Source organism: Streptomyces sp. MUSC 14 (assembly GCF_001866675.1).
Classification (GTDB): Bacteria; Actinomycetota; Actinomycetes; order Streptomycetales; family Streptomycetaceae; genus Streptomyces.
The window spans coordinates 56,303-105,484 of the sequence record NZ_MLYN01000090.1 but is presented as its reverse complement, the minus strand read 5'-3'; the positions used below and the strand labels follow the sequence as shown (position 1 = coordinate 105,484).

Annotated in this window: 40 protein-coding genes, 1 tRNA gene and 3 pseudogenes (1 of these 44 running past the window's edge); 20 read left to right on the top strand and 24 right to left on the bottom strand. The window is 69.8% G+C overall.

Annotation, left to right across the window (positions count from 1 at the left end; genetic code table 11):
- Window positions 1-6: 6 nt before the first annotated feature.
- Complete coding sequence (locus tag BIV25_RS48685; RefSeq protein ID WP_256257169.1) at window positions 7-201, bottom strand: transposase; 195 nt, start codon at window positions 199-201, stop codon at window positions 7-9.
- A gap of 366 nt (window positions 202-567) precedes the next feature.
- Between BIV25_RS48685 and BIV25_RS43365 the strand changes: the two genes are divergently transcribed.
- Window positions 568-1,125 carry a hypothetical protein gene (locus tag BIV25_RS43365; protein WP_371273143.1) on the top strand — a complete coding sequence of 186 codons (558 nt, stop codon included), beginning with the start codon at window positions 568-570 and terminating at the stop codon, window positions 1,123-1,125.
- On the opposite strand, the gene BIV25_RS43360 is transcribed toward BIV25_RS43365, so the two are convergent.
- Both BIV25_RS43360 and BIV25_RS43355 read right to left on the bottom strand, forming a co-directional pair.
- Window positions 1,055-2,092, bottom strand: a complete 1,038-nt coding sequence (locus BIV25_RS43360) for an FAD-dependent monooxygenase (RefSeq protein WP_256257160.1) — start codon at window positions 2,090-2,092, stop codon at window positions 1,055-1,057. The genes BIV25_RS43365 and BIV25_RS43360 overlap by 71 nt on opposite strands.
- Window positions 2,093-2,302: 210 nt before the next feature.
- Window positions 2,303-2,611, bottom strand: a complete 309-nt coding sequence (locus BIV25_RS43355; RefSeq protein ID WP_256257159.1) for a fic family toxin-antitoxin system, toxin component — start codon at window positions 2,609-2,611, stop codon at window positions 2,303-2,305.
- A 292-nt stretch (window positions 2,612-2,903) separates the two neighbouring features.
- Here BIV25_RS43355 and BIV25_RS43350 point away from each other — a divergent pair, with 292 nt between their 5' ends.
- Entirely contained in the window at window positions 2,904-4,349 is a 1,446-nt protein-coding gene (locus BIV25_RS43350; RefSeq protein WP_071378088.1) for an oxygenase MpaB family protein, read from the top strand.
- 553 nt (window positions 4,350-4,902) lie between these two features.
- Here the strand turns inward: BIV25_RS43350 and BIV25_RS43345 are convergent.
- Both BIV25_RS43345 and BIV25_RS43340 read right to left on the bottom strand, forming a co-directional pair.
- Window positions 4,903-5,148 (bottom strand): hypothetical protein, encoded by a 246-nt coding sequence (locus BIV25_RS43345; RefSeq protein ID WP_143076810.1) that lies wholly within the window; start codon window positions 5,146-5,148, stop codon window positions 4,903-4,905.
- A 460-nt stretch (window positions 5,149-5,608) separates the two neighbouring features.
- Window positions 5,609-5,890 (bottom strand): hypothetical protein, encoded by a 282-nt coding sequence (locus tag BIV25_RS43340; protein WP_071378086.1) that lies wholly within the window; start codon window positions 5,888-5,890, stop codon window positions 5,609-5,611.
- Between the two features lie 428 nt (window positions 5,891-6,318).
- Here BIV25_RS43340 and BIV25_RS43335 point away from each other — a divergent pair, with 428 nt between their 5' ends.
- The 3 genes from BIV25_RS43335 (at window position 6,319) to BIV25_RS53850 (ending at window position 8,073) form a co-directional block, all read left to right on the top strand.
- Window positions 6,319-6,885 (top strand): dihydrofolate reductase family protein, encoded by a 567-nt coding sequence (locus tag BIV25_RS43335; protein ID WP_071378085.1) that lies wholly within the window; start codon window positions 6,319-6,321, stop codon window positions 6,883-6,885.
- A gap of 391 nt (window positions 6,886-7,276) precedes the next feature.
- Window positions 7,277-7,816: a PhzF family phenazine biosynthesis isomerase gene (locus BIV25_RS53855; RefSeq protein ID WP_256257158.1), complete on the top strand. Its 540-nt coding sequence runs from the start codon at window positions 7,277-7,279 to the stop codon at window positions 7,814-7,816.
- Entirely contained in the window at window positions 7,750-8,073 is a 324-nt protein-coding gene (locus tag BIV25_RS53850; RefSeq protein ID WP_256257157.1) for a PhzF family phenazine biosynthesis protein, read from the top strand. Before BIV25_RS53855 ends, BIV25_RS53850 begins: the two co-directional genes overlap by 67 nt.
- A gap of 4 nt (window positions 8,074-8,077) precedes the next feature.
- On the opposite strand, the gene BIV25_RS43325 is transcribed toward BIV25_RS53850, so the two are convergent.
- Entirely contained in the window at window positions 8,078-8,656 is a 579-nt protein-coding gene (locus BIV25_RS43325; protein ID WP_371273142.1) for a TetR/AcrR family transcriptional regulator, read from the bottom strand.
- A 50-nt stretch (window positions 8,657-8,706) separates the two neighbouring features.
- Here BIV25_RS43325 and BIV25_RS48675 point away from each other — a divergent pair, with 50 nt between their 5' ends.
- A complete protein-coding gene (locus BIV25_RS48675) occupies window positions 8,707-9,006 on the top strand; it encodes an SDR family oxidoreductase (protein ID WP_079177260.1) in 300 nt (99 codons plus the stop codon).
- A 237-nt stretch (window positions 9,007-9,243) separates the two neighbouring features.
- Here BIV25_RS48675 and BIV25_RS43320 read toward each other — a convergent pair whose 3' ends face one another.
- Both BIV25_RS43320 and BIV25_RS43315 read right to left on the bottom strand, forming a co-directional pair.
- Window positions 9,244-9,696, bottom strand: coding sequence for a nuclear transport factor 2 family protein (locus BIV25_RS43320; protein ID WP_071378083.1), 453 nt, complete (start codon window positions 9,694-9,696; stop codon window positions 9,244-9,246).
- Window positions 9,693-10,541, bottom strand: a complete 849-nt coding sequence (locus BIV25_RS43315; protein WP_071378082.1) for an NmrA family NAD(P)-binding protein — start codon at window positions 10,539-10,541, stop codon at window positions 9,693-9,695. Before BIV25_RS43315 ends, BIV25_RS43320 begins: the two co-directional genes overlap by 4 nt.
- A gap of 111 nt (window positions 10,542-10,652) precedes the next feature.
- Between BIV25_RS43315 and BIV25_RS43310 the strand changes: the two genes are divergently transcribed.
- Entirely contained in the window at window positions 10,653-11,591 is a 939-nt protein-coding gene (locus tag BIV25_RS43310; protein WP_071378081.1) for an AraC family transcriptional regulator, read from the top strand.
- A gap of 209 nt (window positions 11,592-11,800) precedes the next feature.
- Here BIV25_RS43310 and BIV25_RS43305 read toward each other — a convergent pair.
- The 4 genes and pseudogenes from BIV25_RS43305 to BIV25_RS51825 all read right to left on the bottom strand — a co-directional run.
- A pseudogene (locus BIV25_RS43305) lies at window positions 11,801-12,115 on the bottom strand (LysR family transcriptional regulator); the annotation flags it as partial.
- Window positions 12,116-12,511: 396 nt separating this feature from the next.
- Window positions 12,512-13,477, bottom strand: a complete 966-nt coding sequence (locus tag BIV25_RS43300; RefSeq protein WP_218158528.1) for an ABC transporter permease — start codon at window positions 13,475-13,477, stop codon at window positions 12,512-12,514.
- Between the two features lie 548 nt (window positions 13,478-14,025).
- Window positions 14,026-15,123, bottom strand: a complete 1,098-nt coding sequence (locus BIV25_RS43295) for a PP2C family protein-serine/threonine phosphatase (RefSeq protein ID WP_071378078.1) — start codon at window positions 15,121-15,123, stop codon at window positions 14,026-14,028.
- A gap of 669 nt (window positions 15,124-15,792) precedes the next feature.
- Window positions 15,793-15,887, bottom strand: a tRNA-OTHER gene (locus BIV25_RS51825).
- Window positions 15,888-17,702: 1,815 nt separating this feature from the next.
- Here BIV25_RS51825 and BIV25_RS43285 point away from each other — a divergent pair.
- Window positions 17,703-19,553: a SpoIIE family protein phosphatase gene (locus BIV25_RS43285; RefSeq protein ID WP_256257156.1), complete on the top strand. Its 1,851-nt coding sequence runs from the start codon at window positions 17,703-17,705 to the stop codon at window positions 19,551-19,553.
- Between the two features lie 204 nt (window positions 19,554-19,757).
- Here the strand turns inward: BIV25_RS43285 and BIV25_RS50640 are convergent, their stop codons facing one another.
- Together BIV25_RS50640 and BIV25_RS43275 are read right to left on the bottom strand one after the other, a co-directional pair.
- Window positions 19,758-20,270 (bottom strand): APC family permease, encoded by a 513-nt coding sequence (locus tag BIV25_RS50640; RefSeq protein WP_143076809.1) that lies wholly within the window; start codon window positions 20,268-20,270, stop codon window positions 19,758-19,760.
- Between the two features lie 283 nt (window positions 20,271-20,553).
- Window positions 20,554-20,895, bottom strand: a complete 342-nt coding sequence (locus tag BIV25_RS43275; protein WP_256257155.1) for an isochorismatase family protein — start codon at window positions 20,893-20,895, stop codon at window positions 20,554-20,556.
- A 55-nt stretch (window positions 20,896-20,950) separates the two neighbouring features.
- Between BIV25_RS43275 and BIV25_RS43270 the strand changes: the two genes are divergently transcribed.
- Entirely contained in the window at window positions 20,951-21,463 is a 513-nt protein-coding gene (locus BIV25_RS43270) for a PadR family transcriptional regulator (RefSeq protein ID WP_071378075.1), read from the top strand.
- A 627-nt stretch (window positions 21,464-22,090) separates the two neighbouring features.
- Here BIV25_RS43270 and BIV25_RS43265 read toward each other — a convergent pair.
- The gene (locus tag BIV25_RS43265) at window positions 22,091-23,149 is read right to left on the bottom strand and encodes a glycoside hydrolase family 19 protein (RefSeq protein WP_071378074.1); all 1,059 of its coding nucleotides are present in this window, start codon (window positions 23,147-23,149) and stop codon (window positions 22,091-22,093) included.
- Window positions 23,150-23,679: 530 nt separating this feature from the next.
- Here BIV25_RS43265 and BIV25_RS43260 point away from each other — a divergent pair.
- From BIV25_RS43260 to BIV25_RS43250, 4 genes are all read left to right on the top strand, one after another.
- Window positions 23,680-24,801, top strand: a complete 1,122-nt coding sequence (locus BIV25_RS43260; RefSeq protein WP_371273141.1) for a radical SAM protein — start codon at window positions 23,680-23,682, stop codon at window positions 24,799-24,801.
- Window position 24,802: 1 nt separating this feature from the next.
- Entirely contained in the window at window positions 24,803-27,577 is a 2,775-nt protein-coding gene (gene lanL / locus BIV25_RS43255) for a class IV lanthionine synthetase LanL (protein ID WP_079177258.1), read from the top strand.
- A 23-nt stretch (window positions 27,578-27,600) separates the two neighbouring features.
- A complete protein-coding gene (locus tag BIV25_RS54850; protein WP_218158527.1) occupies window positions 27,601-27,708 on the top strand; it encodes an ALQxL family class IV lanthipeptide in 108 nt (35 codons plus the stop codon).
- Between the two features lie 101 nt (window positions 27,709-27,809).
- Window positions 27,810-30,119, top strand: coding sequence for a M14 family zinc carboxypeptidase (locus tag BIV25_RS43250; RefSeq protein ID WP_079177257.1), 2,310 nt, complete (start codon window positions 27,810-27,812; stop codon window positions 30,117-30,119).
- On the opposite strand, the gene BIV25_RS43245 is transcribed toward BIV25_RS43250, so the two are convergent.
- Entirely contained in the window at window positions 30,086-30,781 is a 696-nt protein-coding gene (locus tag BIV25_RS43245; RefSeq protein ID WP_256257154.1) for a response regulator transcription factor, read from the bottom strand. The two genes, BIV25_RS43250 and BIV25_RS43245, sit on opposite strands and share 34 nt — an antisense overlap.
- Window positions 30,774-32,822 (bottom strand): GAF domain-containing sensor histidine kinase, encoded by a 2,049-nt coding sequence (locus BIV25_RS43240; RefSeq protein WP_107486698.1) that lies wholly within the window; start codon window positions 32,820-32,822, stop codon window positions 30,774-30,776. Before BIV25_RS43240 ends, BIV25_RS43245 begins: the two co-directional genes overlap by 8 nt.
- A 202-nt stretch (window positions 32,823-33,024) precedes the next feature.
- Between BIV25_RS43240 and BIV25_RS54125 the strand changes: the two genes are divergently transcribed.
- The 4 genes from BIV25_RS54125 (at window position 33,025) to BIV25_RS43220 (ending at window position 38,425) form a co-directional block, all read left to right on the top strand.
- A complete protein-coding gene (locus BIV25_RS54125; protein WP_143076808.1) occupies window positions 33,025-35,061 on the top strand; it encodes a BTAD domain-containing putative transcriptional regulator in 2,037 nt (678 codons plus the stop codon).
- 203 nt (window positions 35,062-35,264) lie between these two features.
- Window positions 35,265-35,708 carry a hypothetical protein gene (locus BIV25_RS43230; RefSeq protein ID WP_143076807.1) on the top strand — a complete coding sequence of 148 codons (444 nt, stop codon included), beginning with the start codon at window positions 35,265-35,267 and terminating at the stop codon, window positions 35,706-35,708.
- A gap of 953 nt (window positions 35,709-36,661) precedes the next feature.
- Window positions 36,662-37,918 carry an SLC13 family permease gene (locus BIV25_RS43225; protein ID WP_071378098.1) on the top strand — a complete coding sequence of 419 codons (1,257 nt, stop codon included), beginning with the start codon at window positions 36,662-36,664 and terminating at the stop codon, window positions 37,916-37,918.
- Window positions 37,919-37,924: 6 nt separating this feature from the next.
- On the top strand, window positions 37,925-38,425 hold the full coding sequence (locus BIV25_RS43220) for a universal stress protein (protein WP_071378067.1): 501 nt from the start codon (window positions 37,925-37,927) through the stop codon (window positions 38,423-38,425).
- Window positions 38,426-38,949: 524 nt separating this feature from the next.
- Here the strand turns inward: BIV25_RS43220 and BIV25_RS50635 are convergent.
- Together BIV25_RS50635 and BIV25_RS43215 are read right to left on the bottom strand one after the other, a co-directional pair.
- Window positions 38,950-39,636 carry a hypothetical protein gene (locus BIV25_RS50635; protein WP_143076806.1) on the bottom strand — a complete coding sequence of 229 codons (687 nt, stop codon included), beginning with the start codon at window positions 39,634-39,636 and terminating at the stop codon, window positions 38,950-38,952.
- A gap of 1,140 nt (window positions 39,637-40,776) precedes the next feature.
- Window positions 40,777-42,282: an FAD-dependent monooxygenase gene (locus BIV25_RS43215; RefSeq protein WP_256257153.1), complete on the bottom strand. Its 1,506-nt coding sequence runs from the start codon at window positions 42,280-42,282 to the stop codon at window positions 40,777-40,779.
- Window positions 42,283-42,573: 291 nt separating this feature from the next.
- Between BIV25_RS43215 and BIV25_RS43210 the strand changes: the two genes are divergently transcribed.
- Both BIV25_RS43210 and BIV25_RS48670 read left to right on the top strand, forming a co-directional pair.
- Window positions 42,574-43,005 carry an Rrf2 family transcriptional regulator gene (locus BIV25_RS43210; RefSeq protein WP_071378096.1) on the top strand — a complete coding sequence of 144 codons (432 nt, stop codon included), beginning with the start codon at window positions 42,574-42,576 and terminating at the stop codon, window positions 43,003-43,005.
- Between the two features lie 290 nt (window positions 43,006-43,295).
- A pseudogene (locus BIV25_RS48670) lies at window positions 43,296-43,514 on the top strand (transposase family protein); the annotation flags it as partial.
- A gap of 23 nt (window positions 43,515-43,537) precedes the next feature.
- On the opposite strand, the gene BIV25_RS43205 reads toward BIV25_RS48670, so the two are convergent.
- From BIV25_RS43205 to BIV25_RS43190, 5 genes and pseudogenes are all read right to left on the bottom strand, one after another.
- Entirely contained in the window at window positions 43,538-44,410 is an 873-nt protein-coding gene (locus BIV25_RS43205) for a hypothetical protein (protein ID WP_071378066.1), read from the bottom strand.
- A 1,127-nt stretch (window positions 44,411-45,537) separates the two neighbouring features.
- Window positions 45,538-45,717: pseudogene (locus BIV25_RS54845) on the bottom strand (transcriptional regulator); the annotation flags it as partial.
- A 66-nt stretch (window positions 45,718-45,783) separates the two neighbouring features.
- A complete protein-coding gene (locus tag BIV25_RS43200) occupies window positions 45,784-46,725 on the bottom strand; it encodes an alpha/beta hydrolase (RefSeq protein ID WP_071378065.1) in 942 nt (313 codons plus the stop codon).
- 390 nt (window positions 46,726-47,115) lie between these two features.
- Complete coding sequence (locus tag BIV25_RS43195) at window positions 47,116-47,712, bottom strand: NADPH-dependent F420 reductase (RefSeq protein ID WP_071378064.1); 597 nt, start codon at window positions 47,710-47,712, stop codon at window positions 47,116-47,118.
- 40 nt (window positions 47,713-47,752) lie between these two features.
- Entirely contained in the window at window positions 47,753-48,571 is an 819-nt protein-coding gene (locus BIV25_RS43190; RefSeq protein ID WP_071378063.1) for a 3'(2'),5'-bisphosphate nucleotidase CysQ, read from the bottom strand.
- Window positions 48,572-48,708: 137 nt separating this feature from the next.
- On the opposite strand from BIV25_RS43190, the gene BIV25_RS43185 reads away from it, so the two are divergent.
- Window positions 48,709-49,182, top strand: partial view of a LysR family transcriptional regulator gene (locus BIV25_RS43185; protein WP_071378062.1) — the 5' portion only. The gene runs 435 nt beyond the window's last position; only the first 474 of its 909 coding nucleotides appear in the window; its start codon is at window positions 48,709-48,711; its stop codon lies beyond the right edge, outside the window.

The following is a 49,182-nucleotide window of genomic DNA, read 5'->3' as shown; positions in this document are numbered from 1 at the left end:
CCGTGACTACACCACCCCGCGGGACATGACCGTGTAGTGCATCCGCTTCAACTCCGCTACCTCCTTGCGGAGTTGCTTGAGCTCGTCCTGCGCGGCGGTGGTCAGCCGGTCGTCGCGCTCGCCGTGGCTGGCTTCGCCCTGGCGGACCCAGCCGCGCAGGGCCTCCCTGTGCATACTCAGGTCCTTCACGACGTGGGCGATCGGCCGGCCGGTGGTGCGGACCTCGCGGATCGCCAGCTCGCGAAGCTCGTCGGCGTTACGGAGTGCTGCGATGGTGCCGGCGGTTCTCCTTCGTCAGGACCGTAACCCCTGACAACAGGGACTCCACGCATCTCGGTACAGCTCACACCTGTAGTCGCAGTCCCCGCACTGGGGCCCCCACCGTGCTCGGGCGGCGGATCGGTGCTGGCGCTGACGCAACGAACTCCGCCAAAGCTCGTTGATCACAACATGAAGAAAATCATCGTACGGCGGCAGTCGTGCGTATTGGTCATGGTTTCGGTCCTGGTGCTGGGGGTTGCGGGCGCAGGAAGCGCCCAGGCGGGCCCGGCGAGGCATGGTTGCCCAGTGGGGGAGGTTTTCGCCACGAACAACACCGCGATCATCACGGAGCCGGCAGACCCCCGGCTCAGGACCCGGCTGACGCGCTTCGATCACGAGGTGCGCGGGATCATCCATGCCCAGGGCGCGAGGCCCGGCGCCTCGACACTGCTCGACGGAGTCTTCTGGTCCGGCGACCTCAAGCAGGCCACCTATGAGCGCTCGCGCGAGTTCGACGTCAACAGGGTCGGCCGGGACGGGCTGCACCACATCGCAGGCGTCATCGCCAAGCAGTACCACCAGGAGTCTGTACTGACCTTCCGCTGCCTGCCACGCACCGCGCCGGAAACCGACGCGGTCGAGATCCAGGCGCCCGGCGTCAGCGCCGCTCGTCTGCGCAATTCACTGCTCGCGAACCCCGAGGCCCGCGACGAGCTCGGAGGCGGCTCGGTCACCCTCGACGGGCGGCTCGTCCTCATCGCCCCACTCGCGGACCTGCCCCTGGCCAGGAAGTTCACGGAGTCCCTCGGTGTCGACTGGAACACGGCCGAGGTGCGCTACGGCGACGAAGAGTTCGTGAGTTGAGCCTGCGGGAGGCTCCGCCCACGTCACTGCTGAGGTAGTCGGAGATGAGTCCCGCTGATCCGGTCTCCCGCGGCGGCCACCGCGATCGGCGCGGTGCTGGCAGTGGACGGTCTGATCCACCTGTACTGGGCGACCGGGCGGACCTGGCCGGTGCACAGCACCGGCCGGCTCTCGCAGCGCGCTCACCGGGCTTGACCACCCGGACGGACAGCACCGTGCTGTTGTCCGGGTCGGCCTGCTCGATCAGCGCGCGCAGCTCCGGGTGCCAACTTCTCATACTGGACCGGACGGCGTCCTGCGCCGTCAGGTCCTCCAGCGAGCCGTTCGGCGGCAGGATCATGGCCCAGCGAGCGTAGCCGCCGATGTCGGGCAGTGTGACTTCGGGCGCCGGTTGCTCGGCGGCCTGCTGCGGCGGGGTACGGAAGCGCATCGCGCCGCGCAGCAGGCTGACGCCGTCGCCCGCGATCTTCGAGCCGTATGCCTTGGACAGGCTGGCGAACTCGTCGGTCAGCGGGGTGCGGCCGATGACGAACCGGACGCCGGTGTCGATCGGGGCGGTCTGCGGCGACAACACCCTGCGGACCGCGGAGGTGACGCCGTCCGCCCCGACGAGCAGGTCGGCGGTGGCCGGGCCGCGACGGGCGAACTGGGCCTGGACATTGCCGTCGGCCAGCACGTCGTAGCCGGTCAGCGTGGCGTCGGTGTGCACTGCGAGGCCAGCTGGCAACAGGTGTCGCAGCACCTGCCGGTCGACCACGATGCCGGTCCGGCCCGCGCCGAGGTTGCCGATCTCGTTCAGCCGCGGGTCCAGGATCAGCTGCTCGGCGGAGGCGCCCATGACGATGTCGTCCAGCAGCGGGTGCCAGCGCGTCGGTAGGCAGTCGCGCACCGCCCGGAAACCGATCAGGTTCAGCACGAGCCGGTAGCCCTGGAACCGTGTGACGACCCCCGGGTCGCGCTCGGACACGTCGGCCGACCCCGGCACCACGCAGACCCTGCGCGAGAGCCAGACCTCCCAGACAGGCTCCGACAACGGGGACTCGCAGCGCACACCTCCGGGACATCGATACGAACGTAGTTCGGTCAGGAGGTTCCCGAAGAAGGACGGGTCGGCCAGGGTCCGGTAGGCGACGTCCGGTGCCCGCGATCAGGTCGCCCATGGCGAGGGGGCTACCCGTCAGCCCTGCGACACCCAGCCCTCGATCTCCTCGGCGACCAGCCGTACGTCCAGTCCGTCTCGGGCGATCCGCTCGGCGAGGTCTCCGGCGTCCTTGTAGTCGACGGTCACCACGGCTCCGGACACGGTCAGGTAGGACGCGGCGCAGACGGCGCCGAACAGCCCGTTGGCGTGCTCCAGCGCCGGGACACGGATGAGCTGGTGCATGAGTGCGGCCGCCCGGTGATGAGGCTTTGGGTACACGTACCGGTCCATCACCTTGTCGGTGTGGCGGGCCACCGCGGCCTGGAGACTGCCGAAGTCGATCACGTCCGGGTCGCCGGGCAGGTTGCGGTGGGAGATGTCCAGCAGCCATGCCCGGTCGATGGCGAGGATCAGGCAGCCCGCCCGTTTGCCTCAGCTGTACGCGCTCCGGGCCCGGCTGCCGGCCGACTGCGTTCCGCGCGTCCAGAACGTCCTCGAGACGCTTCTCGGACGGGTGAATTCGGGGACCCGGCCGCTCCCGGACTCCGGTAGGACCGTTGAGCCGGGCGGATAGCCGGATGATCACTCTTCGGTGATTCCCCGCACCTTGCTGTCGCATGCTTGAGGAGACGCCCCCTTGACCACCGCTGATCTTCCTGGTCCTGATTCGCTGCTGCGCCGCACTCTGGGAGAGTGGCGGATCGGGCTAGTGGCGTGGCGGCTGCTGGTACTGCAGGCCGCGGATCCGGCGGTCGCCGCCGGCATGGCCGACTACTCCACCTACCGCGCGCACCCATGGCGGCGTATCGAGCACACCATGGACAGCGGGAAACGGCTGTTCTTCTCCGACCGTGACGGGCTACGCCGTGAGGTCGCCCGTCTAGAGCGCACGCACCGCCGTCTGGCCGGGACTGACGGGCAGGGCAGACCGTTCACGGCGTCGGACCCGGCGGTGCGGGTGTGGGTGCTGGTCACCTTGTACGAGTGCATGACGGCGATGCGGGAACTCTCCGGGTGTCCGCTGGTGCCGTCTGAACTGGATCAGATGTACGGAGAATTCCGTGCGGTGTGCGCCGAGTTCGAGCTCCCCGACGACCTGTTTCCGGCCACGGCCGCGGACGTGCCCGCCTATATGGACCGCGCGATCCGTGAGCGCCTCGAGTACAGCGAACCCGTGCGCTACCTGCTCTTCGACATGCTCCGCGAAGCACCCGCGCCTCGCCGCCTCGGCCGCCTGAGGCCGGCCTGGCCGCTCGTGCGCACGGTCAGCGCCCACCTGATCAGTGCGTTGACCCTTGCGGACCTGCCGGAAGCCTTCCGCGAGCGCTTCGAGTTGCGCCGCACCCGTCGCGCGGCCCTGTTGTCCTTCATCCTGCACCGTGGGATGCGCGTGCTGATGAACACCCTGCCCGAGCACCGCCGGTACCGCACCCCGCCGGCAGGCAAGTCCTTGAGTCCGCAGCCTGCCCGCGCCGCCACTGACCGTCCTTCCCGTGCAGAGACAAGCCCTGTCCGGCTGCCCTCACCACGCCGCCGCAAGGGCGCCGATTCTCGCCCGGTGCGTCTGCGGACCTTCTTCCGTCAGGTCCTCGACCAGACCGGTGACGGCTGCATCACCGCGGCCGATCTGCAGGCCATGGCGCACAACGTGTGCTGGCCCCTCGAACTCGCCCCTGAAAGCGAAGCCCGCGTCTACGCCGCCTTCGAGACCTGGTGGCAGCACCTGCGAGCCGGCATGGATGCCGACGACGACGGACAGGTGACCTGCGAGGAGTTCGTCACCGCGATGCTCACCGGGATCGATGCCGGGCCGGCCTACCTCGACGAGGGGCTGCACGTCGCCGTACGGGCGGTCTTCCAGGCTGCGGACACCGACGGCAGCGGACATCTGTGCGCTGATGAGTACCGCACGATCTTCGGCGGCTCCCGGGTCCACCCCGCCGAACTCAACCACGGCTTCCTCCAGCTCGACCACGATGGGGACGGCCGCATCACCGAGGACGAATTCGTCCAGGCCTTCGCCGACTACTTCACTGCCCGCACCGACAACACCGCCGGCAGCCAACTCCTCGGACGGCCATAGCCACCGGTGCGGGCCAAAGCTAAGCGCTATCGCGACACCGACCGAGACTGGACCGACCCGGCCACCTCCGAAAGGAGCCGGACTCGCAGCCCGCGGACGGCTGGATCTGGCACCAGCCCACCGACTCGTGAAAGGCCGCGCCTGGGGCGGCAACCTGGAGCTCCTGTCGTGGCTGTTGATGGCCGACCGCGAGATCGAACGAGACCCCGCCGCAGACGAGGGTCGCGTGCTGTTCCTGGCGACGTCAGAGGAGATGCCGAGCGGGGAGGACGTTCTTGTCGTAGGTGACGGCGGAGGAGCGAGGCGTCCCGTTGGGGTCGGCCCAGAGGAGCGCGTAGTTCGTCATGGTGGTCGTCATGGGCCCATCATCGCTGGTGGGTCTGACAGCTGCTGCAGAGTGCCATCTGCCGGGACAGAGCCGGGTCTGCTGCCAGGCCCTTGCGCGCCAGTGGTTCCCCGTCGTGGAGGTGGGGCCGCTTGAGTGAGAGTCCCCCCGGGGACAACGGGCGTCCCGCCGGGAGGCAGCGGGGTGCTCGCACGCTGCCCAGCCGGGTCAGGAGTTGAACGTGACGCAGTACAGCACGCAGTCGCTGGTGGGCCGGCCGGCGCGCTCAAAGGGGCTGAGGGGCACGGAGCCCGACCACCAGCCGGTCTTGGTGTCGTGCCAGCTCAAGGTGAGGTGGTATGTGCCAGCGTCGACGCCGTCGTACCAGTCGTTGACGAGGAGGTAACTGCCGGTGCGCGTCCCGCCTTGCACGCCGTTCCAGGAGAAGCACTGGAGTTGCGGGCCGCGACTCATGCCCATGGCCCCATTAGCGCAGGACCCAGGCGCGTAGACCTGGGCAGATGCTGACGTTGCTGTGGCAAGGCTGATGCCGGCTATGCCGGTTACGAGCGCTGCCAAGGGCGTCTTTCGCCTCATGCGCATGAAGTCCGCCCTGTCCTCTGTGTTTTGAGAGCATGACGGGAGATCCCTCCGCCCCAGTCGGCCGCGAGCCCAGGACTGGCAACGCATCGTGCGGAGCGTGCAGTTGCGCAGTGAAGCGGGGGTTCCGGTGCCGGCTGCACAGTGAGGCAATCGCTCACGCACTTTTGGAGCGGTCGGATGCCGCGCACCGGACCAGCTACGCGGCGCACCGCCTTCCGCCCCGCCCTCCACGGTTGAGGCGGGGCGGTCGTGCGTTCAGCATCTCGAGCTTGCGGCACCCGGACGTGAAGCCCGGCGCGCCCCTCGGTCCGCGTGAGAGGCGCGCCTGTCTTTAAAGGGCGCTGTTGTTGCAGCCCATGGTCGAGCCGATGCTGCTCTGCTGTGCGCCCGGGTTGCCCTCGCCGTTGAGGCCGTTGCCCAACAATCCGTTGAGGATTCCGACCTCGCCGAGGACGTCGAGGTTCAGGTCGTGCGACCTGCATGTGGAGCTCTGCTGGATGTTGAGGTGGTCGCCGTGGCCGCCCTCGCCGCCGGCGTGGGCGGTGCCAGCGGTCATGACTCCGACGCTCCCGAGGGTAGCGACCAGGACGGCAGCCTTGCGAAGCTTGTGCATGTGGTCTCCGTGAAAGTGAATGGGTGCGATCTCTGGTAGATCGACTTCTCTCGCGTACGAGACATTAATGTGAAATGTCGCAAATCGGACAATGGCGCGCCGGTTGTGGGCTGTGGTGGCTGCACGCGTGCAGGGCGCCAGTGCCGCTCATGGGCTGAGTGCAGGGTCTCGCCGCTCGTGACATGTAGAACGTGCGTGAGCTGGGCGTTCTTGGCTGTCTCACGGCCTTGTCGCCCGTGATCAGTCTCAAATCCGTGGTATTTCCTCGCGAGGGTGAGGTCGAGATCAGGCGGCTTGTCCGAGTCGGCCGAGTACTCCAGGCTGAGCCCCGAGCACGAGGGCTACCGGCGAGCTCGGATCGCGCACCGATGAGTTTCCCGAGCCGCGCTGGTCCATACACCGGACACCCACGGACGGAAGGCTGTGCCATGCGGAAACTGATCTACGGCATGAACCTGACTCTGGACGGCTACATCGCCGCGGCCGGCGACGACATCGGCTGGAGCGGACCGCCGAGCGACGAGCTGTTCCGGTGGTGGCTCGAGCACGAGCAGGCGAGTGGCCTGTCGCTGTATGGGCGCAAGCTGTGGGAGACGATGAGCTCCTACTGGCCGACCGGCGACCAGCAGCCGGGCGCCACCCCGGCGGAGATCGAGTTCGCGCGGAACTGGCGGGAGACGCCGAAGGTGGTGTTCTCCTCGACGATCGACAAGGTCGACTGGAACAGCCGCCTGGTCGCCGGCGACGCGATCGCCGAGATCACCCGGCTCAAGGCCGAGGGCGGCGGCCCAATGAACATCGGCGGCGCAACGCTCGCCGGGGCGGCCATGCGCGCCGGGCTGATCGACGAGTACGTGATCGCCGCACATCCGGTCCTGGTGGGCGGCGGCACGTCGTTCTTCACCACGCTGGACAGCTGGGTGAACCTGAACCTGGTGGAGACGCGGACGTTTCCCGGCGGCGTGGTCCTGACCAGGTACGAGACGAGGCGCTGAGCAGCTGGTCTCAGGGGTGCTGCAGAAGTGCTGCTGACATGCAGTCAGTCCTGAGACTGTGAAGCGAAATCTGAGGCCTACAAGAATTGCGGGATCTGAGCGTTAGCAGTATTTGCCGAGGGCTGTGACCTGGTGTCCTTTGGGCTGTCTCATCGTGGCCGGTTACGCGACTGTCTCTCGTAGGTGGCCCAATCCTCTCTGCCGGCGATCCTGGGGGCTGGTGACCGGAGCCCTCGTCGCCAGGGTCCGGGCTGGCGTACATGGCGAGCGTGGATGACGGGAATCTCGGTGTTTATGAGGACTCTGTACCAGGTCGATGAGTTCACCACCGTTCCGTTCACGGGCAACGCGGGGGGAGTCGTGCTCGACGCGGACGGCATCCGATACGGAGATGCTGGCTGTCGTGCGTGAGCTCAACAACTCCGAGACGGTTTTCGTGCTGCCGCAGGACGGTCCTGACCACGATGTGCGGGTTCGCTTCTTCACTCCGGTGGCGGAGGTGCCGACGTGCGGGCATGCCACGGTCGGGGCCCCTGGCGCCCGTGCTGTCGAGTACGGTCTGCCGTCGGGTTCGCTGGTGCAGAAGACAGGCACCGGACTGCTGCAGCGCGTGGACATCGAGCGTGGGGAGCGGGTGCGGATAGGCCTGCGACAGGGGCGGGCCGAGTTCGGCGCGGACCTCGAACGTGCCCAAGTCGTCCTGCTGCTCATGGCGTTGGGTGCGACACGGGTCGCTCTGGTGGAGGACGGGCCTGTGCTGGTCGTCTCGACCGGTCATCCCAAGGTCCTCGTTGAGTTGAGCGGAAGCGATGTGGTGGACGGGCTGAACCCTGATCCGGCGGCTCTCACGCACTCAGTCATGAGGTGGGCAGCAACGGCTTCTTCGTCTTCACCCGCGCCACGGGTGAGGGCCAACTCCTCACCTGGGTAAGGATGTTCGCCCCGGCCATCGGCATTGCCGAGGATGCCGTCACGGGTAACGGGCATGGCCCGCCGGGCGCGTGCCTGGTGCGGTACGGCCTGGCCGGCGCCGTGCAGGGGCGTCTGACGTTCACAGGGCGGCAAGGGGAGGCGATGGGGCGGCCCGGGAATGTCAGGGTCGCTGTCGGGGCAGCAGCGGACCGCTCCCTCCACGTCTCGATCCTGGGTGATGCGGTCACCGCGTTCCGGGCGCAGTTGGGTTCCTGAGAGGTCAGGCCGGATCGGAGGCGTATCCGGTGAGCAGGGCCGTCAGGATGCCGGTCACGCTGGGCTCGACCTCGACGACGGAGTGGGCGAGCTCGGGGTCGGTCTCGTAGAGGGCGCGTAGGTGAGTGCCAGGGGCGGCCATCTGCCACAGGGCCCCGGCCATCGAGGTGGCGGTCGCCACGACGCTGCGGGCCTGATCGGCGTCGAGCGGGGTGACTGCGTCGAGGGTGTCGCCGATCGCGGCGACCTCGGCGATGGCGCAGAGCTTGAAGTCCCGGACCGTGTCCAGGGAGACGTTGCGTTCCAGGTTCATCAGGGTGTGCGCGAGCAGGTCGCAGAAGAGCGGGCGGGTCACCAGGGACTGTGCCAGGATGCCGGCGATCGTGCGGGCCGTCGTCCCCCACTCCGGTTGTGCAGTGGTGGGGCAGGTTGTCAGGGCGCCGATGCGGTCGCGGACCTCGGCCGCCCAGTCCTGCCACGCGCTCGCGGCCAGGCGTAGGAAGATGTCCTCCCGCGTCTCGAAATAGCGCAGCATCGCGGACTTGTGCATGCCGACCTCGGTGGCGATGTCCGTGAGGGTCACCGTGCGCACGCTGTGCTCGGTCGCCAGGCGGGCGGCCGCGTCGAGGATCGCTGTCTCGCGGAGTCGAGTACTCCTCCGCCGAACACGCCGTCCGCGGCCTGACCCGCACCGCCGCCAAGGAGTACGCGGCCCAGGGCGTACGCATCAACGAACTCCAGCCGGGTGTCATCGACACCGAGATGCCCCGGGCCAACCCGGACGGCATCCAGGAGGTCACCGACATCGGCATCCCCATGCGCCGCATCGGACGCGGCGAGGGGATCGCCACCGCCGTCGCCCTCCTGCTCTCCGACGACGCCTCCTACGTCACTGGCGCCCACCTCGCCGTCGACGGCGGCTTCCTCGCCTGACCAATACGACGGTCCGTTTCGAAGCCACCGTCCTGAGACGTCACCGACCCGCCGATGAACGAAACCGCGTGGCCGGCGCTCGGCCTGATGTGCACACCCGCCAGGTGCCGATGCCGCCTGCCACGGTCCTCGCGTGAGGCTGAGATCACGTGGGCGCGGGGCGAGCTCACGCGTTGAGCGCCTTCGCAGGGAGGCCGAGCGCCTGGGTGACGGCCACTTCGGTGGGCTCACTGGCCCTTACGGGTGACCGCCCTGTGGCCATCCCTGGGCGTTGAAGACGGCGATGGGGTCCAGGTAGTCGCGCCAGTGGGTCACCTTGCGGTCCTTGATGGTCACGACGGAGACGAAGTGGTTGTCGTAGGGTCGCCCTGTCGGGACCGACGTGCCGTGGACTTCGTACTCCAGGACGACCACCGAGGTCTCGGGGTCCCGGTGCACGCGGAGGTTGTCCGCACCGTGCAGCCTGACATAGTCGCCATAGTCCCTGTACAGGTCGATGATCCCCTGGCGTCCCTCGACCCGCCGGGGGTAGCCCGGCACGGTGATCACGTACTCGAAGACCACGTCCTCGGCCAGCAGGTCGTAGTAGTCCTCCCCGTCGACCAGGCCGTCCAGCCCCTCCTTGATGATGCGGAAGAACGGGCTGTTCGCCCCGACCAGGGGAGTGTCGTCGCTGACGGTCTTGCTCACTTCGCCTCCGAGGTCCAGGCGTGGGCGTCGCGCTCGGCGAAATCGCGGAAGGTGGTGGCCGGCCTGCCGGTGACCTTCTCGATATCACCGGTGGGCGTGGAGCCGCTACCGGTGATGATGGCGCCGGTGAGCCAGCGCATCATCACCGCGTAGTCGGCGGGGACGCCCGCGGCGAGCGCGCCGTCGATCCACGTCTCCTGATCGATGTCGCGGTAGGCGACGCGGCGGCCGCTCACGGCGGCGATGGTGTCGGCGACGGCACCGAAGGTGAGGGCCTGCGGACCGGTGAGCGAGTACGTGGCACCGGCGTGGGATTCGGGTTCCAGCAACGTCTCGGCCGCGACCGCCGCGATATCGGCTGCGTCGACGAAGGCTTCCGTGTTCCCGGCACTCGGGACGGTGATCATTCCATCGATGACCGGGAGATGGTCGTCGGCGAAGTTCTGCATCACCCACGAGGGGCGCAGGACCGAGTGCGTGACGCGGTGCCGGGAAGCCAGATCGGCCTCGACGGCCGCGATGCCGGTCTCCGGCGGGGCCTGGTCGGCGTTGTAGACGCTCAGGTAGGTGACGTGGCGCACGCCGGCCGCCTCGGCGAGGTCCAGAAACGCGCCGACCTGGTCGGTGTAGCGGACGCGCATCGTGGGCGTGACCAGATAGAGACGGTCGGCGCCCGCCAATGCGACCGCGTGGGTGGCCGGGTCGTCCCAGTCGAACCGGACGTCCGCTCCGCTACGCGCCGCGGTACGGGTGATGATTCCTCGCCGGGCGAGCAGGTCGGCCAGCAGCGAACCGGTCCGGCCGGTGCCGCCAAGGATGAGTGCGGTGGGGGCTTTGTTGTTCACAACTCCATGTTTGAGGTCCAGAGCGAGATATTCAATGCGTGATTCACTCGTCTTTTTACGCGAAACTCTCGCACCTTGACCCTGGGTGCTCGTGCTGGTCAAGCTGATGCCATGGACCTGCTGACCGACTACCTGGTGCGGGCGCGCGCCGCCGGTGCGGTGTTCGCGCGGACGGTCGCCGAACCGCCGTGGGGACTGCGGCTGGGTGGTTCGATACAGTTGTCGGTGCACACGGTTGTCCGCGGCCGGGGCTACCTCTGGCTGGAGACCCCTGGCAGCACGGTGGAGCTCATACCGGGAACTGTCACGCTGGTCCGTGGCGGTCCGGACCACTACATCGGGCACGAGCCGGGCGCCGAATGCCTGGAGCCGGAGGAGTTCCGGGCACGGCACGCCCTGATGGGCCCCGGGGACAACCCGCAGGCCACCGTGTTCCTGTGCGGCGCCTACCGGTTCTCCGGCGATGTCGGCAGCGGACTGCTCGACGCACTGCCCCAGGTCATGACCCTCGCGGCGGCCGACGACGACCCCCTGCGCGACGTGATCACTTTGCTCTCCCGCGAACTGGTCCGCAACGAACTCGCCCAGCAGATCGTCCTGGACCGCCTCCTGGACCTGCTCCTCGTCCTGGCCATCCGCAGCCACTTCCGCCGCAGCACGACCGCACCGCCCTGGTACCGCGCATCCTCGGACCCCCGCCTCGGCGCCGCGCTGCAAGCCATGCACGAGAACGCGGCCCACCCGTGGACGGTCCCCGAACTCGCCGCGATCAGCGGCCTGTCCCGAGCCGCCTTCGCCCGGACGTTCCGGGAGGTACTTGGTCAGGCCCCCATGCAGTATCTGACCGAATGGCGCATGACCCTCGCCCGCGACCACCTGCGTGCCGACGATCTCAGCCTGGCCCAGATCGCCGACACCGTCGGCTACGGCTCGCCCTTCGCATTCGCTGCAGCCTTCCGCCGACACCACGGAGAACCGCCCGGGACCTGGCGGCAGAGGGAACGAACGACCGCGAACGCACGACTGCTGACCACACACCCTGGCTCGTGAGCGGTGTCCGGCCCAGCTCGCCGGGCAGCAGGCGCCCGGCGTCCGGCCGCAGCCGCATGGGGGGCGCGGACTTTCGACAGCGGCACCGCGCTACGGCGACCGCTCCGCAGACCTCCGCCAGACGTCGTGGATCCGCCCGCCGAAGCCGGCTGTGCCCGGCGTCGCCGCAGTCCCTCGCCGACGATGCCGCTGGGCATGGGGTCTCGCCGTCAGGAGGGCGGCGGGAGCGCAGTGGTGGTGGCGAGTGTCTCGGCGGGCAGGACGGCTGCCACGCGGCTGACGGACGGCTCCGGCGGGTGGGGAAGGCGGGCCAGCAGCAGGCGCCGCTGTTCCTGGGGGCTGCCACGGACGGGCAGGATGCGCACCCCGGGCGGCGCGACGGGTGCGAGAGTGGCCGGCACGGTGGTCAGTCCGCAGCCGGCGGCGACGAGGTGGAGCTCGGCCGGCCAGTCGCGGGCGGTGAGGACGATCTCGGGCCGCTCGTCCAGGCCCGGCCATACGCCCATCAGCCGGTCCTCCCCAGCCTGGATGGAGAGGAGTCACGAGTCACGCAGGTCCGGCGTCGGCACGCCCCGTTCCCGAGGTCATCTCGGACCCTCATGAACAGTGAACCGGCCGCCATGAACAGTGAACCGGCCGCCATGAACAGTGAACCGGCCGCCGGGCCCCACCGGCTGGCGTGGCGTCAGAGCGTGAGCCGCACCCGCTGGCTCACGACAAACGGATTCTTGAGCGGGCTCCGCCCCGGCCCGCACCGTACGGCGTGCCCCCGGTCACCGTCGGCGTGCCGTCACGAACTCCGGCAGCCGAACGCCCCGGTCCGACCACAGCTCCGCCACCGGCGTGTACATGGGGACGCTCGGGTGTACGAGCGCGGTGAGGTCCGTGTGACTGTCGGCGGCTGCGATGCGGTGGCCCCCTCATTCGGCGCCGGGCGGGGAAGCCTGTGCGGTCACCCGGCTGGCGGGGTGGCGTGCACGCCATACAAGGAATACGGATGTGGCTGCCAGACACCACACGGCGAGCACCACGTAGGGTTCGACGTGCTGGTTGTGCGGGAAGTAGACGGCGTTGCGCTGGGCATTCACCGACGCGCCCGGAGGCAGGAACCGTCCCAGAAAGCCCAGGACCGGCGGAAGCAGCGGCCAGGCGACTGCGCCCCCGGACGAGGGGTTGCCGAGGATGACCAGCAGCAGCCACGTCGGCAGCAGTGCCCAGCGGCCGAGAAAGGTGTGGAACGCGGTGAAGATCATGCCCGCCGTGACCATGGTGAGTGTGCAGATCCCCCATGACTGGGCGAACGGCAGCCGTACCACGCCGAGCACCCAGTCGGCCATGACGCAGATCCACAGGCCGCCCAGCACGGAATAGCCGATGGTGGCGGCGATCCGCTCGACTGGGCGCAGGGCCTGGGCATGTACCCCCAGCTGGATGGCGCCGACGAAACCGAGGATGGTCGACCCCAGGGCGACGTAGAAGAGGGCGAGTCCCTGAGGGTCGGTGGCCGGAAGCGGTTTGACGTCCCTGACCCGGACGGGGATGCGAAGCGTCCGGCCCACCGCGGGGGCGCCCTGGCCGAGCACCCGGGCGACCGACGCGCCCGCCGCGCTCGCCACATCGACCTCCACCCCGGCCGGTCGGCGCTGCAGGATCGCGAACTCCCGCTGGGCGCCGACTGCGGCGAGCGCCCTGTCGTAGTCCGGGTATGGATGGAGGACGAGCGACGTACGGAGCGTGTCCTCAAGTGATGTGGTGAATCGCTCGCCCGGGACCGACTTTCCCGTCACTGCGACGGGGATGCGATGCGGTACGGGATTGGCCATGGCCCAGCAGTAGGCGCCGACGAAGAGCCCGGCCAGGGCCGCGATGACCAGCGAGATCACCACCGCCGGCACGAAACGCGACGACGTCAGTCGCGACCATCCGTCCTGACGGGACCGCGGAGGGGACGCCGCCGCAGACCGTCGCTCGTCCATGGCCGTGATGGTATGGAGGGCGGGCGGCGACAGTCGGCTGCCGCACCGGACGTGTCACCGGCATGCCGGAATACCAGGACGCAGACGAGCGCCGGGCCGACCCTGGTGCGGGGCGCGGAGGTGCACCGCGATGGCTGGCAAGCCCTGCCCCACGGTACCGACGAGGCACCGGTGTCGCCGGGTGCAAAGTGACCGTGCCCATCGACCTCCTCCCGCACCGATCGCTGTGACCGCCGGCTCTCGGCCTTCCGGCTCCATGCTGAGATCCAAGTCCTGGCATTCCTGGTCGTGTTCGCCACCGCGGCGGGCAAGAACATCATCGTGATCTTCACGCCGCGGGGTGAACCGGACGCCCCTCGAACGCTCCAGGCGCGTGACGTGATTGACAGTGCAGGGACATCCGAGCTGGGTGCCGCGCGGCGCCCACCAGGGCCGTGCGCCGACCGTGATCATCAGATTCATGGACCGACGGGTACTCCGGCGCACCGGGTGATCGCCAGGATCGCCATGTCGTCATCGCGTGGACCGCCGGTCCACTGCTCGACGTCCCGCACCAGGGCTTCAACCAGTTCGTCCGGATGCCGGAACGGGCCTCGCCCGCTGAGTCGCCTCATCGGTTCGTAGAAAGCCCCGGAGCGGTCTCGGGCCTCGGTCACCCCGTCGGTGACCAGCAGAAGCGTGCTGCCGATGGGGAAGGGCCAGTCCGTGGGGTCCGCCGGCGGTACGCCTAGACCGCTCATGCCCAGCGGGAGACTCGGCTCGCCCGGATCCAGCGAGAGCACGGTGTCGGCCTCGAAGAGACAGGGCGGGGGGTGGCCGCAGTTCAGCAACCGCACGCGGTCCGCCTCCGGTGTGATCTCGCCGAGCAGTGCCGTGACGAAACCCTCCATCCGGATGTCCTCGTCGCCCGACGCGGCTTCTCTGACCAATGCGTGTTCCAGACGTTCGGCCACCGCCGCGAGGTCGGGTGCCTGGTCCGCCGCCTCCCGGAAGGCGCCCAGCAGCACGGATACGGTGCCGACCGCGCCAAGGCCTTTGCCTCGCACGTCCGCGATCAGCAGCCTGGTGCCGTACGGCGTGGCCTGAACGGCGTACGCGTCACCGCCGATCAATGCCTCGATCTGCGCGGCGTGGTAGACGGCGGCGATGGCCAACGGGCCGACGCGTGCGGGCGGCGTGGGCAGCACCGCACGCTGGGCGGCTCCCGCGACGGAACGTACCGCTTCCAGGCGGCGCCCATGGCCGGCAACCACGCGGTTCACCCCTAGCCCGGCGAGAACGAGGATCAGCCCGTTGACCAGTTCGAGGGTGCCGTCGATGCGGCCGAGGTAGCGGTCCTTGGCCAGCAGCACCAGCTCGACCAGGAGGACGATCGCTCCGACCGCGATGGTGTGCCGTAGCGAGAGCAGGGCTGCGGCCGCCATGACAGCGGCGCCCAGCATGACATCGCCCCAGTAGTTGACCGGAGTCAGGGTGTTCCATACGGTCCCGATGGCGATCAGTGCGGACGGCAGGAACGGGACGTACCGGGGCCACTTCGTGGAGCGTGAGTCCATCCGCGCCTCGATTCCTCATCGACTGATATCTGCCCGAATGGTGACTTTATGTACTCTCTTTGTGGAGGGAGGGAAGCGCCTCGCCGTACCCGGACTTGATCAGTCCTTGATGGTCCAGTGGCTCGTCCCGGGAGGCGGCGGGCAGATGCTGTGACCGGAACGCCAGCACGGGCTGGGCGTTCAAACTGTCGGCTGCATTGGCTTGCCGCGCCAGCGAATGCGACACCGGGGCATCTGCCCACAGATGCGCCCATGAGCCGTGCCCCGTGAGCCGTGCCCCATGTGCGCCGCGGGCAGGCCCGCCGCCTTGCCGGGGAAGACATCGTTGGCAGGGTGGCCACCGATGTGCGGCATCGCGCCGCCACCAGCCTGCGACGCCTCCAACGCACGGTCGAAGAAGGTACGTTGAGGATTCGCCGCGCTCCGCTCGCCGGAGATGACGACAAGGTTCGCGGGAACATTCAGGCCACGCGGAAGTTCGCACTGTCGAGTCCCTGCGCCATGACCGCCCCGACGAGTACGGACAGAGTGCGCCAGGGAACGCCCACCCAGTCCGCCCGCGAGGCCCAGTAGCGGCCGTCTGGGGTGACGGTCTCGCTGGCATCGGACGCGATGGTCCCGATTTTCCTTCACGCCAGGGGAGGTCGTCGCTGAATGGTGGCACTGTTGCGGAGAGGGCAGGATTCGAACCTGCGTGGACCTGGTGTGGGTCCGACTTCGGGCTGCTGCCCTGGTCCCCGATGAGCCGCTCCGGGCACCTCTCCTCGTTCCCGGCGTCCGTGGTGCTCTGCGGTGCCGTTCACGAGTACTACGGTGCCAGGACGGGCTGACGTGCCTCTGACGTGCTGCTGATGGAGAGTTCGCGGTTGGTATGCCCTGGGTTCAATGGGGTCGGGTCGCTGACGCATTGACTACACGTCGGCCTTCCAGGCCCGTTATGTGCGTCGTATCCATGCCGCCTCCCGCGGCACCGCAGAACTGCTGATGCAACGAGCCTGCCTGCAGGGCCTGCTCGGCAGCCGTCGCACCCGCCGCATACGGCAAACCTCCTCGGCCGTCGACCTGGTGCAACGCGACTTCACCCGGCGCGCCCGCGACCGGCTGTGGGTCACCGACATCAGCGAACACCCCACGATGAAAGGCAAGGCGTACCGCGCGGTGGTCCTCGACACCTTCTCCCTGGGGTGGTCGGCTGGTCCCTCGACTCCTCGCCCACCGCGCCCATGCCCACCGACGCGCTGGGCATGGCCATCGGCAGCCGTCGTCCGCGGCCGGGCGGCACGATCATCCACTCCGGCCACGGGGTCCAGTTCAGCTCCTGGTCCCTCGCCGAGCGCACCCGGGCCACCGGCCTGCTGCCCTCCGTTGAGGATGTCGCGGTTGACCGGCCGCTCCAGCCCGGCACGGATGTTGCAGGGACTCGGGCGCCGGGGTGGCGTCCTCGGCTGTCGGCTCCAGCGCGGTCGCGCGAGCGATCTGAAGGCGCTCCAGGGTGAGCTCGGCGGCGACAGACCGGCAGCCAAGGCGACCAGGGCGAGCGCCGAGATCTTCCGAACGGACATCATTTCTCGGTGGATGCGTTCTTCTCCCGCCGGGCGGGCCCTCTGGCTGTCCAGACGGAACCGTAGTCAGACCCGTGGCAAGGCAGCGGTCGTCAGGCCACGCCTGTGACATGGATGGCGTGCACATACTCGCCATGCGCTGTTCCCGACCGGGAAAGAGGTCTGCCGGACAGGTCCTTGGGACGCGAGGTGCCGGGCGTGCCTGAGCGGCCAGTGCGGGCACCCGCCGGGGGCATCCTGTGGCCTCGGCAAGGAGGGGGCGCTGAGATCTGCGCTGTCACTGGCGCCGGCTGCGACTGACTCCGCCAGTGCTGCTGCATGAGGAGTTCCGCGGTGCGGTTCCAGTCGCACGGTCCGCCACCCGGCCACCCGACCTGCTCGGGGCTGTGGACAGCTCCGTTGGGCGGTCCCGTGCGGAGGCCCTGGGACAGGCTTCCCCGCCCGCACCGGCCGTTGCGTGGCGGCCACGTCACCACTTGCAGGTCATCCGTCGCGCAGTGCTTCGAGTTCCGCCCGGGCGGGGGTGAAGGGCGACGTGCGGATGGCCACATCGCCCTGCGGCTTGCGCTCGACGGCCTATAGCGTCGGCCTACCGTCCTCGCCAAGAGGGTCGAATTCGGGGATATGAGAGTTTGGCAGGGTATTATTTCGATTTGCCTGACTTGCCGAGCTGTCCGTCACTGAAAGCGTAGCTCCGTGAGCTAGGAGTGAACGGGAGGCGAATTGGTACCTGCGACAGCCAGAACCGGGAGTCACCCTCAGTCGTCAGGGCTGAGCTTTCCGGCCGCCTCGTACAAGGTGCTGCGGGGCGCGGAGTCGTTGACGCTGGCTCTCAAGGCCGCCGAGTGCCTGGACGGCCGGGGCGCGTTCCTGCACCGGTGGGATGCTGCCGCTCGCCGACTACGCCTGGTCGCGGCCAGCGGGGCGGTTTCGGAGTGCGCTGAGGCGTGGGCGGATCTGTCCGATGGGCAGGAGGTGGCGCCCGTACGCGCCATGCGGTGCGGTGACTATGTCTGGGTGGCTGGGGACAGTCTGGGCATGGAGGCGGCCGGCACGGCCGCGGTGCCCCTGCTCGGTGCCGATGGGCCGATTGGCGTGCTGTCCGTGATCACGGCGGGGCCCGGCGAGCCGGACGAGGTGCAGCGGTCCTTCCTGTGTTCGGTTGCCGGATGGGCCGCTGCGCGTCTGGAGGACTTGCCCCAGCCGCCACCTGCCTGTCGTTCGGTGGCGGGCTCCGAGCGGACGGTTCGGATGGGCAAGCTGACCGGGGCGCTGGCGGAGGCGGTCACCTCCCGGGAGGTTGTGCAGGCCGTCGCGTCGCACGTTCTGCCCCCGTTCGGTGCCGACGGGCTCATTGTCTGGGTGTTCGAAAGCGGCCGACAGCATGTGGTCGACTCCCGCGGATACACACAGGAATTCCTCGGCCTGCTCGACGGGCTGGCGGTCACCGACTATCCCGTGGCCGCCGACGTGTTCGGGGCGTGTACTCCCCGGTTCATCGAATCGGCCGCAGAGTATTGCCGACGCTATCCCACGCTGGGGCACATACCGGCTGCGGCCCGGAAGAACGCGTGGGCGTTCCTGCCCATGATCGCCTCCGGGCACGCCATCGGCATGTGCCTGGTGTCCTTCACCCGGCAGCGCTCCTTCACCGACGAGGAGTGCACGTTGCTGACCGCCTTGAGCGGTCTGGTCGGCCAGTCGCTGGAGCGGGCCCGGCTGTACGACGTGGAACACGCCCGGGCCCAGGGGCTGCAACGCAGCCTGCTGCCCCGGACACTGCCCCGCTTGCCTGCCGCCTGCGCCGCGGCACGCTATCTGCCTGCGGGCAGGGGCGAGCAGGTCGGTGGCGACTGGTACGACGTGATCCCGCTCTCCGCCGACAGGGTCGCCATGGTGATCGGCGACGTCATGGGACACGGAATCCCCGAAGCGGCCACCATGGGCCAGCTGCGCACCGCGGTGCGCACCCTCGCCGACCTGGACATTCCTCCTGACGAGCTACTCAGCCGTCTCAACGACCTGGTGAGCGACCTGGGCGAGGACTGCTACGCCACCTGCCTGTACGCCGTCTTCGACCCGATCAGCCGGATATGCTCGTTCTCTCTGGCCGGGCATGTCCCGCCGGTCATCGTCCATCCCGACGGCACCGTCCACAGGCCCGATCTGGCAGCCGACCCGCCGCTGGGGGCCGCCGAGCCACCGTTCGAAACGCACCAGATACTCCTGCCTGAAGAGAGCCTGCTGGTTTTGTGCACCGACGGACTCGTCGAATCCTCCACCCAGTTCGTCGACCAAGGACTGGCCCGACTGCACCAGGTGCTCACCCAGCACGCGGCGCCCGCGTTCACGGCACCGGACGAGGACGACACCGTCCGGCGCCTGGACAACCTGTGTGAAACAGTGGTCGCGGCCCTGCTGCCTGATCATGGCAGCACGAACGACGACGCAGCATTGCTGATCGCCCACACACAGGGGGCCGACGCAGGCGATGTAGCCTCCTGGACCCTCCCGGAGGATCCCCGCGCAGCCGGACAGGCCCGCACGCACGTCCGCGACCAACTGGCCGCCTGGGGACTGGACGAGCTGGCGATCACCACCGAGCTGCTGGCCAGCGAGCTGGTCGGCAACGTGATCCGGCACGCCAAGGGCCCCATCCGCCTGCGCCTGCTACGCAGCCGATCGTTGACCTGCGAGGTCTACGACGGCAGCCCCAGCACCCCCCGTATCCGCCACGCCGCGCACACCGACGAGGGCGGCCGCGGCCTGCAACTCGTCGCCGCCCTTTCCAAACGCTGGGGCGCCCGCTACCTGCACGACGGCAAATGCATCTGGACCGAACAGGACATCCCTCGCCGCGCCGCGTGACGGTGCCCCTGCCGAAAACCTCGTCCGCCCTGCTCAGGCCGCATGTTTGTACTCGCGTAGGAGGCTGCCGAGCCGGTGCGATCCGGCCCATCGAGAGCGCGGTGATCGCGGCCAGCATCACCGGCGCGGTCCAGCCGACGGGCAGCCCGCCGGGTACCAGCCCGGACAGACAGGTCGGGGCGGCGGTGAACACCGAAGCCGTGGTCACCAGTCCGAGTATGAGGAACGGCACGGGTCGTCAGCCCGCCCCAACACCGGTTCCAGCGCCCGGTGCACGATGGTGCAGGCACCGCCTGCGGACGGGAAGAGCGAAACGGTCTCGGCGTAGCACACCGCCATGGCCGGCACGATCACCGCGGCGATGAGGAAGGCGTAGACCACACCGCTGCCGGCCGAGGCGAGCCCGGTGCCGTAGACGAGGAAGACCGAGGTCGTCGGAGAGATCGCCGAAACCGCGATCACCAGCACGTGCAGCGGCCGCAGCGCCGAGGCCTCCAGCCCGGCGGGGGCATGTTTCCCGGCAGGCGGTCGCCGTCCCGTCCCCGGTCGCGCCGCCTCCCTGGGCTGTGCGCGGGTCGTATCGCGGACGATGTGTCGCTCACGCAGAAGGACCTCACGACCAGTGTGTTCGGTCTTTCTGGCGCTGCCTCGCCTCCGAGCAGTCACGAGCGTGACGGGTTCCTGCCCAGGAAGGCCCTCGGCGGAGCCCAGGTGCATGCGTCCGGCCGTTCGGAGACACCTGAGAGGCGGTGGCCGAGGCGTGCGCGGGCATCGGCTGGATGTACCAGCGGCTCGCCCCGTTCGACGACGTATTGGCCGCGAAGCTGAAGTGGCCGGCCGGCTACCGGCCCCTCAACGCCCGCCGCCCCGATCTGCCGCCCGCCGTCCTCGATGCGTATCGGCGGCCGCTGGTGACAAGCGGTGGCTCTGGCCGGGCAGGAGGTTCGCCGCGTCGGTCAGGAAGGCGGGGCGAAGTCCCGCTGACCTGGAATCCGTTCGCCTACGAGGGCTTCCGTGCTGTGGGGACCGAGGTACCCCAGGCGGCGCCTCGGCGGGGACTGTTCGAGGCGTGCGGCCGGTTCAGTCCGAGATGGGTGTCGTCGAAGATGGCCCACAGTACCGGGACGGAGGCGGCCCGGCATTCTTCGACCAGTTGCCGGAGCCGGGGCGCCATCCGGGTGGCAGCGGGTACCCAGTAGGGGCTCCAGCCAGGCCGGACGAACTCATCCTGCATGTCGATGACCAGCAGCGCCGCTCGTTCCGGCCGTACGGCGAACCACGCCCGGCCGTGCTCGTATGCATGGCGAGCCCGCGCGGTCACCCATTCCTCGGTGTACGCCATCCCTGCCCCCTATATCGGTTCGAGGTACCTCGTTTCGATGTGCGAGAGGAGCAGCATGCTCGAACTCGCGATCCTGGGATTCCTGGCCGAGGAGCCGCTGCACGGCTGTCAACTGCGCCATCGGATGGCTCATTTGACCGGCCGTGCCCGGCCGGTCAGCGACGGCGGCCTCTACCCGGCGATCAGTCGGCTGGTCGGCGCCGGGCTGCTCGTCCGGCGGAGCGAACCGGGTGCCGAGGCCGCTCAGCGGCACACCCTGAGCCTGACCGACGCCGGCCGGTGCGAGCTGCTGCGCCTCCTGTGGGGGGCCAACGGGCTGGACATCAGCGACAGCACCCGGTACTTCATGGTCCTGACCTTCCTCTCCTACCTGCCCGACACCGCTGATCAGCACGAAGTACTGCGTCGGCGGCTGGAATTCCTGGAACGACCCGCGAGCTTCTTCCACGAGGGTGACCGCCCACTGGGTGCCGACGACACCGACGACCTCTGCCGGTGCGGCATGCTCACCATCGCCCGCGCCACCAGCCGCGCGGAACGGTCATGGCTTCGGGAGGTGTTGGCCTGACTCCGCGCCGGCAGGTATCTCGCCCGTTCCGAACCCGGACGTCTCTTCTTCCCGAGAGACCGTGTGCGGGCTTTTCCGCCTCGTCGGGTGCCGGTCAGGGAGCGGGACATGTTGGCGTAGGCCCCCTGCGGGCGGGCGCCCTCCCGCGCGACGATCTGCCGTTCCCGCTTGATCCGGCGGGCGGCGGGTCGTCGGGGAGCGTAGACCGAGGCCATCGAGCCGTCGACGCCGAGATCAAGCTCCTCGGCACCGCCCACAACCTCAGCAAACTCGTCACCAGCTGCACACGAGTCCGCTCGTGACTCCGGGCCGGGCGAAGTCCCGGGAGACCCTCCGAAGGTCGCTGCGAGCTGCACGGAACTCCCGACCGCAACGTGGGCGGGCCCGTACTCTTCGGGGCACGCTGACCGCAGGGCGGGTGACGCCGGCGGGCTCACAAGTGCGCGAAGCTCGTGGCAGAGAAGGTTGTTCGTGTCTGACAACCCGTCTGCCAGGAGCTTCGCCGTTCTGATATGCCAACCCGCCGGCTTCATCAGCAGGTTGGAAATCCTCATTGCTTCGGTGCTGGGGAGGCGGCTGTTCGGTTGGTGAGAAGCGTCGATGGTCGGACGACCCAATGGGCGGCGGTCAGCAGGTGAGGTTGGAGCCTGCGGGGACGCCGAGGACGGAGGTGAAGGAGAGGTAGTCGTTGACGCGGTCCTGCATCTCGGCGGTGTTGCCGCCGTTGCACTCGATGCTGCCGTTGATGCTGCGGATGGTCTCGCCGAAGCCCGCGCCGTTGACCATGGCGTTGTGTCCGGTCATCGTGCCGGGGCCGGTCTGGGTGTTCCAGTACCACAGGCCGGTCTTCCAGGAGATCGCTGAGTCGGAGGCGACCAGGCCGGGGTTGTCCAGCAGGTCGACGCCGAGGGCGTCGCCGGCGGCCTTGTAGTTGAAGTTCCAGCTGAGCTGCATCGGGCCGCGTCCGTAGTAGGCGTAGGTGCCGGCGGGGCAGCCGTAGGGCTCGCTCGCGCAGTAGTTCCCGGACTGGTCGACCTCGTTGATGTAGACGAGGCCGCTGGTCTCGTGGTCGACGTTGGCCAGGAATGCCGCCGCCTCCTGCTTCTGCACGGTGGTGCTGCCGGTGGTGGCGAAGCCGGGGTAGGCGCTGAGCGCGGTCACCAGGCCGCTGTAGGTGTAGAAGGGGTTCCGGTTCGGGAACATCTGGTTGAACTGGGTTTCGCTGACCACGAATCCGCCGGTGCCCCCGCCCGTGCCTCCTGCACCGGAGCCTCCGGTGCAGGTGTAGGGGGACCAGTACCAGGTGCTGATGGTGGGGTCGTATCCGGGGTTGTCGTGGGTGGCGATGTAGTACTGGCCATTGGGGGTGTACTGCACGATGGCGCCGGTCGTATAGGACTGTCCGGCCGCCCAGGCGGGGTAGTTGCAGCTGCCGCCCGTGCTTCCTCCGCCGGAGCCGCCGCAGGCTCCTTGGTCGGCCCAGACCGCGGCGGCACCGGGCGTCTCGCCCTGTGTCCACCACTTGGCCTGCCAGTTGTCGCCGTTGTAGGAGGCGGTCATGCCGCCGGTGTAGACCGCGCCGGAGCTCCAGGCCGCGGCGCAGTCCGCCGCCGCCGCGGGGCTCGCGGTGCCGAGGACGGTGAACGCGCCGAGGAGGCCGGCCAGGACGGCCAGCAGTGCTGTCATGCGTCTGCCGTACGTGGGTGTGCGAGGCCCGCTGGGCATGGTTGTGCTCATGCGCCACTCCCGAGGTGGGGGGTGAATGGTGACCCCAGCAGCAAAGCGCGATTGGTCCAGACCAGTCAAGGGTCAGGTAAGGACTTTTGTCAGGGCGTGAGCAATGGTCACTTCCCTTGCCTCGCGGCTGGTCCGCGGACGGCTCGCGGACGGCACGTCCGGCAGACGCGGCCGTCCGGCCAGGTGCCGGCCGTCGGACGGCCTCGGAGGATCCGTCGACGCGGATACGGCCGAGCAGGCGCAGCTGGTCGGCGGCCAGATCGCCGTCCGGGACGGGAGCGGCTCGCCGTCCGGGGGGGCGGGGGGCACCCGGCGGGATCCAGTGTCGTCCGATCCGATGAGGTGGCATCGCGCGGTGTGCGCTGGGCAGTGGCCCGCGTTGCCGGCCGGGCGGGAGCGCTCTGCATCCGCGGCCTCCTGTGGGCGGCAGCCCGTGACCGCAAGGCGGGACTAAGGCCACCGACAGAGCTCCGGCCAGGATGGTTGCCAGGGCAGGAACGGGACGGCCGGAGGCGGCGATGGGGCGAACAGCTCAGAGCGGTGATGGTCCCAGGGATGTCATCTGGGACATCACCTATGCGTGCCCGCTGCGGTGTACGCACTGCTATTCCGAGTCGGGCCGGCGCCCTGCTCGGCAGGCGGACAGGGACCGGATGCTGCGGATCACCGATGCGATCGCGGCGCTGGGCCCGGGTGTGGTGTCGCTGGGCGGGGGTGAACCGCTGGCGGTGCCGTGGCTGGACGAGGTCGCCCGACGGCTCACCGACGGAGGTGCCAAGGTGGTCCTCTACACGGGGGGTTGGTCGGTCACCCGGGCGACGGTGGAGCGGCTCGCGGAGGTGTGCCATCGCTTCGTGGTCAGTCTCGACGGGCCGGATGCGCAGGTGCACGACCGGATCCGGGGCCGGGCGGGATCGTTCGACCGGGCCCTGCGCGCGCTCGGGCTGCTGGACGAGGTCTCCCGTGAGCGCCGTCAACAAGGTCTGAAACCCCTGCAGTTCGGAACCGACTGTGTTGTGGTGCGCAGCAACGCGGACCGGCTCGAGGAGTTCTGCACCCGGATCGCGCCGCGCTTTCCGGAGCTGCGCATCCTGTCCTTCCAGGCGGTGATTCCCGCCGGACTCGCCAGCCGCCCGGGGTTTGTGAAGCGGGAGCTGCCGGATGACGAGCAGGTGCGCCGACTCGGCAGTGAGGAGGAACGGGCGCGGCTTGCCGCTCTTGCGCCGCCGGGTGTCTTGGTGCTCACCTCGGACAACCTGGAGCTGCGGATGGCTCCGGACCAGGTGGCGCGCGGGCTGGGTTTCCAGGTCATCCAGGTGGAGCCGGACGGGCGGGTGCGGGCCATGCCCGTGTACGAGGGGACGGTGGGCAGCCTTCTCGACGAGCCGGTGGACGTGCTGTGGCGGCGGGTGCTGGAGAGGTGGGACGACCCGTTCGTGGCCCGCACGCTGTCCGCGGTGCGCACCATGGCCGACTGGGCCGAGGCGGTACGTCTCATGGACCACCGTTTCGGGACGGACGCCGACCGAGCCCGGTTCGCGCGCCGCCCCGATCTGCCTGATCTGCCCGTCGCGCCGGTCGACATGAACGGAGGCCGTTGACATGGAGTCCGACACGATGCTGTGCGACATCGTCACGGCCGTGCTCTCGCGCGCCGGGGCCGACGGGGCAGGGTCTGTGGGCGGTTGGCGTGTGCGGGCCGGTGACTTCTGGTGTTATGTCTCTCCACCGCGTGAGGCGCAGCAGGCGCAGGGCTGGAAGCTGCACGTTTCGGCGACTCCCTTGTCGGCTCCTTTGGTGCTGTTCCGTGCGGCTGAGGTCCTGGTGCGGCGAGGCTGCCGGTTCAAGTTCGCCGGGACCGTCGACCGAGTGGGCGAGCTGGTGTCACGGCACTACGAACGCGGCGGAGGAGGGAAGTTCCTCACCGTCTACCCGGAAGGGGACGAGGACTGGCTGCGGGATCTGGCCGGTGAGCTGCACCGGGCGACCCTGGGCCTGCCCGGGCCCGGCATTCTGTCCGACCGAGCGTGTTTCCCGCACAGCCTGGTGCACTACCGCTACGGGGTCTTCAGCGGGGTGAGCGCGCTGAACGGCGACGGGATGCGTGCCGCGATGCTCATCGCCCCGGACGGGGCGCTGGTGGATGACAGCCGCCGGGCGTGGTTCGCGCCGCCGCCGTGGGTTTCGCGCGATCCGTTCGCGCCCGGCCGGTCCTGTGAACCGCCCACGCCTGCACCGGTGTTGCTGCACGGACGATTCCTGGTCAGGAGTGTGATCCGGCATACCTTCGCGGGCGGGGTCTACCGGGCGGTCGACCACAGCACCGGTGAGACGGTCATCGTCAAACAGGCGCGTCGTCATACGGCGGCCACGACGGCCGGGGGCGACGCACACAGTCTGCGGCGCCATGAGGCGGCGATGCTGGACGAATTCGCCGGGAGCGGTTTCACCGCGCGCCCGGTCGCTGTGTTCGAGCAGCAGGGTGATCTGTTCCTGGTCCAGGAGGCCATCGTGGGTGCCACGCTGCGCCGTTGGGTGCTGGACCACATGGTGTTCGACGACGGTGGCTCGTGGGGGCCCGACCCGGACGAGACGGTGGCCGTGGCCAGCCGTCTGACGGAGCTCATGCGGGCGGTGCACCACAAGGGATGGGTGCTGCGGGACTTCAATCCGAACAACGTGATGGTGGCCGGTGAGGGCACCTTGCGGCTGATCGACCTGGAGACGCTCGCCCGTCCCGGGGAGCCCGTCCAGCGTGTCCACACGCCCGGCTACGCGGCGGCCGAGCAGGTGAACGCGGAGCGCATCAGTGCCGCGCCCCGAACCGAGTCCGATCTGTACAGTCTCGGCGCGACCCTGTTCTATCTGGCGACCGGTGTCGATCCGCTCCTGGCTTCCGGCGACGGCGGGGCCGGTGCGCAAAGGGAACGGCTGGTCTCCTGGCTGGGGCGGCTGTCGGCCGACAACCCGGCCGCACGCCGGCTCGCGCCGCTCGTACGGGCGTTGCTCGACGACGATCCCGCAGCCCGGCCGGCCCTGGACGAAGTGCTGAACCGGCTGCAAAGGGCTCAGGCCGGACCGGCACGCTCCCGTCCGGCCCCGGCGTCCCGGCGTATCGGGGAGGGTGAACTCAAGCAGCTCGTCACGGACGGTCTTGACCACCTCATCGCCACGATGGCTCCGGAACGCTCCGACCGGCTGTGGCCGTCCGGCCCGGTCGGGGCTGTGGCGGACCCGTTCAACGTCCAGCACGGCGCCGCCGGGGTGCTCGGTGTACTGGTCCGGGTCCACCAGCTCGAACCGCAGCCCGCGGTGCGCGCGGCGGTGCGGGGCGCCGCGCACTGGATCAGCGGGCGGGTGGGCCGTGAGCCCCGGTGCCTGCCGGGGCTGTACTACGGGCGGTCGGGCACCGCCTGGGCGCTGCTGGACGCGGCCGGGCTGCTGGAGGACTCCGCGCTGCTGGACCATGCAAAGGCGCTGGCGGCCGGGGTGCCGGTGGAGGGGCCGGTGCCCGATGTCTGCCATGGTGTGGCCGGGGCCGGGCTGACCCAGCTGCGGTTCTGGGAGGCCACCGGGGAGCAGCGGTTCCTGGACCGGGCGCAGCAGGCGGCCGAGGCGCTGACCGACATGGCGGTGCGCAGGGACGGTCTGCTGCTGTGGCCGATTCCCATGGAGGTGCCGGCGGCCTCCGGCGACCTCGCCCATTACGGGTTCGCGCACGGTGTGGCGGGGGTGGGTGCATTTCTCCTGGCGGCCGCACGGGCCACCGGCACGGCCGCGCACGCCGAACTCGCCGTCGAGGCCGCCAGGACGCTCCTCGCCGTCGCCGAGGTGGAGGAGGAGGGCGCGTACTGGCGGACCGGGGAGCCGGGCAGCCCGCGCAAGACGCACTGGTGCAGCGGCTCCTCGGGGGCGGGCACGTTTCTGCTGCGCGCTTGGCAGGAGACCGGCGAGGAGGAGCTGCTGGGGGCGGCCCGGCAGGCGGCCGTGGCCGTACGCCGTACCCGCTGGCACGAAGGGCCCACCCAGTGCCACGGTCTCGCCGGGGACGGCGAGTTCCTGCTCGATCTCGCCCAGGCCACCGGCCAGGACAGGTACCGGGACTGGGCCGCGGAACTCGCGCTGGGCATCCATGCCCGCCATGTCGTGCGGGACGGGCGCATGGTCGTCCCCGACGACACCGGCACGGCCGTGTGGGCCGACTTCAACACCGGGCTCTCCGGAGCGGTCGCCTTCTTGTCGCGGCTCGCGCACGGCGGCCCGCGGATGTGGCTGCCGCACTCGCTGACGGCGGCGAAACCCGAAGGCCGTGGTGAGGCCTGCGGTGAGGACTCCGGTGCGCGGGTGGCGCATGCCACCCCCGGTACCGGCCGATGATGCGCGATGACGAAAGGAGGTGAATGGCAATGGAGTTCGACGTGAACGCCCTGCAGGTTCTGGAGCAGGAGGAGCCCGAGAGCGGCGCCTGGCCCGAGCCGACGCGGTGCTCGTGCTGCAGCACCTTCTGACGGCTGCGACCGCCCACCAGGTCACCGCCCCCGCCTCGGCGGGGGCGGTGACCGACCGGCACGACCGGTACGGCTGACCGAGCTCAAGGGAAGGGCAGATCATGCGCACACTGCGGGGCCGCGGCAGAACGCTGTGGCCGGTACTTTCCGTCGTCCCGGTGGCGGCCGTCGTCCTGGCCGCTCTGCCGGCACCGGCCGTCGCTCCGGCACCGGCAGGGACGGCGGCACGCTCTGCCCCCGCCGGCCGGGCCGTTCTCTCCACCGGCCGGGCCGTGCCGAGGCCCTGTTACTCGGCCCTGCTCCGCCCGGGTACTGCGGGTGTGTCGGCGCGGGACGTCACCTCGCCGGCCACCGGGGTACTGCGGGTGCGGCTGGCACCGCGGGGCGGCGCGCCCGGGGACTGGGACGTGGCCGTGTTCGACAAGGCCGGCGGAGCCCTGGTCGGTGCCTCGTCCGGGCCGCACAGCCGGGAGCTGGCCGAGGGCACCGTCGTGCGGGGGCAGCGGTTGGTGGTGCAGGGCTGTCGTTATGCCGGCCGGGCCGGGACGGTGTCGCTGCGTGCCGATGTCGTGCCCGGGCAGGGGTCCTTTGCTCCCACCCGCATCCCTGCCGCCGCCGCGGCAGGTTCCGTGCTGCCGTCCGGCCGTAGCGCGTATCGGCAACTGTATGAATACGAGTACGAGTTGAAGGACCTCGCCCGTACTCATCCGTCGCTGGTCACCTCCATCACGCTGCCCTGCCCGACCGCCGAGGGGCGGGAGGTGTCCGGGGTGGAGATCGCCGCCGACCCGGCCCGGAAAGAGGACGGCAAGCCGGTGATGCTGACCCTCGGTCTGCATCATGCCTCGGAGTGGCCCAGCGGGGAGATCGCGATGGAGTGGGCCTACGAGCTGACGCTCGGCTACCGCACCGACCCCCGGATCCGTGCGCTGGTGCGCAGGACCCGCAGCGTCATCGTGCCGGTGGTCAACCCTGACGGTTTCGCCGTGTCCCGCACGGCGGCACCCAGGGGAGACTTCTCCCGTTTCGACTACGAGGACAAGCGCAAGAACTGCGCCACCGGTGGCGCGCCGGCGCGGGACCGGACGGGGCCGTGCGCGGCGAACGCGGCCGGGCGCTTGCGCGGTGTGGACCTCAACCGCAATTACGCGGGCTTCTGGGGCGGTGCCGGGGCCTCACCGCTGTGGGACGACGACCACTACCGCGGGCCGGCGCCCTTCTCCGAGCCCGAGACTCGAAATGTGCGTTATCTGGTCTCCACCCGGCAGGTCACCGATCTGGTGAGCCTGCACACCTATGGCGACCTCGTGGTGCGCCCGCCGGGTGCCAACGACACCCAGCCGCCGCTGGACGAACCGGCCTACCGGGCCCTGGGCGACCGGCTCGCCGCCCACAACGGCTACCACAGCGAACCGGCACGGGAGTTGTACGAGGCGACCGGGATGACGGAGGACTGGTCGTACTGGGCCACCGGGGGATTCGGCCTGACCCTGGAGATCGGCCCGCGCACGGCCCATCCTCCCTACGCGGACGGGGTGGTGGCCGAGTACGCGGGTCTGGCTCCGGCGGCCGGGGCGGGCAAGGGCGGCAACCGGGCGGCGCTGCTGGAGATGCTCGCCGACACCGCCGACCCGGCGGCGCATGCCACGGTCGTGGGGACCGCACCGCGCGGATACCGGCTGCGGCTGCACAAGTCGTTTCGGACGCCGACCTCGCCGGTGCGGCGGGCGGACGGTTCGCAGGGGCCGCCGCTGGAGGTGGCCGACACGCTCGATTCGACGCTGCTCGCCCCGGGCGGCGGGTTCAGCTGGTCGGTCAACCCCTCCACCCGGCCCTACGTGGCGGGGCGCTACGGACGGGATCCCACGGCCCCCGTCCAGCCGCCGCTCGTCCTCAGCCACCCGCCCGTCCTGCCGCCGGTGAACACCGACTACCCCACGGACCCGGTGGCGGACCGTGTCCCGTTCACCGTCGACGGTCCGCCGCGGGCCGACAACGGCCGGATGACGGTGTCGGTCAGCTGGCGGTCGCGGAGCACCGAATGGGATCTGTACGTTCTGGACGCGGCGGGCAGGACGGTGGGCGAGTCGATCGTGGGCGACACCGATTCCCAGCAGGTCGTCCTGTTCGACCCGCCGCCGGGCCGGTACACCGCCCTGGTGGTCGACTTCCAGCAGGCCGACCCGCGTGTTGCGGATCCCTGGAAGGGCCGGGTCGACTTCCGCTCGCCGCTGCCCACTGTCCATGGCCCCACGGAGGCGTACACCCTGACCTGTGAGGATCCGGGCGGGCACCGGGTGGGGGGCGAAGCGGTCACCGTCGGCCGGGGACAGCGGGTGGATGTCGGGGAGGTGTGCGCGGGCGCGCGGGCACAGGGTCAGGGTCCCGGCTCCGGGCCCGAGCGCAGGTAGGTGAGGACCGCGGTGACGCGGCGGTGCAGCTGGGTCTCCTCGGCGAGACCCAGCTTGGCAAAGGTGGAGTTGACATGCTTTTCGATGGTGGATTCCGACAGCGACAGGGATTCGGCGATGGACCGGTTGTTCTTGCCCTGCGCCATGTGCCGCAGCACGTCGAGTTCCCGGCGGGTCAGCTGGGACAGCGGCGCGTCGGTGGTGCGAGTGAGGCTGCCGACCAGAACCTCCACGATGCGCGGGTCGATCACGGAACGTCCGGCGGCGACCTCCCGCAGGGCCCGCAGCAGTTCCTCGAGTTCGCCGATGCGTTCCTTGAGCAGGTAGGCCAGTCCGTCGGTGCCGTGCTGGAACAGGGCGAAGGCGTACTGCTCGTTGGCGTGCTGGGAGAGTACGACCACGCCTATGCCGGGGTGGCCGGCGCGGATGGCGTGTGCGGCGGTGATGCCTTCGGTGTGGTGGTCGGGCGGCATCCGGATGTCGGCGATCACGGCGTCGGGACGCAGCCGCTGGACCGCGTCCAGAAGTTCGTCCGCCGTGCCGACGGCGGCGACGACGACCACCTCGCCGGTGTCCTCCAGCAGACGGCGGGTGCCCTCGCGCACCAGGTAGTGGTCCTCGGCAATGACGACCCGCATCCTGGTGGACGTCGGTTCAGACATCTGCGGTCTCCCGTCGCGTCTCGGTGATGCGCGCCTGCAGTGTGGTGCCGTCGCCGGGCCGGCTGATGATGGACAGTTCGCCGCCGACGGCCTCGATCCGGTCGCGCATGCCGGTCAGTCCCGAGCCGAGCCCGGCGGTCGAGCACAGCCCCACCCCGTCGTCGCTGACGTCCAGCAGCAGTGATCCGCCGGCGCGGCCGATGCGTACGGTCACACCGGCTGCCCGGGCGTGTTTGAGGACGTTGGTGAGTGCTTCCGACACCACGAAGAACGCCGCCTCCTCGATGTCGGGTGTGAAGCGGGCCGCGCGCACGGAGGGTTCGATCTCGACGGTCACCGGAATCGGCAGTCTGCGGGCCCGGGACATCACGGCCGCCGCCAGGCCCTGGTCGGTCAGGACGGGCGGATGGATGCCGTGGGCGAGCTCCCGCAGTCCGTCGATGACCCGGCAGGCGTCGTCCTGGAGTTCGGTGAGGGTGGTGTGCACCGTGTCGCCGTTGCGGCACAGCTGGTTGCGGGCAAGTCGCAACTTGGCCACGAGCGCGACGAGTTCCTGCTGGATGCCGTCATGGAGCTGGCGCTCGATCCTGCGTCTCTCGGTGTCCTGCGCCTGAACGATGCGCGTGCGGGACGCGTTGAGTTCGCTGGCCTGGCGCTGCACTTCCTCGATGCGGATGGAGAGTTCGGCGTTGAGGCGTGCGTTGTGTACCGCCAGTGCCGCCTGCCGGGCCAGGGTTTCGACCAGGTCACGGTCCTCGGGGGTGAACCGGCCCTGGGCCTTGGGCCCGTACTCGATGAAGCCCAGGACGTCGTCGCCGTAACAGAGCCGTACCCTGGTGGGTGAGGAGTCCGTGCCGTCCGGCATCGTGCCCGCGGTGCCCCGGGCGGAGGGGAGCCGGCCCGGACCGGCGGTGCCCAGTTCGACCTTCACCCAGCGCAGGACCAGCCACTCCTGCAGGCTGACAGCGAGCTGCGGCGCCAGCAGCGTCAGGTCGTAGGCGTGCTCAAGGGTCGTGCCGAACTGCACCAGCAGTTCGAAGTTGGAGCGCCGCACCCCGAACACGCGCCGTGCGGCCAACTGGTTGAGCTGCTGGCGAAGCGGCTGGAACAGCATCGTCGCGGCGACGGCCACCAGGACGGCGGCGCTGATGGGGAGGTACTGGCTCGCGGTGAGCCCCAGGGCGGTGACCATGCCCAGGTACCAGCCGCCGATGATGACCCAGAGCAGGCCGTAGACGGTGGAGCGCCGGGCGGTGAAGTCCAGCCCCGGCAGCCGGTGCCTGAACGCCGCGTACACCAGACCCGCCGAGATCAGGACGTAGGGCAGCGCGCCCAGGGTGCAGCCGATGAAGTAGGCCGGCCCGCTGTCTCCCTGCCACATCCGGAAAAGCCGCATGGAGCCGCGAGCGGCGAACAGGGCGAGGGCCGCTGCCGCGACCGCGGACCACCGGCGGGTGTTCCGGGCGTGGGGCCGCTGTGTGTCTGGCAGCGAGTGTGCCAGCAGCAGCCCCGCACCGATTGCGGGCATCCATGCCTCCGGCTGGACCAGCAGTCGTAGCTCCAGCCACTGCGGCATCGGCACCGTCATGAGTACGAGCGGAGCCGCGAGCAGCAGCCACAGCAGCCGCAGCGTGATGCGTTCGCGGGCGTGGTGCTCGCGGCCGTCCGGCAGCAGGGCCAGCAGCCGGGCGGTCATGACGGCCGCGATCACGTCGATGGTGCGGGCCAGCAGCAGCAACGGCCAGCTGGCGGCCGGTCCCGGGACCCAGCCGGCGACGGAGCCCAGCGCAGCCACGGTGAAGCGCACGACCAGCCCGAGGGCCGCCCACGATCCGGTCGCCAGCGCCCGCCGCGCGACCGGATGAGCCGGGGCCTTCCAGCACAGCGCCAGCCCCGCCAGATAGCACGGCAATACCGCGCCCAGCGCCCAGGGCAGCGTCCGCGTGGCCGAGAGCAAGGTCCCGAGCCCGACCGCGTAGAGCAGCCCCAGTCCACCGCAGATCGCCAGGACACGCATGCCCCGTGCGTCCTCAACTGCCATGACGCAAGTGTTCCTTGACCGTTTTGCGCTGTACAGGACGCATGCCTCCTAGTGCGGTGGCGGACAGCCTCCATAGCAGAAGCGAGGGCGCCCGCCTTCAGCGTTCGGGCGGTGCCGGTCACACTCGTCGCGGGGCGATCCGGTGGTGCCGGGTCGCGGTGAGCGCGGCTGGCGCCGCGCAGCGGGCGGCGAGGGGGCGGGGATGACCACCACACAGACGGCACCGTGTCACCGGTTACCTGAGCGCGAGGAGGCGCGATGTACGACGGTCGCACACCTGTTGCGCGGGCAGCGCGGTGAGGACGGCCGGCTGGTCGCGCTCTTCCAGCTGCTGGGCGAACCGGAACGGGCCGTGGCCGCCCACCGGCGCCTGGCCTCGGCCGGGTTGGACACACCCGAGGAGATCACGGCGGCGGCCTGGGCCGCCGCCGCCCACTGCGCGCGAGGCGCGCTGAGGCAGGCTCAGGGCCTCGTCAGGCGCACCGTGGGCGCGCTGGAGCGCTGCAGTGATCCGTACGCCGTGGTGGTGGCCCGCACCACGGCGTCGGCCGTGGCGGCCACGGACGGCCGGTGTGCGGCCGCCGAGCATCACCGGCAGTGCGCGCTGCAGGCCGCCGGTGCGGCGGGCGATCCGCTGCTGCGGCTGATGTCGGTGGTGGGTACGGCGCAGCAGCGGATCGAGCAGGGGGAGCCACGTGAGGTCCTCGCCGAACTGGACAGTGCGCTGGGCGCGGCCCGTCAGGATGCCGCGCTCGCGGTGGCCCTGATGCCGTCGGTGCGGTGCCGGCGGGCCGCCGCGCTGCTGGCGATGGGCGAACTGGACCGGTCCGCGGCGGAGTTCACCGGGGCGCTGACGGACTATCACCGGCTGGGGGACGGTGCGGGACTGGCGCTGGGGGCGCCGGCGCTGCTCGGTGTCGGCGATGTCCACCGGGAGCGTGGTGAGCTGGGCCCGGCCCGGACCGCCTACCAGGAGGCGGTGGTCCTCGCCGAACGCTCGGGCGACCGCCAGACGCTGTCCGCGGCACTGACCGGGCTCGCTCTGTCGCGCGGGGGCGGTGATCCTCACTCGGCAGCGGTTCTGGCGTCCCGGGCGGCCCTGGGGTGCGCCGGTCCGCCGCGGATCCGTGCCCTGCTGGCGGGCGGCTGGATCGCGCTGACGGCGGGGCGTTGCGAGGCGGCGGCGGAGGCGGCCCGGCAGGCGGCCGGCGAGCCGGGTGCGCAGGGGAGCCGGGCGGTGTTCGCCGAGCTGCTGGAGCTGGAGGCGATGTGTGCGGTCGACCCCGCCACACGGCAGGCGCTGTTGGGGGACGCCGAGGAGATGTGGGCCACCGCGCAGCGTCCGATGGCGGTGGCCAGGGTCGCCTTGGCACGGGCACAGCTCGAAGGTGCCGGCGCGACGCGGGTGCGCGAGGCCACCGCCTGGCTGGGCCAGTTCGGGGTGGGGGCCGGGGCCGGCGACGCGGCGGGGCTGCTCAACCGGGCGGCGGCGAGCCAGTGCCCGGCCGTGACGGTACGGGTGCTGGGCGGCTTCCAGGTGCTGCGGGACGGCTGCCCGGTCGGGGCCGAACAGTGGCAGTCGAAGAAGGCACGGGACCTGCTCAAACTCCTGGTGGCCAGGCGCGGCCTGCCCACACCGCGTGAACTGCTGATGGAGGAGCTGTGGCCCGAACAGGACCCCGCCCGGTGCGCAAACCGGCTGTCGGTGGCCTTGTCCGTCCTGCGTCTGGTCCTCGATCCGCAGCGCCGTATGGCACAGGACCACTTCATCGTCGCGGACAACTACGTGGTGGGCCTGGCCCGGCTGCACGTGGACGTGCAGGAGTTCCTGGCCGCGGCGCGCCATGCGCTGGGCGTCGCCGGGCGGTCAACCGAGCACGCTTTCGCGGCGCTGGCGGCGGCCGAGGGACTGTACCGCGGAGATGTCCTGGCGGACGAACCGTACGCGCAATGGGCCACGGCCCTGCGGGAGGAGGCCCAGGCCGCCCATGCGGAATTGCTGGCCAGGCTCGCCGCGGCGGCCGCCGAGAACCGCGACGCCTACGCCGAGATCCACTACAGGCTCCGTCTGCTGGAACGTGATCCGTACGACGAGGACACCCATCTCGCCCTGGTCCGCCTGCTGGCGGCGGCGAGCCGTCATGGCGAGGCCAGGCGCCGCTACCGGATGTACGCCGGGTGCATGGAAGAGATCGACGTCGTCCCGGCACCGTTTCCCGTACGGCAGATCAGGGGCTGATCGGCGGCCCGCCTGATGGTCTCGGCCGCAACGTTGGCGCCGTCCCGCGCCACCGCGGCCGCGGTCTCGTGAGTCACCTCGTAGGGATGGATGGGGACGGTTGCCGCGTCGCCGACACTCTGCCAATGGATCTTGCAGATCCGGGGAAGGGCGTCCTGGTGGGACGGTCTCCGTATCGTCGGTGCGTCATCGCCGCCGTCGCGGTGTCGAACGAGGACCGCACCGATTCCAGCACGGCCAGCCGCGCCTGTGAGCGCGAGTGCCGCCGCGCGGGCAGCGACAAAGCGGCATCGGCCGGGCGGACGTTGACGGCGCCGGGCCTCCGACATGCGCACCGGCGGACGGTCACCCTGCCGAACAGCGTGGCCAGCGGCCGCTTGATGACCCTGCTCCAGGCGGGAACGGACCAGACGGTCGGGGCCGGTCACCACGGGCCGACGGGTGCGGACGGGTTCCTCCTCACGCAGGGCGCGCAGGTCGAGGTGGACCCGCAGGAGCTGCCGCATCAGCAACCTGCTGCGGGTACTGAGGAGTTCTTCCAGTTCATGGTGGGCCAGCCGGCCCGAAATTCACCGAGGCCGCAACAGGTCAGCACTCGGCGGGCTGTCGTAGCGTTCCACCGCGGGCTCTTCACTGAGGCGGTGTGAATTGGTTGGCGCCTTCGACCGTACGGAGAAGAGCCCCTTGGTCACCATCCCCTCACGGCTCGGTCCCGCTGCCGGGCGGCAAGGCGAGCACGCCGGGGGAGTTCTCCGTCGACCAGCCCCGCGTCACCAGCCGCTTGAGCTTCGATCGGGCCCCTTCGATCTTGGAGAGTTCCTCGCTGCCCGGACCGATGCCGACGGGGATCTGCTTCGCCCGCAGCGAGCCCCCGCATCCGCCAGTACTTCCAGCAGATCCTGATAGGCCGTCGACAGCACTGATGCCTCCAGACCCAGCCGCCACGGCGGCACCGTCCGCACACCGATCACCGCATCCGCCCGGACGCGGCAACACCGCACGTCTGCTGCCCGACAGGCCCGTCTTCATCCGGCTCCTGCGATGTGGCCTGCACAGCCGTCCCAGCGAGGATCACGTCCACGGTCTCACGCGTGATCCGCAGCCGCGCCAGCCGTTCCTCCTCGGCCGCGAGCTGCCGGTACAACTCTTCAATCTGGCTGTGGAGTTCTGCCGCACGAGCCAGTCCCCGAGGCGGAGTTACACCCGTTGCTGATTCCGGATCCAGGACCCCAGTGATCGATTTTGGTGCCACGCTTGGTCAGCGACAGGAATCATGTGCTCGGAAGAAGTGATCACGGCACCGGACTCCATATCTCTGAACCCAGCCGCAAACTGACCGACAGGGCTCCGTATAGTGCCTTGGCCCGGGACTGGTCTGGATCTTGACAGAGATCGCGTCGGAGGTGCGGCCGTGGCCGGGGGCAGGCGTGGCCTCGCAGTTGTTCGGCTGCCACGATCACCGCGCGAGGTCGTCACGCAACGCTTCCATGACGCTGCGACAACGGCGATTCGAACAGGACTTCGGTCCGGTCGCTGCCCGGCAGGCGGGCCCGTCCTCGCCAGGTCGCGCGGGCGGTCGCGGACGGGGGAAGATCAAGTGGTGAACTCATCTGTGGCGGAGGCCGTCTCCGTCGTTCTTCTGCTGGCGGTCCTGGCGTGCGCCGTCATTCGCCCGTTCGGGTGGCCGGAGGCGGTGGTCGCCGTCCCGGCCGCGGGCATGGTGATCGCCACCGGGGCGCTCTCACTGGGGCACGCCCGAGAGGAGGCGGAACGGCTGGGGCCGGTGATCGGGTTCCTTGCGGCCGTCCTGGTCCTCGCCCAGCTGTGTGACGACGAAGGGCTGTTCCACGCGTGCGGGGCGTGGATGGCCCGTAGTGCGGCGGGGCGCCCGCGCCGCCTGCTGGTGCAGGTGTTCGCGGCCGCGTCCGTGATCACCGCGGTGCTCAGTCTGGACGCCACGATCGTGCTGCTGACGCCGGTGGTGTTCGCCACCGCCGCCCGGCTCGGCGCCCGGCCGAAACCACACGTCTACGCCTGCACCCACCTGTCGAACACCGCGTCGCTTCTGCTGCCCGTCTCCAACCTCACCAACCTGCTCGCGTTCGCCGCCAGCGGGCTGAGTTTCACGCGCTTCGCCGCCCTGATGGCCTTGCCCTGGCTGGTGGCCATCGCCACCGAGTACGTGGTCTTCCGCCGGTTCTTCGCCGCCGACCTGGACGCCGGAGCTCAGGCCCCACGTACCGGCGGACAACGCGAACTGCCGGTGTTCGCCCTGGTCACAGTGGCCTGCACGCTGGCCGGGTTCGTCCTCACCTCCGTCGTGGACGTCAATCCCGCGTGGGCGGCCCTCGCTGGTGCCCTCGTGCTCGCCGGGCGGGCTCTGGCCCAGCGCCGTACCACGCCCACCGCCATCGTGCGGGCCGCCGCGGTGCCGTTCCTCGCCTTCGTCCTGGCCCTGGGACTGGTGGTCCGCGCGGTCGTCGACAACGGGCTGGCGGCGGGGCTGGGACACCTGATCCCGGGCGGTACCGGACTGGCGGCCTTGTTCGGTATCGCGGCCCTGGCCGCGGTACTGGCCAACGTCATCAACAACCTGCCCGCCGTGCTGGTGCTGCTGCCTCTGACCGCCCCGTCCGGGCCGGCCGCCGTCCTGGCGGTCCTGCTGGGGGTGAACATCGGTCCGAACCTCACCTACGCCGGCTCCCTGGCCACGCTGCTGTGGCGGCGCATCGTGCACGAACACGACAGTAACGTCGAACTCGGTGAGTTCACCCGTCTCGGTGTCTTCACCGTGCCTGCCGCCCTGGGGCTGTCGGTGGTGGCACTGTGGACCTCGCTCACCCTCATCGGAGGCTGACCCGTCATGAAAGTCATCGCCTGGATCACCGAGGGCACCTGGCCCGCCGGCATCGACGCCGCGCGCGCCCACGCGCCCGAGGACGCCGACATCGTGCTGCTCCACGTCACCCCGGCCGACGTCCCGGGTGCGGCGCACGGCGCCTTCGCCGGTCTGCTCGGCCGAGGCCATGGCGAACGCGACCCCGGCACGCAGGTGGAGCACCTCGCCGCTGTCTCCGCCGAGACATTCCTGGCCGAGGCCGCGCAGCGGCTGGGCCGCCCGTGCGCCCGTGTCGAGCGGACCGGCCGCGTCGAGCGGGAGGTCGTCGCCGCTGCCGAGGGCGCCGACCTGCTCATCCTCACCCGCGACGGTGACCGGACCCATCTCGGGCCGCGCAGCCTCGGGCATGCCGGCCGTTTCATCGTCGACCACGCCCCGTGCCCTGTCCTGCTGGTGTGGCCCGAGCCCGCGCCAGGCATCGACACCATCCCACCCCCGCCACCCCACCCGCCGCACCACCGATAGCGGCAGGCACCCGGCACCGGACCGTCTTCCGCGGCCAAGAGCATGGGCGACGGTGACGCAGACCGATTCTTGGCGCGATGCCCGTGATGCGGCCGCTGCCGATCTTCTGCCCGGCCGTCTCATCCCCGACGTGGAACGCGCAGCCGGACGCGAGCAGTCGAGGTACAGCAGACCCCGGTGAGAACCCATCTCTAAACCTCTGATGATCTCGTTCTCGCGCCACGTTGAACGGCCTGGTGCGCATCGGGCCCTCCGCGTCAACTCTCTGGTGTGGGGCCCGTGTTGAGCGTTGAACCCGCCCGGAAGGCACAGTCACGCCTCCGGTCGGCTGAACGGACCCGCGTTGATCGATCCCGGCCGTGAGGACGCCTGCTGCCGTTGCGGTATCGCCACGGCTGCCAGGCCCCTCGGGGACCAACAGCGCGGCGAGACATCTGCTGGGTGTTGGGCGGAGGGCTTGAGGATGCCCTCCCCGGAACCTGCCAGAGAGGGCTTCGCTCATCTCAAGGTCATACGGGTTTCATTCAGTAGCCCCGCCAGGCTTCCGAGGTCTGATTGGTGTAGATGTTCCAGACCTGCCAGTTGTTGGTGGTGGAGCAGCCGCCGGGGAAGCCGTAGACGCCGATGCCGCCGTCCAGACACACGTTGTAGTAATCGTTGTGGAAGTTGATGAAGTGCTTCAATCCTGCCGGGTTTCCAACGTTCTGCGCCGGAGCTGCGGTTGCCATGGTCCAGATCTGATCCCAGTTGTTGCCACCAACCTCGCAGGATTCCCAACGCGTTGCAGCCGAACCCCGGACCTGAGAGGGTCCCTCGCCCGCGACCGCTCCCAGGCACACCGTTCCGCTGCCGCTGTCGGTCATGATCTGGACGTTCGCGTGGCCACCGGAGTCCGGTTGTCCGCTCTCCAGCCGGATCCAGCTGGTGCCTCTAGCCATACACCCGGGCACCGTCGCGCTGGCGCTGCCCGGGCCTCCGAAGTCGTATACAGCTGCCAGGCACTGCTGGCTGGCCTGGTTGACCATCTGGATGCTGGGATTGTCCCAGTAGATCGCCGCGTTCGCCGTGGCGGTGGTGCCCAGCGGCATCGCGAGCGCCGCTGTCACAGTCGCGGCCAGCTGTACGGCGCGGTTGGACAGCAGTTTTCTGAACCGGATCAAGGTGCTTTCTCTTTCGGTCCTCGCACGCATGGACTTGCCGAGTTTGAGCATGAGTGAGCTTCCCCTCTGATGGCAGCCTCGGTTAGGTCGTTGCCAGTCCGCACGACAGGTTGCTATGTGCGGTCAGCCGGGTGAGTGAGTCCATCGCGAATCTAGGATCGGCAACGCATGCTGTGTCGTGCCGAGTTGCACAGTGAAGAAGGGGTTCCGGTGCCACAGTGCACAGCGAGCCGGGAAAGCGCAGGCGGTGCCCATGATCCGAGTTGTGGTTTGTCGCGTGTCACACACCTTGCGCGCTGCAAGAACACACACGCAGCGCAAGCCACACCCTCATCGGACCGAACCAGCACGGGGCATCGTGCGTCACTCCGCCGCCGGCCACACCTCCGGCCCGCCAACCCGCCACTCGATCAGCGGTGAGTTCACCAGGTCCACCACGTCCAACCCCACCAGGCCGCACGCTCCAGGAACGCACTCAGATCGTGCAGGACGAACGCGGTCGCCTCGGTCGGCATATCCGTGAGACCCCGATCTCTTCGACAACTTCTCGGCTGCCTCCCACGATCTGCTCGTACCGGTCCGCGCTGACGCTGCCGAGCTTCTCGGTACTTGGGCACCGCGCCCACCCCCTGCCAGGCCGGAGCACGGCCCCGTGGCCCTAAAAGGGGAACTCCGGCCTGCCCGGTACAGGGCAGAATCCGCTCGCCACCTCACACCCGAAAGGCGTGCCACCACGGCGCGTGGACCCCTGGGATGCTCTCGAGGTTGTCATTTCTCCCATGATCAGCACCGAGGCCGACGAGTCAGCTCCGATCGCTGCGACGAGTCGCAGTAGATGCCACCTGAGCGACGGGACTGACTGTCGGCCGGCGATGATCGCTTGTGGTTCGGCTGTGCGCGAGTGAGTGTGCTGGTCGGCTGGTTGACCCCGAGGTGTGGGCCTGAATGCTGTGGACTGTGCGGCCGAACCGGTGGCATCGTCACTGATCGTGACTGAACATGGTTTCCTGGCGTTGGCGCCGCGATACACCACAACATCCGAGCTGCTCTCGACGTCGGCGTACTGGCGGCCCGCTCGACTCGCAGCACCAGGCCCTCGCCGACGGGTTTGGCCTGCCTGATACCGGGAGGCCGCCTCTGACCGATCAGCACCTCCCGCACACCGGGGGAACCTCGGAGCGGGAGACCCGTTCACGCCTGCTGGCGGTCCACCGAGCCCAACCACTGCGTCAGAGCCTTGCGGACCTCATCCGGGTCGGGGTCCTCGGCCGCCCACGCGGCATAGCCGTCAGGCCGGACCAGGAGCGTCGAGCGCAGGCTGGTCGCCGGGGCGACTGTCACCACTCGCTCCGCCCACGGCGTCGCCATCGCAGCGACTTCGCGGCCCACCAGCACGAACTTGCCCTCCCGCAGTGCCTCATAGAGCCGGGCCGGTTTCTCAGCCAGACGAAGGTCCGGTACCCGGCGTCCGACGAGCGGATGAGAGCCGCGGGGTGCCCGGTAGATGATCCCGATGCCGGAAATGCCGCGTGCCGCGCGCGCCTCCACCACGACCAACTGGTGCGCGACGTCAGCCAGCGCGGCCCGCAGTGCGCGGATCAGAGGTGACCCGGTGGTGACGGCCGTGAGGAGTGCGTGACTGACGCGCAGGACCATGCGCCCCACCGGGTGACGTTCTGCGTGATAGCTGTCCAGCAGTGCGTCACCAGCCCGGCCGTGCAGGACGGCCGCCAGTTTCCAGCCGAGGTTGGCGGCGTCCTGGAGCCCGGTGTTCATGCCCATGCCGCCGGCGGGCGAGTGGACGTGTGCGGCGTCGCCCGCGAGGAACACCCGTCCCTGCCGGTAGTGGGGTACCTGCCGCTCGTCGCTGTGGAAGCGGGAAAGCCACCGCGGGTCGTGCATCCCGAGGTCGTTGCCGATCGTGCGCGTGGTGATGTCCCGGACGTCCTCCAAGGTGACCGGTGCATCGTCAGGCATCTCCCGGCGCCGGTCCCAGCCGATGATCCGGTACCAGCCGTCCCCGAACGGCGCGAAGAACGTGAAACCTTCCTCATTCGAGCTGAAATTGAAAATCTCGTCAGGGACGCGGTCGAGCAGCACATCGGCCAGCATCACGGAGCGAATGGCCGACTTGCCGGGAAACGGCATACCCAGGCTCTGCCGGACGGTGCTGCGCGCCCCGTCCGTGCCGACGACGTAGAGGGCCCGAAGTGTGGCCATGCTGCCGTCTGGATGGCGGACATCCACGTCAACACCGTCCGGGTCCTGCCGTAGCCCGGTGACCTGGGTCCCACGGAGGATGGTGGCTCCCGCATCCTCGGTCCGGCGCAGCAGGGCGCGCTCGACCTGCCACTGAGGAATGGTGAGGATGAAGGGGAAGCGCGTTCGCAGCCTGGAGAAGTCGATATTGAGACGGCCGAACGGACGCAGGGCCCGGGTAGGTGTGCCGATTCGCAGGAGTCCGTCGGCCAGGCCCCGGGCGTCGAGCTGTTCCAGGGTTCGCGCATGGAGGCTGAAGGCGCGGCTCAGATTGGATTCGTGGTCGCGTCGCTCCAGCAGGCAGACATTGACCCCGGACTTGGCGAGGTCACCCGCGAGCAGGAGGCCGGTCGGGCCGGCCCCGACCACCAGAACGTCGGCGTCCGATGCCCGGTGCGGGTTCGAAGAGTCATGCGCTGACCTGTCCGTCGTGTTCACATTTCCGAGTGTCGGCCCTGCTCGAGGGCGCCGCATGGCGAGATCCGGGTCGACGGCGCAGCCGCGGGCGGGCCGCCGGGAGTGTTGCCGGCGCCTGCGCCGGCGGCCCCGGAACCGCGCACCGCACCGCAGGCGACCGGAGCGACCCGGCCGACCGGCGGTGACGAAGACCGCCGTGGCCGTCGCGATGGCTCCCCGAGCGGAGCCTCCGTTCAGGGAGCCGACCCAGGGCAGCCGCCGAGAACAGCCGTAACTATTATTGTTGCAACGTGACGGGAGGTGATGGACGGCATGGGTGCCAACAGCAGGCTGACCGTCGCCGTGCACACGCTGACCTGGATCGGCCTGTACCAGCGCCGCGGCCACGAGGTGGCCGCCTCCGACCAGATCGCGGCGAGCGTCAACACCAACCCCGTGGTGATCCGCCGCCTGCTGGCCCAGCTGCGCAAGGCCGGCCTGGCCGACTCGCGAAGAGGCGCCGGCGCCGGCTGGACGCTGTCGCGGGACCTGTCGACGATCACTCTGCTGGACGTCTACGAGGCGGTGGAGCCGGGGCCGGTCTTCGCCCTGCACCCCGCCACGCCCGATCCCGAGTGCGTCGTGGGCCACGGCATAGCGCCGGTACTGGGCGTCGTCTACGACGGGGTCGAGACCGCTCTCCGCGCGGAACCGGCGAGAACCACGCTGGAGGATGTGCTGCACGACGTGCTGAGAGCCACCTGACGTCGACCGCGGGCCTCGCCGGGCCGCGGCAGCAGGGCGCTTTTCGCGGCCCTAAACGTAACCACAACAGTTACATCAACAGTTCGGAGAACGTCATGGGACAGCTGGACAACAAGACCGCCCTCGTGACCGGGGCCTCCACCGGCATCGGCCTGACTGGCGCCCGGAGTAATTGTGGTATTCCAGTGTGGCCACCGATCGAGTGACCGGAACCGTGACCACAACGGACAAGGCTCCCGCGCCGTTGAGTGAGGTGTTCGAGGTCTCAACCCATCGGCCCAGGAACCTCGTTGGTCCCTCGTCCTGCCGCACTCGACCTGCCCCATGCGCTCATCGAGTGGGTCACGATGTTTATCGTCACCCGCGAGGGTCACCGCCAGTGCAAGCTCCCGCCGCACCAGCGTGCCCTGGTCGCTCTGGTGTACCTGCGCAAGCGCGGGCCCCCTGCGCAGATCGCCGCCGGGTTCGGCATCGCCATCGGCACCGCGCAGGCCTGCACCAGCGCGGTCATCGACACATGCCCAGAAACAGGTCAATCGGTGTCCACTTGGTGTCCGCAGACCTCGCGTTCCCACATCCAGTCCCCGATGTGAGCCACGGCCGGGTCCCGGTGCCGGCGGTAGGTGCTGAAGGACAGGTGCAGCGAATGGGCCACGCGCTCGTGCGGGCCGGCCGGGTGCAGCAAGGTGCGGTCGACCACCTCGAACAGGCCGCGGCGGTCGGCCCGCAACGGCTCGGCGGCCATCGCGAGGAATTCGCCGAGTCCCGCGGCACATGACCGCACGACCCGCGATCGCATCAGCGGATTGCGCCCCAGAGCCTGCGGCACGTGCAGATCGCGCAGCGCCGCGCGGATCGACTGGGAGAACTCGGCCTGGGAGAGCGCGAGTTCGGCTGTCTGCTCCTCCGCCGGCCGGGCCGGGGCACCCACCTCGCGGGCCGCGATGAGCTCGAACCACTCGGCGAGGCCGGTGCGCCGCCGGTCGTGGACGAAGACCGGGTAGATGGCATCCCCGATCGTGTACGCCGCCTCGGCTGCCGTCCAGAAGTCCAGATATCCGAGTGTCGGCCCCCGCAACCCGGCATCCGCGTAAGCCCCCACCAACGTCCAGGCCGAGCCATCATGAGTGAGGATGTCGAGGACCTGGCACACGGCGAACAGAGTCAGCGACGGCGAGGAAGCCTGCCCACGGTCACGGTCGAGGAAGAACCGCCAGGCCCGCACGTGCTCGCTGGGGCGTGCCGCGCCGTGCCGCCGGGTGTACTGCCACATGCTGTCGACACCCGGATCCACCCCCAAGTCCTCGGCGCACGGGTCGAGGCAGGCGCCGAACCCCTGCGGCTCCCCGGCCCGTCCGCGAAAGACCCGGAAGGCTCCGGGCTGGCGCCGCATCCAGTACGCCACCAGCTCGGCCTGTTCCGCCCCCTGAGCCCGGGTCGCCAGTCAACGATCGGGGCCGTGTCTTCCTGCCGCAGCGCATCGATATGGTGATCGACCGGCCGTGCGGCGGCGACGTATGCCGCGAGCCTGGTCCGCGGACAGGCCACGACTATGGTGTCGGCCAGGAGCCGTTGCTGCTCCCGTGCGTCCGGCGCCGAGCGGATCGGCGCGACCAAGCCGGCCCGCACCTGGTGATGCACCTCAGCGCAACGCTCCGGGTCGCGCCACCGCAGGTCGGCATCAAGGACGTCGCGGACCATGTCGTGCGGGAACAGACCGTACGGTCCCTCCTCGACGAACGACAACGTGCGCAGCCGCGTGAACAGTTCCCCGGCGTTGTCGCCGAGCACCGATCTCAGGACGTTCTCCGTGATGACGCTGGCGTGCGCGCTGACTTCCAACGCAAGCCGATGGCGCGGACCCGGCACCTCGTCCAGGGTGAGGGTCAGCAACCCGCGCACCACGTCGGGCAGGTCCCCGAGTGTGCGCGGCAGTACACCACCGCCCCGCCGTACCGCATCCACGAGCCAGGTAGGCGCGGCCATCGCGCGGCGCGAGGTTGCGCAGCGCGACGACCCGTATCAGCGCGCGCCAGGCGGGGTCGGCCAACCACGGCGACGAGGGCGGTCGTCGTGCCGCGATGACCAGGACCGCGTCAGCGGGCAGCGCGGGCAGGAACTCGTCCCGTACCCAGTCGTCGATCGGGGCGAGCAGCTCGTGGGTGTGGAGGAGCAGCACCGCCCGACCGCCGATGGAATGCGCTTCAAGGGAACTTGGGCCCGGCGGCACGTGGCGGCCGTCGATCGTGACCGGATCGGCGCCCGCAGTCACGGCGACATCCGCCAGAACATCCAACAGTGCGCTCTTGCCGGTGCCGCCGGGACCGGTGCGCCCCGCAAAGGCACGCCGTCGTAGCTCACTCAGCCGTTGCCTGATGATCGTCACACCGCGACATCACCCATCAGCGAACAGCACGTGCTGGCGGCCAGGTTGCGGCAGGTCGCTCTCTGGGAGGCGGCCTGGTGAGCAGGGCCCGGCGGTCTACATCACCGACGCGTGTCACCCGGCGTGAGCAGACTACTGACTTGCTCTCATCCGCTGAGATCCAGGTGCACGTCGCGCGAGGCCCAGCGGATGCGGAAGGCTTCACTGCGGTTGGACAGTTCTCCCACAAGCCCGGTCAGTGCCCTGCTGCAGGGATCCCGGCCAGCCTCGACGCGCAGCACGGCGACGCTGTTGTCAGCGACCTGTTCGTGGTCGACCCAGAAGTGGTGGGGTCGCGGGACGCCAAGCCTCCGCCGCGCCTAAGCGTGGTGCAAGCGGCAATGTTGGGCGGGTCAGTCATTGAACGCCGTGGCCACAGCATCTCCGAGCTGATTCAAGACGTCCCGTGAGAGCTGCACCGACCCGGTGAACGAAAAGAAAGCGTGGGTGGCACCCTTGATCGGGAGATGCGTGACCGGCACGTCGGCGTCGGTGAGCTTCTGTGCGTACCGGTCGCCTTGGTCCCGCAGCGGATCGTGTTCGGCGGTGACGATGACGGCGGGAGGAAGCCCAGCCAGCTCGTCGGAGCGCGCCGGCGAGACGCGCAGGTCTGCGCCTTCGTCGGGCGTGTTGAGGTAAAGGCCCCAGAACCATTCGAGCCAGCTGCGGCTCAGCAACGGTCCGGCCATGTTCTCGTACATGGAGGGGCTGTCGTCGAACCGGTCGACCGCCGGGTACGCCAGTACCTGCAGTGCGATCTGAGGTCCCCCGCGCCGCTGCGCTTCCTGCACGAGGGCCGCGGCGAGGTTGCCGCCGGCGCTCTCGCCGAACACCGCAATGTTTTGCCCGTCGCCGCCGAAACTTCCGGCGTTGGCCGCGACCCACGTCAGGGCGGCGTAGGCGTCTTCGATCCCTGCCGGGAAGCGGTGTTCGGGCGCGAGCCGGTAGTCGACGGAGACCACGATCGTGCCGGAGCGGTTGGCCACCATGCGGGCGATGTGGTCCTGGCTGTCCAGATTTCCGAGGACCCATCCGCCGCCGTGGAAGAAGACCGTCACGGGCCGCGGCCGTGAGCGAGGGAGGGTGGCGGGGGCGTAGATGCGGATGGGGACCTCGAGGCCTTCGGCCGCGGCCACTGCGTCGTGCACGCTGTCGACGGGCTCGACATCGCCCGCGAGGGCGGAGAAGCTGCTCACGAGGACGCGGTTCTCCCCGACCGTTCGACTCTCCGGTGCCGGTGCGCCTTCTTCGGCTAACTTCTCGAGCAGGGCACCGATCTGAGGGTCGAGAGACATGATGAAGACCTTTCCGAAGCTGGCGATACGACACGGATTGGAATGACTGTTCCAAGCGCTGCACGGTCGCAGGAATGGAGCGGCGGCGGCGCGATGCCGCCCGGCGCTGCGCGACCCCGGTCACGGCCGGGCCCGCGCTCCACGCGCACGCGTACTTGGATCGGCGAGTAGGAGGCCGGTGTCGGCGGCCGCCGCGGGTGTCGGCGGGCAGATTCGCGACCAGTTCCGCAACCGCGTACGCCATGAGACGGGCCGATTCCTCGGTGCGAGGCCGACGGCTCCGGGAAGGGTGGCCACGGGTCGCCGTCCGGCGCTGAACAGCCGGCCCTGGCTGCGCTGTCGTATCTGCTCTGAATGTGAGCCCACCGGGGGTGGTGCACGGTGTGCGGATCAGCGGGCGATCGAGATCGCGAAGGGCGCGAATCCGGTGGAACGGATCACATGCGGTACGAACAGTATTGCGGCCTCCGTGGCGCGGGCGGTCTGGATCCCGCCGAGATCAGTGATCCACTCCTTGCGCCAGCCGAGGTCGGTGAGCAGTTCGTGGACGGTCTGCTTGGCCTGCGGGTCCTCGCCGGAGAGGAAGGCGGTCGGTGTCTGGGTGAGCGTGGCCGGTGCGGTCATCACCGGGAAGAGCATGGTGTTGAGTGTCTTGACGACGTGCGTTTCGGGGAGTGCTTCCTGGAGCTGCTCGGCGAGGCTTGAGCCGGGGTAGACCAGGTCGGCGGGCAGTCCGTCCGGTCCGTCGACGGTGGCGTTGGAGACGTCGACGAGGATCTTGTCGCGCAGTTCCTCGCGCAGGGCGGCGAGCCGTTCCAGGGAGCCGGCGCCGGGGGTGGCGTTGATGACGATCTGGGCTGTGCGGGCGGCGTCGGCGGCTGCGCCGGGCGCGCGGTCCGCCACGGTCACCTCGTGCCCTGCCCGGGTGAGGGCTGTGGACAGGTTGCCGCCGACGCGGCCGTTTCCGAGTACTGCGATCGTGGTCATGGTGATGTGGTCCTTGCGTGGGTGCGGGTGTGGTGCACGGTCAGCGGGAGAGGGTGGCGACGGCTTCGGCGTGGATGCCGGGCGCGGCGGCCAGGAAGCTCTCGCTCTGCGGGGTCCAGGGACGGCCCTCGGCGTCGGAGATCTGTCCGCCGGCCTCGGTGACGAGCAGCGCCCCGGGCAACAGGTCCGCGCGGGCGCCGGCGAACTGCCAGAAGGCGTCGATCCGGCCGGCGGCCACGTTCAGCAGGTGCAGGGTCGCGGGCACGGAAGTGCGGACGACGAGCGCGTCGAAGAGCATCGCGGTGATCGAGGAGCCGACGCGGCGCACGACCTTCTCGTCCTCGTCGGGCCGGGCCTGGCTGGTGGCCACGATGCTCAGGCCGAGGTCCGCGGTCCGGGAGACGTGCAGCGGCCGACCGTCGAGGTAGGCGCCCGCGCCGGTGAGCGCGGTGTAGGTCTCGCCGGTCAACGGCAGGTGGACCACGGTGAGCACGGGACGGTTGTCTCGCACGAGGGTGGCGGTCACCGCCCACTCCGGCAGGGCGTGCAGGTGATTGACGTTGCCTTCGGCCGGATCCACGACCCACCATTCGCCTGGCGGCAGCGCTCCGCCGTCCAGCTCGTCCTCCACCCACCCGGCATCCGGACGCAGCCGCGTGAGGCGGGGGCGCAGGATGTCGAGAGCCGTGTCGTCGTTGTCGGCGAGCGCGCGCATCAGCTCTTCACGGGTCTGGTAGCGGACGACCTCGCCGAACCGCTCGCGCAGTGCCGCACCGGCCTCACGCACGGCGATCGCGATCTGGCCGAGCAGGTCGACGTCGGAGGCGGCGACGTCAGTGGTCCCAAGTATTACGGACATGGTGAACTCCCTTTTGAGTAGGCGGTGATGGGGCCGTTCGGGCCGAACTACGCGCTCTGTTCAGCGCTCTGGCCTCGAAGGTATACAGCCCCTCGATTAACTTCAAATGCATGTAAAGCACGGCTAGGATTACTCACATGCAATTGGACTTGAACCTGCTCGCTGCGCTCGACGCGCTGCTGGAGGAGGGCAGTGTGGCCGGGGCGGCCGCGCGCCTGCACGTCACCGCCCCCGCGATGAGCCGGAGTCTGGGCCGGATCCGGCGCACGACCGGGGATCAGATCCTGGTGCGCACCGGCCGCACGATGACCCCGACGCCGTACGCGATCGCCGTCCGGGAACAGGTACACGAGCTGCTGCACCAGGTTCAGGGAGTGCTGGCACCGAGCCGTGAACTCGATCTGGCAACGCTGGAGCGGACTTTCACACTCCGCTGGCATGATTCCCTGGTCGCCTTGAGCGGCCCCGCGCTGCTCTCGGCCGTGCGTGAAGAGGCGCCAGGCGTGCGATTGCGCTTCGTCGCGGAATCGAGCGTCGACACCCCCGAGTTGCGGCGCGGCGAGGTGGACCTGGAGGCGAACGCCAACCGCCCGAGCGCACCGGACATCCGT

What these genes read in the sequence shown, in the direction of transcription:
- BIV25_RS43345 (WP_143076810.1), bottom strand. Translation starts at nt 5,148, where the DNA reads ATGAGTCGCGGCCCGCAACTCCAGTGCTTCTCCTGGAACGGCGTGCAA.
- BIV25_RS43340 (WP_071378086.1), bottom strand. Translation starts at nt 5,890, where the DNA reads ATGCACAAGCTTCGCAAGGCTGCCGTCCTGGTCGCTACCCTCGGGAGC.
- BIV25_RS43335 (WP_071378085.1), top strand. Translation starts at nt 6,319, where the DNA reads ATGCGGAAACTGATCTACGGCATGAACCTGACTCTGGACGGCTACATC.
- BIV25_RS53855 (WP_256257158.1), top strand. Translation starts at nt 7,277, where the DNA reads ATGCTGGCTGTCGTGCGTGAGCTCAACAACTCCGAGACGGTTTTCGTG.
- BIV25_RS43310 (WP_071378081.1), top strand. Translation starts at nt 10,653, where the DNA reads ATGGACCTGCTGACCGACTACCTGGTGCGGGCGCGCGCCGCCGGTGCG.
- BIV25_RS43295 (WP_071378078.1), bottom strand. Translation starts at nt 15,123, where the DNA reads ATGGACTCACGCTCCACGAAGTGGCCCCGGTACGTCCCGTTCCTGCCG.
- BIV25_RS50640 (WP_143076809.1), bottom strand. Translation starts at nt 20,270, where the DNA reads ATGCACCTGGGCTCCGCCGAGGGCCTTCCTGGGCAGGAACCCGTCACG.
- BIV25_RS43275 (WP_256257155.1), bottom strand. Translation starts at nt 20,895, where the DNA reads ATGGCGTACACCGAGGAATGGGTGACCGCGCGGGCTCGCCATGCATAC.
- BIV25_RS43270 (WP_071378075.1), top strand. Translation starts at nt 20,951, where the DNA reads ATGCTCGAACTCGCGATCCTGGGATTCCTGGCCGAGGAGCCGCTGCAC.
- BIV25_RS43265 (WP_071378074.1), bottom strand. Translation starts at nt 23,149, where the DNA reads ATGACAGCACTGCTGGCCGTCCTGGCCGGCCTCCTCGGCGCGTTCACC.
- BIV25_RS43260 (WP_371273141.1), top strand. Translation starts at nt 23,680, where the DNA reads ATGGTTGCCAGGGCAGGAACGGGACGGCCGGAGGCGGCGATGGGGCGA.
- lanL (WP_079177258.1), top strand. Translation starts at nt 24,803, where the DNA reads ATGGAGTCCGACACGATGCTGTGCGACATCGTCACGGCCGTGCTCTCG.
- BIV25_RS54850 (WP_218158527.1), top strand. Translation starts at nt 27,601, where the DNA reads ATGGCAATGGAGTTCGACGTGAACGCCCTGCAGGTTCTGGAGCAGGAG.
- BIV25_RS43250 (WP_079177257.1), top strand. Translation starts at nt 27,810, where the DNA reads ATGCGCACACTGCGGGGCCGCGGCAGAACGCTGTGGCCGGTACTTTCC.
- BIV25_RS43245 (WP_256257154.1), bottom strand. Translation starts at nt 30,781, where the DNA reads ATGTCTGAACCGACGTCCACCAGGATGCGGGTCGTCATTGCCGAGGAC.
- BIV25_RS43240 (WP_107486698.1), bottom strand. Translation starts at nt 32,822, where the DNA reads ATGGCAGTTGAGGACGCACGGGGCATGCGTGTCCTGGCGATCTGCGGT.
- BIV25_RS54125 (WP_143076808.1), top strand. Translation starts at nt 33,025, where the DNA reads ATGACCACCACACAGACGGCACCGTGTCACCGGTTACCTGAGCGCGAG.
- BIV25_RS43220 (WP_071378067.1), top strand. Translation starts at nt 37,925, where the DNA reads ATGAAAGTCATCGCCTGGATCACCGAGGGCACCTGGCCCGCCGGCATC.
- BIV25_RS50635 (WP_143076806.1), bottom strand. Translation starts at nt 39,636, where the DNA reads ATGCTCAAACTCGGCAAGTCCATGCGTGCGAGGACCGAAAGAGAAAGC.
- BIV25_RS43210 (WP_071378096.1), top strand. Translation starts at nt 42,574, where the DNA reads ATGGGTGCCAACAGCAGGCTGACCGTCGCCGTGCACACGCTGACCTGG.
- BIV25_RS43200 (WP_071378065.1), bottom strand. Translation starts at nt 46,725, where the DNA reads ATGTCTCTCGACCCTCAGATCGGTGCCCTGCTCGAGAAGTTAGCCGAA.
- BIV25_RS43195 (WP_071378064.1), bottom strand. Translation starts at nt 47,712, where the DNA reads ATGACCACGATCGCAGTACTCGGAAACGGCCGCGTCGGCGGCAACCTG.
- BIV25_RS43190 (WP_071378063.1), bottom strand. Translation starts at nt 48,571, where the DNA reads ATGTCCGTAATACTTGGGACCACTGACGTCGCCGCCTCCGACGTCGAC.